Source organism: Devosia yakushimensis (assembly GCF_030159855.1).
Lineage (GTDB): Bacteria > Pseudomonadota > Alphaproteobacteria > Rhizobiales > Devosiaceae > Devosia > Devosia yakushimensis.
This window is the reverse complement of sequence record NZ_BSNG01000001.1, coordinates 57672-113557: the sequence shown is the minus strand read 5'-3', so window position 1 is coordinate 113557 and position 55886 is coordinate 57672. Positions and strand designations below refer to the sequence as shown.

Here is a 55886-nt window from a genome sequence, read left to right as displayed (position 1 = left end):
GATGACAAATCTCCACTGTTATGCGTCGGCCGCAGTCAGCGCGACGCGCCGTTGATCTCGTTCAGCATTGCTCGCCGGCTGAAGTCGGCCCCGATCTCGAAATGCTCTGCGAGCAGACGGTCCGCCTCCGGACCGTCGCGACGGACCAGCGCGTCAAGAATTCGGGCATGGTGATCGATGAGGTAGTCGCGGATGCCGGATACCGTCAGAATTCGCCGGCGCCGCACAACATGCAGGTCGACGATGAAGTTCGACAGGGCGCCATAAATCGTTGCCAGTGTCTTGGAGTGGCTGGCCGCCACGATTGCCGAATGGAACGCAAAGTCGGCCTTGGCCCCCTCCTCGGCGTCTTCGATCGTCTCGCGGATGCGACCGAGGGTCGCCGCCAGGCGATCGTAGTCGGTCTCGGTGGCGCGACGGCATGCCAATCGAATGGCATGATGCTCGATGGCAACCCGGGACTCCAGGATGTCATCCAACTGGTCCCCTTGCTGCGCTAGGACGAGCGAGAAGAAGTCGCCGAGCGCCGACACGTCCGGGGTGGTCACGAAGGTACCCACGCCATGCCGGATTTCGACTGCGCCAATCATCGAGAGTGCGCGCAGCGCTTCGCGCAGGACCGGGCGGCTCACGCCGAGCAGCGCCGACAGCTCGCGCTCCGCCACGAGCTTGTCACCAACCCTAATGCGGCCGGAGAGCAACTGCTGGCGGATGAAATCAAGGACCCGCGCATAGTCGCCCTGTGAGCCTGGTGCCTGCTCTGAAATCTCGGTGCTCATGGAGAAGCTCGATCAAGTGGTAATACCACCGATAGACCACTGGACCACAAAGGTCAATCCTCATGCACGATTCATCATTGCCTATCGATTAGGCGCAAACTCGGTGGTGAGTTGAGGCGCGTTGGCGCGCAAATCGCGTGACCCAAAGAATCTCTTGGGATGCAACATTCGTAATCGGTCAGGCCAATCCTATCCGACCTGAGGGGAAACGTAGCCTTGGTGGCAGCCGGCTTTTGCCGCAACACTGTGTCGCGCGCCATTCCGGTCGTTCACGCCGTTATGACGAACGCCCGAAAGCAGACCTTCGGTTTTGATCACCGCCGCGATCAAAAATGCGGTGGCGCGTTGCGCTCCATCATCAATTACTGTGACAGCCAATCGAGTTCTGCCAGGGCGTCGGCGATGGAACTGGCAAAGCACCGCTGCATAAGCAACTGGGTTTCCGTGCCTGATAGCACTTCGGGAAATGACAGGTAGAACTTGGTCCTGGCGTCGATGCCCTCCACCGGGCGCCAGGTCAGGTTTTCCGACGATTTGCAGATGATCGACGCCATGAGCGCATTGTTGAACGACAGCGCGTTCAGCACTTCGGTCATGCGGATGGAGAAATTGGCGAAGGGCGATTGCAGCGCGGTGCGGCAATTGAGCCGGTGCCGGCTGAAGAGGTCGCGGTAATACTGGTAATAAGGGTCCCGGCGCGAGGGCCAGATGACATCGTGGCCATTGATCTGGCCCAGCTCGATCCGCTCGTTTTTCGCCAGGGGGTGGCCGACGCGCAGGATGCAGACCTGCGGCACCTCGCATTGCAGCAGGTTGACGATATTGGTGTGCTGCAGGGGGCGGGTATGGAAGGCAAAGTCGACATGGCCTTCGGCCACCGCATTGGTCATTTCGTCGACCGGCTGGGAGGTGACCGAAAAACTGCCCGTTGGATGGTGGCGATGGACCTCCCCGATCAGCAAGGGCAGGATTTCGCTGACCAGCGACATGGTCGCCGAGATGCGGATCTGCGACAGCAGCTTGTCGGCGCGGGGCTTGAGATGCATCTCGATGCGGTCGATCAGCGCCAGCAGGTCGCGCGCATCATCGTGCAGGGCCTCGGCGCGCTGCGTGGGGAAGATGGCGCCGTTGCGGCGCACGAACAGCGCCACGCCCACGACCTTCTCGAAATTGCTGATCAGCTGGCTCACGGCCGGCTGGGACATATTGAGCTGGCGGGCGGCAGCCGAGATCGAGCCGGTCATGATGACCGCGGAAAAGGCCTCGATATATTTGAGGCGCCGTATATTGCGTGGGGGAGCCTGAGACATTGCCTGCTCCGCTTTGGTTGCACCGGGCGGGACAGGGACCTTGCTTTTGGCCTGACTGCCTCCGTCGCCCTGCCCGCCAGGAGTCATGACGCAGCAGCAGCGCTGCGCAGGAAACGCGGCATGGCAGACAGCAATTGGCGGGTATAGGGCTCTGCAGGCTCGGTCAAGACCTGTTCGGCATCTCCCGCTTCGACGATCGCGCCTGATTTCATGACGATAAGGCGGTCACACATCTGGCGCACCACGGCAAGATCGTGGCTGACAAAGACCAGGGTGAGGCCCAGGCTATCCTGCAATTCCTTCATCAGATTGAGGATTTCGGCCTGCACGGTCACATCAAGCGCCGAAGTCGGCTCGTCGCAAAAGATCAGTTCGGGCCGATAGGCAAGGGCGCGGGCAATGCCGATGCGCTGGCGTTCGCCGCCCGAAAAGGCATGCGGCATCTTGGCCGCGACGGCACGGGGCAGGCCCACAACCTCAAGCAGGTCCCCGGCCAATGCCTGGGCAGTCTCGCGCGGAACCAGGCCCGCCGCGACAACGCCATAGGTGATATTGGTGCCGGCATCCATGCGCGGATTGAGCGAGGAATAGGGATCCTGGAAGATGCATTGCAGCCGCCGCGACAATGTCCGGCGGTCGCCATGACCGATCGGCCGGCCATCCAGTTCGATGATGGCGCCCGGATCGGGATCGACCAGGCCCAGGATAACCCGGCCGATGGTGGACTTGCCCGAGCCGGATTCCCCCACGATACCGAAGGTCTCGCCGCGCCTGACCTCGAAGCTCACGCCATCGAGCGCCTTGAAATCGCCGGCCCGGCCCTTCTTGCCCTTGAAGGTCTTGGAGAGGTCGCGCACGGCAAGCACCGCCCCGCCCTGGTCCTGGGCGGCGATGCCTGAGCGTAGGTAATCGAGGCCGCGCTGGCGGCCGGGCGTTTCCGCGAAGGCGTCGAGTACGTCGAAGCGCGGGCGCTTTTCTTCGACGCTTGGAATGGCGGCCATCAATTCGCGGGTGTAGCGCTCGCTGGGGGCACCGATGATCTGCGCGGTGGGACCGTGCTCGACCAATTGCCCCCGCAGCAGCACATAGACCTCGTCGCACATCTGCGAAACGACGCCCATGTCATGGGTGATGAGGATGATCGCAATGTTTTCCTGGCTGGCGAGACGCTTCAGCGTGCCCAGCACCGCCTTCTGCACCGTCACGTCCAGGGCCGTTGTCGGCTCGTCGGCAATGATGAGATCGGGCTGGGCGGCAATGGCAATGGCAAAAACGATGCGCTGGCAGAGGCCGCCGGACAGCTGATGCGGATATTTGGAGAGCCGGTCTTCGGGGTGACTGACCTCGGCCCCGGTGAGCAGTTCGATGGCATAGTCGCGGGCCTGCTTGCCGCGCCTAGGGGTATGGGCCTCGATGGTCTCGATCAACTGCTCGCCGATGGACAGCACCGGGTTCAGCGCCGTCATGGGGTTCTGGTAGATATAGCCGATGCGCTTGCCGCGGATGGTGGCGAACTGGCGGGGCGAGAAGGCGGCAATATCTTGCCCTTCGAGCAGGATGCTGCCCTTGGTGATGCGGGCATTCTCGCCGAGCAGACCCAGGATTGCCTTGCCGATGGTGGATTTACCCGCGCCGCTCTGGCCGACAATGCCGACGATCTGACCGCGGTCCAGCGCCAGGGAAAAGTCCTTGATGGCTTCCAGCTCGCGCCCGTTGGCCAGCTCGTAGCCGATGGAGAGCGTATCGATATGCAGCAGCATCCGGCTCACCCCCTGACCTGGAGATAGGGATTGGCATGATCGCGCAGCCGGTCAGCGACGACATTGATGCAGAGCACCATCAGCACCAATACCAGACCAGGCACGACGCTGATCCACCAGCGGCCGGACAGCAGATAATCATTGCCATTGGAAATCAGCAGCCCCAGCGATGGCTCGGTGATCGGCACGCCTACACCGAGAAACGACAGCGTTGCCTCGGCGACAATGGCGCCGGAAATGGCCATGGGCATAAGCACCAGAACCGGCGAGATGGCATTGGGCAAAAGGAAATGGAACATGATGCGCAAATCGCCAATGCCGCCGATGCGGGCGGCGGCGATATAGTCCTTCTTCATCTCGGAAAGGCCCACGGCACGCACCATGCGCGCATTCTGCGCCCAGATGCCGATGGCGAGTGCCAGGATCACCTTGTCGACGCCCGAGCCGAAAACGGCGAGGAGCATCAAGGCGAGCAGGACGCCGGGAAAGCTGACGGTGAGGTCGACGGCCCGCATGATGATGGCATCGACCCAACCACCGCGCATGACCGCGAGCAGTCCCAGCACCACGCCGATGACGAGACCGATGCCAACCGCCAGGAGCGCTACGAGCAGTGAGGTGCGCATGCCATAGAGCACGGCCGAGAGAATATCGCGTCCCACCGCATCGGTGCCGAGCAGGCTCACCCTGCCATCCATCATCTCGCTCATGGGCGACAAGAGGCCGTTCATGATGTCGAGCTGGTTCTGATCGAACGGGTTTTGCGGCGCGATCAGCGGCGCAAAGAGGGCAGCGAGTGCGAAGATGACGATGCCGACAAGACCGGCAATGGCGGCCGGATAGTGCCGGAACGGCGCCAGCAGCGGATCGAGGCGGGACGGCTCGGCGGAGAGTTTGATGGCGCTCATGAATAGCGGATCCGCGGATCGAGAACGGCATAGATGATGTCGGCGATGAGATTGATGAGCACGAACATCAGCGTGATGAGGATCATATAGGCCACGACCACCGGACGGTCGGAGCGGTAGATGGAGTCGAGCAGCAATTTGCCGATGCCCGGCCAGGAGAACACCGTTTCGGTGACGGTGGAAAAGGCGATGAGCGTACCCAGTTCCAGCGCCGTGATGGTGACGATGGGAATGAGGATATTGCGCAGCAGATGCCGCCCGATAAGGCGGCGCGGCGCTATGCCCTTGGCCTGCGCGAACATCATATAGTCCTGATACATCACCTCCTGCGTGCCCGAGCGGGCCAGCCGGGTCTGCATGCAGATCAGCGCGACGGCCAGGTTCGCTGCCGGCAGTAGCATGTAGCGCAGGCCCTCGGCATTGAGCAGCGAGAGCTGGATGCCCAGCACCTCCGTGGTCGGGCCACGGCCGGTGGCCGGCAGCCAGCGCAGCCAGACTGCGAAGATCAGGATGAACAGCAGCGCCTGCCAGAAATTGGGAATGGAATAGCCGATCGTAGTGACCATGCTGATCAACCGGGTCAGCGGATTCTTGCGGTTGAGGCCGGAGAAAATGCCCATGGGAATGCCGAAGACCAGACCCAGCACCATGGCCAGGAACACCACTTCGAGCGTTGCCGGCAGTCGCTCGAAGATCAGGTCGAGCACCGGGCGGCCATAGACGAAGGACGTGCCGAAATCGCCCCGCAGGATATTGCCGAGAAAGGCCAGGTATTGGAGGGGCAATGGCCGGTCGAGACCATAGGCTGCGGCCAGCGCCGCCCGGTCGGCCTCGGTCGCGTCTTCCCCGGCCATGACCGCCACCGGATCGCTGATCACATACATGCCGACAAAGACCAGCAGCGACATGATGGCGAGCAGGATGGCGCTCTGACCCAATCGCCGCAAAACGAAATTTATCATTGCCTGGACAATCCGGCCGGGGCCTCGGTTGGAGCCATAGTCATAAAGCGAAAATCCGTGGCCTTTGCGGCCACGGACAGGTTCGGTGCCAACCCGCTCAGCGCGAATGGGCCATGGTGGCGACGGTGCGGCCTTCGGCGCCGCCCGATATCTCGATGCCGGCGCGATGCGCCCACAGCTCGTGATTGTAATAGAGCGGGATGCCCGGCAGGTCGGCAACGGACTGCGCCATGGCTTTGGCAATCAATTCCTCGGAGCGGGCAGGGTCCACTTCGACGGCCCAGGCCTGCATGGCGGCTTCGAAGTCCGGATTATCGTAGCTCGAAAAATTGGCCGCACCCAGACCCAGATCGTCATTGCGCTGGGCGAAAGCGCCCGAGATCAGCTGTGCCGCGCCCTGGGGATGCCCCCAGCCATACATGAAGACGCCCATCTGCCCTTCGGTGCGGCGGGTCTGGAACACCGACCAGGGCTCGGTGCGCAAGGTGACCTTGACGCCGAGGCGGGTCCAGTACTGGGTTATCGCCTGGGCCACCAATTGGCCGTTGGTGTAGCGGTCGGCAGGGACATTGAGCTCGATTTCGAAGCCATCGGCATAGCCCGCTTCGGCCAGCAGCGCCTTGGCCTGGTCAAGATCGGTAATCAGTTCGGGCATTTCCGGCGCGCCGGGCATATAGCTGGGGGCGAACTGGTTGGCGGGAGTGGCATTGCCGGCAAAGAGGCGCTCGGTGATCGCCTTGCGGTCGATGGCCATGGAGAGCGCCTGGCGCACGCGCACATCGGCGAGCGGCGCCGAACCGTCGGCGGCGGTGACGCCCGCAGCGCCCTCCGCATTGGTGTCGAGCACGAGGAAAATCGTCTGCAGGCCCGGCACGGTGCTATAGGCGAAATTGGGGTCTCGCTCGATGACCTGCAAGTCTTCGGCGCTGGGCCGCTCGATAATGTCGTAATCACCAGCCAGGAGCCCCGCGATACGGGCGCCGTTATTGGGCACGGAGCGGATTTCGACGCGGTCCCATTCCGGCTTTTCGCCCCAATAGTTTTCATTGCGCACCAGATTGGCGTCGCCGGTGGCCTGGAAGCTTTCGTAGATATAGGGGCCGGTGCCTATGGCGGCACTGCCCGCATCGAAATCGGCCTGGCTCGGATAAGACGCCGAGATGCCGCAATCGCCATCCTGATCGAAAGCAATGTCGCCCTCGATTCCGGCGGCTTCGGCCGAGAGAATCTTCAGGAATTTGAGCTTCTGGGTGATGATCGGATAAGGCGCGGTCGTCTCGAAACGAGCTTTGTGGTCATCCACTGCGACAACATTGGTCACCGGGCCCAGCGCCGAGGTCACCACATTGGCCTTGCCATCCACGCGATACATCATGCGGCACATGCTGTAGACGACGTCGCGGGCGGTGAAGGGGGCGCCATTGGAGAAGTTGACCCCGTCCCGCAGGTTGAAGACGATGGCCTTGTCGCTTTCCCAGGCCCAGTCCTTGGCCAGGAGCGGGGCATCGTCGAGCCCGACCAGCATTTCGAAGACATGCTCGCTGAGCGAACCGGTCTGGGTGTCGCTATAGGGATAGGGGTCGGCACTGACGGGCGCCGTGCCATAGGCCAGGCGCAGCGTTTCCGCATTGGCGGCGCCGGCCGCGAAAAGGCTGCAGGAGGCGAGTAGCAGCGCGGTTGCGATAGACTTACCCATTGGCGTTTTCCATTGTCATGTGTTCCCTGTCCCTGGTGTTGTGTCGGCTTTGCTGCCGTTCTTGAACGAACTGCCTGAATTCGGAGAGAATGTCGGAGCAGTCCTGCCTGACCGCATCGAAGCGGTCGTTTTTGAGGCGCGTTTCCTCGTCCATATAAAGATCGCGCCGCAATTCGATCTGGAGCAGATGCTGGTCGATTTCCGGCCAGCCATAGCGCAGAGTGATCTCCCCGCCCGCGAAACGCCGGTTGAGGCCCACTTGATAGCCCCGGGTTTCGAAGCATTCGACAAGCCGGACCGCAAGGTCCGGATCGCAGGATTCGCCATAACGTGTGCCGATATCAACCTCGGGGCGTTCGCCGCTGCCCTGGGCCGTCGTATCGAAACGCATCATCGAATGGCAGTCGAGCACGACCACGCTGCCATGCTTGCGGCGCGTGGTCTCGATCATGGTGGTCAGGGCCTGGTGATAGACCACATGGCAGGTCGCCAGCCGCCGCTTGGCCTCGGCATGGCTGAGCTTGCGGTCATAGAGGTCGATTTCCTTGGCCTTGGACCAGAACAGCGTGGTGCCATTGCGCAGCGCGGTGGGCTGCATGCGGCCATACCAGCGCTCGGGCGCCTCGAGCATGGTGCCGTCGATATCGTGCTGGTGGCGGTTGACGTCGATATAGGCGCGCGGAAAATTGGCGCGGATCGAACCGAGGCCGAGCGCGGCACCGCCGTCGAAAAGCTCATCGACATATTTGTCGGACGGATAGTCCACCACGTTAAAGGGCAGGCTCGCATCGTAGCCAAAGTCGTCCGGATATGTCGCGCCGCTATGGGGGAAGGACAACAGCAGCGGAACCTCGGAATCGGCATTCCAGTTCACCGTGATGTTGGGGTCGACGGGCGCGCCGTCCGCATCTGCCGCAAGATCCAATTGTCTACTCCGCTCGCCATCGCGATAGTGCTGCGATCGGACCGGACGCTAGCGCCTCCCTCGGGGCGGCAAAACCATATTGCAGGGGCCACTAAACCCATAAGGCTGCGTTATGGCCTGGCCGTCGCAGCAGCGGCTCCGGCCCATAATAAAACCCGATAGGGAGTTTCGCTTCGGCAATGGCGTGGATCGGTGGGGCGAACGGCACTAAAAGAGGGCGACAACAGGAACTTGGTCATGCCCTCCAGCCCGCTTATCGTCGTTTCCGTCGGCGCCGCCACCGATCCGCAGCCCTATGTCCGGGCCGTCGAACAGGCTGGTGGGCAGGCTGTGGTCATGGTGCCCAATGGCGGTGCCCAGCCCCTTCCGGCGCAGGCGGCGGGCATCATCTTCTGTGGTGGCGCGGCCGTGCACCCCTCACGCTTCGGCCAGGAGCTAGACCTCAATATCAGGAAAGCGGTCGACGAACCCCGCGACGCCATGGAATGGGCCCTGCTCGGCGAGAGCCTGGAGCGGCGCCTGCCCATCCTCGGCATCTGCCGCGGCTTTCAGATGATCAATGTCTATCTTGGGGGCACGCTGAGTCAAAACCTGGCGGCGCAGGGCTGGCAGGATAATCACCGGCCCGATGGTGCACGCGATCTGCTGGCGCATGGCGTGGTGGCCAAAGGAGGCCTTCTTGGCTCGGTCTATGGCGATGACCCATTTGAGGTCAATTCCATCCACCGCCAGGGGATCAGCATATTGGCGGCGCCGCTGACCCCCGTGGTTCATACCGCAGACGGCCTTGTCGAGGGCTTCGAATCCTCAGATCTGAATATCGTTGGCGTCCAGTGGCACCCGGAAGAGCTGATAACGGAGATACCCCACCAGAAGCTATTTTCTGCCCTGATCTGCGATATGTCTTGGCAGTGGGGAACCCCGTCCTAGTCGCCTGGGCCCTTCTCAATTCAAAAGGGAATACAAGAGCATGTTCGGGACTTCGCCCAAAGCCGACCTCCAGAATTAGTCGGACCGCTGGCGGGCAAGAGAGGTCAATGCCTTTCTCAGCCCGACAGCCTCTTATGATCGGCCGTGGCTAATCAGCCATGGATCCATCCTCTTCTTCGTCCAGCAACATAGCATTCGCCCCGGTTGCCGAGAGGCGTACTACATTGCCTTCGATATCGGCGACCAGCCCGCCCGGTATGAAGTGGCTGCTGACCGCGTGATCGCCGATGGTGTTGGGCTGGAGCTTGATCCTTTGGCCAACGACTTCGGCGACAACCCCGACTTTGACACCATCGGCGCCAACGACAGTCATTGCTTTTATGATCTTTGATAGGTCGCTCATCTTTACTCCTGTTGAGCTCGTGAATTGAATGTCTGACGGAGGGTGATCTGCGCCGGCCATGTCGATCGATGCCCAGCCACCCATGCCGGCTCTCCTGCCGGCTTAGCCAGCGATGAACGCCAGGAGGTCTGCGTTCAACACATCGGCATTCACCGTCAGCATGCCATGAGAGAAGCCGGGATAGGTCTTTAGCGTGCCGTTCGGCAAAAGCTTGACCGCCTTCAGGGCCGCGGCGGCGATTGGAACGACTTGATCATCTTCACCGTGCAGTACCAGCGTTGGCACGGTGATCGTCTTGAGGTCCTCGGTCTGGTCGGTTTCCGAAAAAGCCTTGATGCCGTCGTAATGCGCCTTGGCGCTCCCCATCATGCCTTGCCGCCACCAGTTCTGGATTACCCCTTCATGGACCGTAGCGCCCGCGCGGTTGAAGCCGTAGAACGGCCCCGAGGGAACGTCGCGAAAGAACTGCGCGCGGTTGCCGGCCAGCGCCGACCGGAAGCCATCTAAGACCCCCATCGGCGTGCCCTCGGGATTGTCGGCAGTCTTCAGCATGAGCGGCGGAATGGCGGCGACGAGGACGGCCTTGGCCACCCGGCCCGCAGGTTCGCCGTGCCGTGCCACATACCGTGCGACTTCACCGCCGCCAGTGGAATGGCCGATGTGAACTGCGTTCCGTAGATCCAGCGCCTCGGCGACGGCAAAGGCATCCGCCGCGTAGTGATCAATATCATGCCCCTCGGAAACCTGCTCCGAGCGTCCGTGACCGCGCCGGTCATGGGCGACGACGCGATAGCCCTTGGACAGGAAGAAAAGCATCTGCGCGTCCCAGTCGTCGGAGCTGAGCGGCCAGCCATGGTGGAAGACGATGGGCTGGGCGTCCTTGGGACCCCAATCCTTATAGAAGATCTGTACGCCGTCGTCCGTTGTAATGAAGCCCATGGCTGTTCTCCTTCAATCTGTGGTGTTTCCCCTGTGGTCTCGTGGCGACGAAAGCCACCACCAACACCGAGAAGTCGCGGCAACGGCTGGTGCTCGGTTAAAGTTGCTTCGGCGGGCGATCATTGCCAAGAATTGGGGGGCGGGAGCGTTATTGCAGTTCCCTCACATGATGCGGTAGTGGCCCCTCATGCCAAGCTGTGTCGCGGAATCAGGAACACGCAATGGATATCGAAGAGCTGCAGACATTTGTGGAAGTTGCAGATGCCGGGGGCATTACCCCCGCTGCACGCCGGCTGGGCGTGTCCAAATCTATCGTCAGCCGGCGGCTCGGGCGGCTCGAATCGGAACTGGGCGTCCAGCTTCTTGCGCGAACCACACGCGGTGCGGCCCTTACCGAGGCTGGGGTCGCTTTTCGCGACCATGCGGCCAAAATCGTCGCCGAGATCGAGATGGCCAGGCAAACCATTCTGCCCAATGGCGACCTGCGTGGTCGTCTGCGCATTGCCGTGCCGCTTTCCGTCGGACCTTCTCAGTTCGCGCCCATGCTCGCGGAAATGGCCAGACGCCATCCGCAATTGCACATTCACGCCGCCTATAGTGATCGCTTCGTCGATCTCATCGCGGAAGGTTTCGATTGTTCGATAAGGGTTGGCTATCTCCCCGATTCCAACCTGATGGTGCGGCGCGTCGGGCCGTTCTACGGCAAGCTTGTCGCCAGCCCCGACTATGTCAGGGCGCATGGTGCTCCCGACACGCCCGCAGAGTTGCTTTCTCATGAAGCACTTATGCAGGGAACCGAAGCCTGGCAGTTCACCTATGGCGACAAGATCCTGATGGTTCAGCCGCAGGGGCGGTTCAAGGCCGACAACGGCACGGCTCTTGTTCCTGCCGCTCTGGCGGGACTGGGCATTGCATGGCTTCCCGACTGTCTTGTTGACGAGCATCTGGCGTCCGGCGCGCTCGTTCATGTCATGACGCGCTATCCACCACCCGTGGCGGGCGTCTATGTCGTGCGTCCGCCGGGCCAGTACCCCGCACGCAAGGTCCAGGTCCTGACGGAACTGCTGATCGAGCATTTGGGAGAATTGCCCTAGGGCATGGTTCTCTGGCTATCCGCACGGTCTGGTACTGGCGCATTACGGCGGCCTCAATGCGCCTGAGCGTTCCACTTTCCGCGACACAGCTGTCCACACTGCGCGCCTAGCCGTGCCAAAGTCGGCTCGCTAGGTAGGTCCTTGCTGACGGCATACGTCCCAGCCAGTTGGAGGGGCGCAATGCGGGATCAGCGTCCGCAAGGCCTACGAGCTGATGAGAGGATGGCGCGTGAGTTGGAACCCGGCATTTGAACCTGGCTGTCCGGCAGATGTCGGGATCGACGCGATCGAAACACTCATCATTCCGCGTAGCCGAGACATTGGTGGCTTTGAAGTTCGGCGCGCACTGCCCGCTCCCAAGCGCCAGATGGTTGGCCCATTCATCTTCTTTGACCAGGCTGGTCCCGCCGAGCTGCTCACTGGCCAGGGCATCGACGTGCGGTCGCATCCCCATATCGGCCTGGGTACCGTCACCTATCTCTTCCGTGGCGACTTTCATCACCGCGACAGCACCGGTGCCGACCAGATCATCCGACCCGGCGAGTTGAACTGGATGGTTGCAGGGCGTGGCGTGTCCCATTCCGAACGAACCTCGGTGGCCGCCCGCAGCGGCCCGCACAGCCTTTTTGGAATACAGACCTGGGTCGCGCTCCCCGACCGCCATGAGGACATGGCGCCGCTATTTGAGCATCACGGCAAGGCGGCGCTGCCGACGATTGAGGACCAAGGCGTCTCTGTGCGGCTGATCCTTGGCAACGCCTATGGGAAAGTTTCTCCCGCCACCATGTTCTCCGAGATCTTCTACGCTGATGTGCAACTCGCCGCCGGAAGCCGACTGCCCATGCCGGATGAGCACGAGGATAGAGGTATCTATATCGTGGAAGGCTCGATCTCGGTCGCCGGCCAGGATTTCGAGGCGCCGCAAATGATGGTGTTCCGCGCCGGCGACAAGATCACCATTGCGGCTGGCGATCGAGGTGCACGGGTGATGATCCTGGGCGGCGCGACGCTCAGCGGCCCCCGCTACATCTGGTGGAACTTCGTCGCTTCTTCCCAGGAGCGCATCGAGCAAGCAAAGGCCGAATGGCGCGCCCAGAACTGGGGCCAAGGACGCTTCGATCTGCCGGTAAACGACCGGAATGAACATATCCCGCTTCCGGATTGACCAACGCCCCTAACGTGACACCGCGATCGAGGCAGCGACATCGCTCGCCTGGGGCCTGCTGAATGGAGAAAGCGAAATGAACAACCACTGGCCTCAACTCGACTATCTCGGCTGGCGCGAGACATGTTCGGCGCTGCATCTCTATTTGCAGATTGCCGGCAAATATCGGCTCGCCCATACGCCGTGGCTCAACCATTCCTGGCACGCGACCTTCTACGTCACCCCGATCGGGTTGGCATCCTCGCCAATTCCCGATGGCCCGGGAATCGAGATCCTGTTTGATTTCAAGAACCACATGGTCGTGGGAACGTGCGGCCATGGTCACAGCTCTTCATTTCCGCTAGAGGCATCTACCGTCGCCAAGTTCCACGAGAATTTCGTCCAGCTTGTAACCGAATTGGGCGGCACGCCGACCTTCAACGGCGAACCCAACGAAGTGCCTAACCCAGTGCCCTTCATCGCGGACCATCGTGAACGGCCCTATGATCGTGACGCTGTACAGCGCTTTCATCAGGCTCTGGTCGCCGTTGACAGAGTATTTGGGCGCTTCCGGACCTCCTTTCTTGGCAAGTCTAGTCCCGTACACCTGTTCTGGGGCAGCTTCGATCTGGCAGTCACCCGCTTTTCGGGGCGGCGTGCGCCACTCCATCCTGGCGGCGTCCCGGCTTTGCCGATCGAGGTGGCCCAAGAGGCTTACGACCGGGAGGTGGCCTCGGTCGGCTTCTGGCCAGGGGGCGGCGGCGTCGATTATCCGGCCTTTTACGCCTATGCCTACCCGGCTCCCGACGGCTTCAGAGCGGCATCGATACAGCCGGCATCAGCCTTTTGGCATGAAGCCCTATCGGAGTTCATTCTGCCCTATGAGGCGGTGCAGTCGGCTGCTAATCCCGACGAGGCCCTAATGGCGTTTCTGGCCTCAACCTATGACGCAGCTGCCGATCTGGGTCACTGGGACCGCGACTTGCTCGAATGGGGGCCGGGGCGGCCGCGCGCGGTGCGCGCCCACGACGCCGGACAGGTCTTGAGCGCTCCCATCGCGGTCGGCGAAACGGTCCAGAGGGAAGATGGCGCAACGAAAGGGCGCTACCGCCTGGTCATCGATGGTGCCGAAGCCGAGATGACCTATAGCCGCATCGGCCGTCGACAATTGATCATCGATCATACCTACGTCCCCGCAACCCTCCGTGGCCGCAAGGTTGGCGAACGATTGGTGCAGCGGGCCGTCGAAGACGCCCGGCGCGATGGCGTTGTCATTATCCCGCTCTGCCCGTTCGCCAAGGCACAGATCGAGCGCCACCCCGAATGGCAAGATGTGCTGCGCCGCCCTCCGGCCTGAGCCGTACTGCAAAACGGGTTGTGACCCCCTTCTCGGCATCGCGATGGCCAGGTTCAGCCGAACGCGACCTAGTTCTCCCCACCCTACCGACGCCAATTTCGAACGTGCCGGCACGCTTGGTCTGCCGCTGATGATCGCGATCATCGGTGGTACCTTCGAGCGTTTCCGTCCGCTCGTTGACCTTTATCGCGAGGCCGGAGCGCGCGCTGGCTATGATCCTGCAATTCTGCAGGTGGGTGTCCATGCGATGGGTTTCGTCGCGGACAGCGATGATGAAGCGCGCGATATCTTCTTCCCCGGCTGGGCGCAGATGATCGGAAAATATGCGAGTGAACGCGGTTGGTCGCAACCGGACCGCGCACAGTTCGACTACATGGCCGGTCCGGACGGCGCATTCCTGATTGGCAGTCCCGAGACCGTCGCTGCCAAGATGCAACACGCTAGCGAGGTGCTAGGCGGCGTGTCGCGTATCGCTTTTCAGATGACGTCCGCAGCGTTCGAAACAGCTGCGATGCTCCGCTCGATCGAACTTCTGGGTACCGAAGTCGCACCGGTCATGCGGGCGAATAACGCAAACGCATGAGCAGAGAGAAACTCGGCCCTGCCCCGAGGCGTTGGTCAACTGATCGAGCCCCTCCTCGGCCCTGCATTTGCTGGCGTCGTCGGGTTCTACAAGGCACATTGGCAGGCTTCTGCGAACACGATTGAACCAAAACCAGTGCGCAGAACCTATTGGGAATAGCGCCCGAAGACGTACCAACGTGGCTGGAGCGCCGCAGGCTCCTCTGGAAATCGTTCTGGCCTGCGAATGCCTACAGATAAGCGAGCTATACCCGATCGAAGTTGCTCGGCAATACGATCATATCCCGTATGGTGACGCTTCGTTTGCGGGTGAGCATGTAGACAACCGCGTCGGCGACTTCCTCGGGATCCATCAGGCTGCCGCTTTCCTTGGCCTTGCGCAGATTTTCTTCGGGCCAGTCGGCCAGCAGTGCCGACGCCACCGGGCCCGGTGACACCTGCGATACCCGCACGCCATGCGGGATCATCTGGCGGCGCATGCCCTGGACGAAGCTGGTGATCGCCCATTTCGAGCCAGAATAAACAGGCTCCCAATAGGTCGGAAAGTGACCGGCAATGGAGCAGGTGACGACGATATCGCCGGTCTTGCGTTCGATCATATGCGGAACCACCGCATGGACGTTCTTCATGACCGCGTTGACGTTGAGGTTCAGCATCTTGTCGATGGCCTCCGGCGTGGTCTCCGTCAGCTCGCCACCGATATAGGTCCCCGCATTGCAGTAGAGAATGTCGATATGGGGTACCTTCTCAAGAATTTCCGGGATCATTGCATTGCAGCTTCGAACATCAAGCAGATCGGTGATCTGCGCAATGGCCCGTCCGCCCACAAGATCAGCAAGTGCCGCCTCGTTCCGGTCTACCATGACGACCGTTGCTTCGCGCTCAAGCAGCGCCTTGGCGGTCGCCAGGCCTATTCCAGATGCCGCCCCGGTGATAACAGCGACCTTGCCTTGCAGCGACTCCGACATACTATTTCCTTGCTTCGAAATTGGTGTTCCGGGGCCCGGGAGCGCCGGTATTGGTGGCACGATCCAACCTTAGGTCAGTCGCGGCTCGGGCGCACCGTGGAAAATCTTGAGGCGGTCGGCATCCGGCGGATACCATCACCGGGCCTTTAGGTTGTTACTCGGCATCGGACATGTGTGCCAATGCGGCTATGCGCCGGCACGCCTAGCTGTCCAATAATGGTCGGATATGTTCTGAGCGTTCTGCAAGATATTGGCCGCGATTTCGGGATTTCCGCCCTCGAAGGTTTCCGGATCGGCTCCGCATAACAGCAGGAACAGCTTCTGGTGCACGATGGCGGCAAAATACTCGTATGCCGGAGGCTCTTCATTAAATTCGATTGATTGCAGCTCTTCGGCAGCCTGGTTCCTGGCCTCCTCAACAGCCTTGTAAACGGCAGCCAACATAGCCTTTTCAGCGCGTTTCAATATGTCGCCTGCTTGCCTTTCAGCAAGCGTGAGAACAGGGCAGCTCTGACTCATCGGATGCGCCTCCATAGTGAGTGATTTGATCAATTGACGCATATCTACACCATTTGAATGCGTCCCGTTCAGACTGACATAGCTGTGAAGATGGGGCCCACGCCTCCGAGCCGCGTGGCGGGGCGAGCCAGCTCAGCGCAACGCGCAGGTTGGGTAGAGCCGAAATCGGTCAGACAAGGCGCTTGCCGTCCTGGTCGATGATCACTTCGCCGTCTTCCTTGGTGAAGGGCCCGATATCGGGATTGGGCAGGATATCGAGCACCAGTTCGGAGGGACGGCAGAGGCGTACGCCCTTGGGCGTCACCACGAAGGGCCGGTTGAGCAGGATGGGATGGGCCTTAATGGCGTCGAGCAGGGCTTCGTCATCGAGGCCCGGATTGTCCAGACCCAATTCGGCAAAGGGCGTATCCTTCTGCCGCAGCGCCTGGCGCAAGGTGAGGCCGGCGGCCGCCACCAATTGCTCGATCGTTTCGCTGCTGGGCGGCGTCTCCAAATATAGGATCACCTCGGGCTCTTCCCCGCTCTGGCGGATCATGGCCAGCGTGTTGCGCGACGTGCCACAATCGGGATTGTGATAGATGGTGATGCTCATTTGATCTGTCCGGAAGGGTTGGGGAGAGCCCCGGCCGTTGCGCCGCGCAAGAGCCAGCTCATCAAAGCCAGGGCGATGAGGGCGCCGGCCAGCTGGGCAAGGATGAAGCCGGGCAGGTCGAGCGGGCGAATGCCGGAAAAGGTGTCGGTGAGCGACCGGGCAATGGCGACGGCCGGATTGGCAAAGGATGTCGAGGCGGTGAACCAATAGGCGGCCGTAATGTAAAGGCCAACCAGCCAGGGCACGGCCGAGCGCTCGAAACGCAGCCCGGCCAGGATCGTGGCGACGAGGCCAAAGGCGGCAACAGCTTCGGAAAACCATTGCCCGCCGCCCGTCCGCACCGTTTCGGACACCTGCAGCAGCGGCAGGCCGAACATGGCATGGGCCAGGAGCGTGCCGGCAATCCCGCCCAGCACCTGCACAAGCACGTAAAGTCCGGCTTCGCGCGCCGAAAGCGCCCCGCGCAGCGCAAAGACCAGCGAGACCGCCGGATTGAAATGCGCCCCCGAAACCGGCCCCAGAATGGTAATCAGCACGACAAGGATTGCTCCCGTCGGCACGGTATTGGCCAGGAGCGCCAGGGCCATGTCCGTGGTCAGCCTCTCGGCCATGATGCCCGAGCCGACAACAGCCGCGACCAAAAATCCCGTGCCCAGACCCTCGGCCACCAGACGCCGCGACAGATCCAGGCTCATGAAACCCCCTCCTCAGGTGCGCAGCAAGGGGTAAGTTCGGCGATCAGGGGGGCACAAAGGGCCGCATTACCGCCGCAGCAATCCTTGAGCAGAAACAGCGTCAGCTCCCGGAAACCGTCGAGATTGGCGCGATAGAGGATTGACCGGCTCTGCCGTTCACCGGTGATCAGGCCCGCCCGCGTCAGGATCGCCAGATGGGTCGACATCGTGTTCTGCGGCACATCCATCAGCCGGGCCAGCTCACCGGCCGCAACACCCTCGGGCTCCGTTCTCACCAGCAGGCGAAACGTGTCCAGGCGCGTGGGTTGGGCCAGGGCCGATAGCGCGGCAATAGCATCTGTTGATTCCATATATCCAGAATGACAGATATATTAAAGGCGTCAAGTCACTCGGCCGCGCAACAGGCCGCAGCGGCCTTGCTGGCGCCTTCGACCACGAAAGGATGCCCCTGGCAGCAATCGCGCATCAGGAATTCGACCAGTCCGGCCAGGCCGTCGAAATTCGCCGTATAGATAATGGAGCGGGCCTCGCGGCGCGAGGTGACCAGGCCCGCCCGTTCCAGATGGGAGAGGTGAAACGAGGCACCCGAGGATGAGGCACCCACCGCCTCGCCAACTGCCCCGGCCGGCAGGCCCTCCTGGCCGGCAATGACCAGGGTGCGAACCATCCTGAGCCGGGTTTCCTGCGACAGGGCGCCGAATGCATCGAGGGCTTGATGTTCGTCCATTTTCATTTCAATATCTCAATAATCATTGAAATTAGGATAGCCGATCATGACCGAACATGCCAGCCCGTTGGCCCCGGCCGACACGTCCCTGGGCCAGGTACTGACCATGCTGGCTGACCACGACGAGCGGCCGCTGGTCATCGATTATGCTGGCCGGCGCATCCGGCCCGGCTACCACGTCACCGAGGTCAAAGCGGGCTCTTTCGTTACGCTCGATTGAGGCGGCCAGCCCGATGCCTGGCAGGAAACCGTGCTCCAGGTGGAAGACCTTCCGGCCGGGCCCGAACAGACCTTCCTGACGGTGGGCAAGTTCCGCAGCATCCTGGCCCAGGTCGACCGCAAGGTTCGGCTGTCCGCCGATGCGAGGCTGACCTTTGAAGTGAGCCGGCCGGGCGAAGCCATGCAGGTCTTCGATGTTGCCGGCATTGCGGTGGACGGGGAAGCGACTGTGCTGAGCCTCGAACCCCGCCCCGCCATCTGCAAGCCGCGCCACCGGGCGGCGGCCGAAGCGGCGCGCCAGGCCTCCTGCTGCTCGCCAAAGACGTCAGGACAATGCTGCGCCTGAGGGCGATGGGTAAAACCAGGAAATCCCTTCCATGGCCGCAAGCCGCATTCCCGCCAGTGCCATCTGGGCGCTGGGCGTCACCCAGATCATCGGCTATGGCACGATCTATTATGCCTTCACCGTGCTTTCCCCTTCCATTGGCGCCAGTTTCGGCTGGTCGCCTGAATGGGTTTTCGGGGCCCTGACGCTGGCACTGCTGGCCGGCGGCCTGGTTTCCCCGCTCAGCGGCCATGCAGTGGACAAATGGGGCGCGGTACCCACCATGACTCTGGGCTCGCTGGCCGCCGGGCTATCGCAAATCCTCCTGGCCATGGCGCCGAACGGCTATCTGTTCGCGGCCGCCCTGGTCGTCATGGAAGCGACCTCGACGCTGGTGCTCTATGCCACGGCCTTTGCCGCCCTGGTCCAATTGGGTGGGCGCGGCGCGCAGCGCAGCATTACCCACCTGACCCTGATTGCCGGCTTTGCCTCCACCATTTTCTGGCCGCTCACCGCCACGCTCCTGAACTGGATGGATTGGCGCATGGTCTATCTGCTCTTCGCGGCGCTGAATATCGGCGTTTGCGCGCCCCTGCATTTCTGGCTGGGCAGGCTATCGCCCGCCCCGGACCTGGCCGAACCCGCTGGCGAAACCCCCGGCAATCCTTCCGCAGACGCCGCCGGCAGCCTCTCCCCCGATCGGCGCAATCTCGGCTTCGTGCTGATCCTGGTGGCCTTTGCTTTCCTGGGCCTGCTCATGTCGGCCATTACCCTCCAGATCCTGCCCTTGCTCACCGCGCTCAACCTGGGCAGCGGCATCGTGCTGATCACCAGCGTATTCGGTCCCGCCCAGGTGCTGTCGCGCCTCACCAACATGGTTTTTGGCAAGGAGTTTCCGGCGACCTCACTGGCCGTGGTTGCCGCCATCCTGCTGCCGGCCGGCACGGCGGTGCTGGCCCTGACGGCGCCCTCCGTCGCCGGCGGCGTCATCTTTGCCCTGCTGTTCGGCCTGGGCTCGGGCCTCACCAGCATCGTCTCGGGATCGCTGCCGCTGCAATTGTTCGGCCGGCAAGGATATGGCGCACGGCTCGGCTGGCTGTCATCCGCCCGCCAGGTCGCATCGGCCATCGCGCCCTTCGCCATGGCCGTGGCCATGGGACTGGCTGGCGTACCGCTCTCGCTCTGGGCCGTGGTGGCGTTGGGCGCGATTCCTGTTGCGCTCTTCGTCGCGGTCGCCGTCCTGGCGCGGCCTGCCTTCGCCAAGCACAATCTGAGAAGCGGAGCGCCGGTGCCGCGGTGACTGATGACCGGCATCCTGTTCGGGATGTCTACATATCTCGCTCGAGGGCCTGCAATTGCATGCGATACTGCGCGACCAGGCCCGGCGGCGCGTCCTTACCGTATTGGGTGAGAAAGTGCTCCAGCGCGTCGCGGTATTCCTGCTTGAAGCTCTCATTATTGGGGCTGACCGCAAGCTGGTTGGCCGCCCGATCGACTGGACCGCGCGCTTCGGCGACGATCACCCTTTTGCCGAACGGCGATTCATCGCGCATGATCGCCACATTCCGCTCGAAGCCGGGAATGTATTTGACCACGAAGCGCTCACCGATCGGTGGCAGATCGATCTGGTTGCGCACCGGATAGAGGCTGGCCGACATGGTGTCGAAGCCAATCTTGACGTCGAGGCCATCGGCCGTTTGCATCACCCCGTCAAAGGCCCAGATCGGCTGATCATTGAGCGTTGAATTGGTTTCCTCGGCATGGGTGACGACCGCACTGCCATAAGTGCCAAAGGCATTGAGGAAAATGGCATTGACCATCGACCCGGTGAATATATTGGCCATGCCCAGCACCATGCCCACCGCGCCCAGCGCGAACCATCCCGGATTGTTCCGCCATCGTGCGACCAGGCCCCCTATGGTTAGCCAGGCGAGAAGCAGCAGCCCCATCGACCAAAACGGATGCTGGCTGAGGAAGTAGAATATGGAGGAAATCGCGATCATTTTGACAGTGATAGAGTGAGGGAACGAAAACGGTCAATCGCGACCATCTGTGCACGGGCAGCGATAACCGGAGAAAGACAGTTGATGGCGAAAGCGTCGGACTCATCGCCCATGTCCAAATATTGCTGACAGCACACAAACCTGTCAGACTTGGTCAGGCAAAATCGAGCTCGATGGCATGCATCGTGTCCACAAATTGGAGGGCTGGTCCTCGCCGGTGATTGCGTCGGTGACGCATACCACTTTCGGAGGCGATGGCAGCATGCTGATGCAGCCGGACGGCTGCTGGGACTTCGTCATGATGAAGTCGGCCCGGGGCTCGCTGGTGCTGCGCACCGGCCTCACCACCAGCGCGGTTACCCATGCCTTCGCGGAAGGCGACGAAATCCTCTCGATCGCCTTCAAGCCCCATAGCTTCATGTCGCTGATGCCAGGCGAAAGCATGCGCGACGAGGGCGTGGTGCTGCCCAGTATCGGCCAGGACCGGTTCTGGCTGGGCACCGATGTCATGGAAATCCCCAGCCTCGACAATGTGGACCGGTTTGTCGGCAAGCTCCTGCGCAGCGGCATTGTCGAGGACAACAGGCTCGTTGGCTCGGTCGTATCGGGCCATCCGATGGCCATGTCGGAACGCACCATGCAGCGGCATTTCCTCAAGACCACCGGCCTTACCTACAAGGCCTTTACCCAGATCGAACGCGCCCAGAAGGCCATGTCTTTATTGCAGCAGGGACGTCCGGCCGCCGATGTCGCCTTTGCCCTGGGCTATGCCGACCAGCCCCACATGATCCGCTCGCTCAAGGCCATTATGGGCCAGACCCCGGGCGAAATCGCACAACGCTAAAACTGTCGGAAATCTTCAATCCCGCCATCCGCCCGCTGGCTAGAAAGGATGCACTTTCACCCCAGCGCGGAGACGGCAAAATGACTGACATCACCCCCTTCACCATCGCAATTCCGGAAGCCCGGCTGACCGACCTGCATCAGCGGTTGACCCAGACCATCCTCGCCAACGAGATCCCCGGCGCCGGCTGGAGCTATGGCCCCACCACCGGCTTCGTCGCCGGCATGGTCGACCGCCTGCTCAATGGCTACGACTGGCGCGCCCAGGAAGCCGCGATCAACCGGCACCCCCAATTCACCACGGAGATCGATGGCCAGACCATCCACTTCCTCCACATCAAGGCAGGCCAGCAGGCCGCCATGCCCCTGCTGCTGCTGCATGGCTGGCCGGGCTCCTTCGTCGAATTCCTCGACGCCATCGGCCCGCTCAGCGCCGCCGGCTACGACCTGGTCATTCCCTCGCTGCCCGGCTTCGGTTTCTCGGGCCCGACAAAGGAAGCCGGCTGGAACGACGGTCGCATTGCCAATGCGCTGCTCGAGCTGATGACGCGCCTGGGCTATGAGCGCTTCGGCGTCCAGGGCGGCGATGCCGGCGCGGTGATTGCTCCCGCTATCGCCCGGGCGGCACCCGATCGCGTCATCGGCGTCCATGTCAACGCCGCCACCATGGGTTTCATCCCCATGGGCCCGATCGAGCCCAGCGAGATCGCGACATTCAGCGACGCCGAAAAGACCCGGCTGCAACGCCTCCAGCAATTCATGGCCGAGCGCTTCGGCTTCAATGCCCTGCAATCCAGCCGGCCCCAGGCCCTGGCCTATGGCATCACCGATTCACCGGCGGGCCTCATTGCCTGGCTGGGCGACATGTTTGCCGGCTTCGGCGACAGCCCCGATGCGGTGGCCCGGGACAAGTTCCTGACCAATGTGCTGGTCTATTGGTTCACCGGCACCGCGGCCTCCTCCATCCGCCTCTATTACGAAAACGCCCATGACCCCGAGGCGTGGTCGCCCAAGCCCAATTCGGGCGTGCCCACCGGCGTCGCCGTCTTCGCCCGCGATGAAGTGGCCATCCGCCGCTTCGGTGAAGCCGGCAATACCATCACCCGCTGGACCGAACTCGATAGCGGCGGCCATTTCGCGGCCATGGAGGTTCCCCAGGTCTGGGCAGAAGAAGTTGCGGCCTTCTTCGCTGGTCTCCATTCATGAACTGCGCTCATAAGCCTTAGCGCGTTCTGCCGGATTATCGATCGGCTGGAAACGACTACATTGAGTACTGAAAGGGGTGGCCGGGCAACTGGCCGCCCCCAATCCGTCGATTGCCTGGACGAGATCAAGCGCCGGCGGACAGTCTCAAAGGACCAGCCATGACCGTTCCAGATAATTTCCAGCTCAATAATGGCGTACCCATGCCCACGATCGGGCTGGGCGTGTTCCAGACCCCGCCGGACGAAACCACGGCAGCCGTCGTGGAGGCCATTGCCCGCGGATATCGCCATATCGACACCGCTGCCGCCTATGGCAATGAGCGCGAGGTGGGCGAAGGCATCCGGCGCTCGGGCATTTCCCGCGACGAGATTTTCATCGAGACCAAGATCTGGATCAACGATTACGGGTTCGACGAAACGCTGCACGGCTTTGACAAGAGTGCACGCAAGCTGGGCGTCGAGCAGCTCGATCTGCTGATCCTGCATCAACCCTTTGCCTCGGCCTTCGAACGGACCATCGGCGCCTATCACGCGCTGGAAAAGCTGCTGGCCGACGGCAGCGTGCGCGCCATCGGCGTCAGCAACTTCATGCCGCACCATCTGAACCGCCTGTTGCCGGAGGTGAACACCGTCCCCGCCGTCAACCAGATCGAGGTGCATCCTTATTTCCAGCAAAGCGAATTGCAGCGCCTGCACGGCCAGCATGGCATCCTGACCCAGGCCTGGTCGCCGATCGGCGGCATCACCTTCTATCGCGGCAACAACAAGAGCACGCTGGAAGACCCCACCATTCTGGGCATTGCCGAGGCGCATGGCAAAACGGCGGCCCAGGTCATGTTGCGCTGGGGGCTGCAGAATGGCCGCTCGGTGATCCCCAAATCGGTGAAACCGGCCCGGATCGCGGAGAATTTCGAAGTCTTCGATTTCGAACTCACCACCGGGCAATTGGCCGCCATCGACGCATTGGAGACCGGCAGCCGCGGCGGCCCCGATCCCGATACCATCAGCCTTGAAAATTTCAGCCGTCCCATCCCTGAAGCTTGAGGAGCAACGACATGAAAAAACGACAACTTGGAACCAGCGGACTCGAAGTCTCGGCCATCGGCCTGGGCTGCATGGGCATCAGCCAATCCTATGGCAAGCCGCTGGAAACAGCGGAAGGCGTGAAACTGATCCGCGACGCCTTTGAGCGCGGCATCACCTTCTTCGATACCGCCGAGGTCTATGGCCCCTATAAGAATGAGGAAGTGGTCGGCGAGGCGCTGCAGCCGATCCGCGATCAGGTGGTCATTGCTACCAAATTCGGCTTCGATATTGCCGGCGGCGGCGCGCCGAGCAGCCGCCCGGAAATGATCCGCGCGGCGGTGGAAGGCTCACTGAAGCGCTTGCGCACCGACCATATCGACCTGCTCTACCAGCACCGCGTCGACCGCAATACGCCCATGGAAGACGTCGCGGGGACCGTCAAGGAGCTGATTGCCGAAGGCAAGGTCCGTCATTTCGGCATGTCCGAGGCCGGTGTCGCCAATATCCGCAAGGCCCATGCCGTGCTGCCGGTCACGGCGCTGCAAAGCGAATATTCGCTGATGTGGCGCGAGCCCGAGGAGCAGATCATTCCCGTGCTCAAGGAGCTCGGCATTGCCTTCGTGCCGTTCAGCCCGCTGGGCAAGGGTTTCCTCACCGGCACCATCGACAGCAATACCCAGTTCGAAAAGACCGACTTCCGCAACACCGTGCCGCGCTTCGACGCCGATAATCGCGCCGCCAACCAGGTTATGGCCGATACGGTCACCCGGCTGGCCTCGGAAAAGGGCGTGACACCGGCCCAGCTCGCCCTGGCCTGGGTTCTGGCACAGAGCCCCGTCTTTGTGCCAATTCCGGGAACCACGAAGCTGCACCGGCTGGCAGAGAATATTGGCGCGACCGAGGTGGAATTGACAGCAGCAGATCTGGCGGCAATCCAAGCGGCGACGGCTGGCATCACCATCCTGGGCGATCGCTATTCCGGGGCCAATCAGGCCCGCATCGATCGGTAACCCATGACCAGCCAAACAACACCCTATCGGGGATTCTGGTTGATTGCGCTGCTCAGCGTCCTGCTGGGCTTCGCGTCGATTTCCACCGACCTCTACCTGCCGGCCCTGCCCACCATGGGCGAAAGCCTTGGCGCCAGCCAAGGAACCCTGGAGCTGACCATCTCCGGCTACCTGCTTGGCTTCAGCTTCGGGCAGCTCGTCTGGGGACCGGTCAGCGACCGCTATGGCCGCAAGGGGCCGCTATTGGCCGGCATCGCCATTTTCATCATCGGCGCGGCAGGCTGCGCCCTGTCGACCGATGCCTGGCAGATGATCGGCTGGCGCGTCGTTCAGGCGGTCGGGGCCAGCGCCGCGGTCGTGCTGGGCCGGGCCATGGTGCGCGACCTGTTCGACCAGCGGGAAGCCGCCCGCACGCTCTCGACCCTCATGATGATCATGGGCATTGCGCCCATGATCGGACCGACCATCGGCGCCCAGATCCTGGCGGTTTCGTCTTGGCATTTCATCTTCTGGACGCTGGTGCTGATCGGCCTGCTGACGCTGGCCGGTGTCGGCCGCACGGCTGAATCCCTGCCCCTGGACCAGCGTGGCACCGGCGGCATTGGCCAGGCTTTCGCCAATTACGGCCAGCATTTCCGCAATTCCAGGCTCATGGCCTATGCCGGCACGCTGGGATGTTTTGCGGCGGGTGTATTCGCCTATGTGGCCGGCTCGTCCTTTGTTTTCATCGAGTTCTATTCGCTGTCCCCCAATATCTATGGGCTCGTCTTTGCCTCGGGCATTGTGGGCATCATGCTCGCCAATGCGGTCAATCGCCGGCTGGTCAATCGCTTCGGCAGCGAAAAACTGCTGCTGGCCGGTACATTTCTGGGCATGGGTGCCGGCGCGCTCTTGCTGGCCCAGGCCTGGACCGGCTGGGGCGGGCTGCCGGCCTTTGCCGGCGCCCTCTTCGTTTTCGTCACCATGAACGGCCTGATCGGCGCCAATGCCATCGCCGGCGGATTAGCCAGCGTCCGGCAAGGCGCCGGCTCAGCTGCCGCACTGCTGGGCTTTGCCCAATATGGCGGCGGCATGATCGGCTCGGCCCTGGTCGGAACCATGGCCAATGGCACGCCCATGCCCATGGCCGTGATCATCGCCGTCAGCACCTTGGCGGCAAGCTTCTGCTCGATGATCCTGCTGCGCGACAGCGCCGGCCAGCGCGACGCCATCGCCACGGCAGAATCGGGCTAAGGCCTAGCCGGCCAGATGCGGCGGAACCAGCGCTTCGACGCGATCACGCCGGGTGATGAGCGTCCAGACTTCCTCGGCAAGATCATCGGGATCGACCACCGGGAAGCTGGGGTCGAGCTTGGCGCCGCCCGAGGTGAGGGCACGCATCCCGGCGGAGCGGTCGATCATGGCCCCGATATTGAGCGTGCCGGCGAAGACGCCCTTGTCCTTGACCTCGTCATGCAGGCCGAAAATGTAATTGCGCGCCGCTGCCATCATTGGACCAACCCCGCTCAAGCCGGCCATCGGCACGACTGCCGACATGCCCCCGACAATGACGATGGCGCCATCGCCACGGGCAATCATGCCGGGCAGCAGCGCATGGCTCAGCTCGATGGGCGCAAAGGCGAAAAGATCGGCTAGCGGCTTGAGCGCCGCCGCATCCAGCTTCTGCGCCGGAATGAAGCCGACAGTGCTGGAGACCGGCGCAAAGACCGCAACATCGATCGGGCCGAGCCGATTTTCGATGGAGCGGACCAGCGGTCCGATAGCACCGTGATCGTTGAGGTCGGTGGGGAAAGCGGCCGCCTCGATGCCCGCCTTGGCAAGTTCGGCCACCCGTTCATCAAGGGTGGCGGCATTGCGGGCCACCAACGCGACCCTATATCCTTCGTGGCCGAAACGGGCGGCAAGTGAAGCTCCCAGCCCGGTGCCGGCGCCGAAGATCGCAATGGTTTTCTTGTCAGTCATGATCTGCTCCAAAGAGGCGGTATGATTTGCTGACTAGATATGTTTTGCTGACCACCGCGCCGCAAGAACGCATAAATTTAGGACCTGGTCACATGCCTCTGCCTACCCCGCCCGATCAGCCGGGCACCAATGCGGATTGCCGGAGGATCAGCCAGATGCTCGGCCATATGGGCGACAAATGGACGATCATGACGATCACCATGCTGGTCGATCAGCGACGGCGCTTCAACGAATTGCGCCGCCTGATCGGCGGCATCTCCCAGCAAATGCTGACCCGGACGCTCCGCGCCCTGGAAGCCGACGGCATTGTCAGCCGGACGGTGCATCCAACGGTGCCACCACAGGTGGAATATGGCCTGACCCCGCTGGGCCAATCGCTGGCAATCCCCCTGCTGGGTCTCACCGCCTGGGTTCTCGACAATATGCAGACGATCGAACAGCAGCGCGCGGCCTATCAGGACAAGACCCTGGCGCTGCAGGATTAGCTGCGCGAACGGCCGCTTCCTATTTCTGCGGGATGTCCTTGGGATCTTGCTGCGGCTCGGCGGCGAAAGCCAGACCCACTTCGTGTTCGCTGCGCCAGACGATACGGCATTGCTCGATCTGGTGCTGCTCGGGGATAAGGATATAGGCCGAATCCGGCAGCGTGCCGGTTGCCGCAATGGCCAGCTTCGCACCTGCCACCGAAATGTCCCTGATGACCCCGGCCTCCCGGGCGACCCCGTTCTCATGCACGAGGACCGTTTCCATGGCCGCGTTGCGCCTTGGCACTTTGCGGCGCTCGATCTTGGGTTTGGGTGTCATGAGCATCTGCCCCGGTAGGTGCTCTGTTCTACCGGCTCGAGGTCACCACGACGTTAGAGAACTCGCATCACTTTTAACTATTGCTGGCTCGAAATGCTTCGCCAACGCATGCACAACCCCTGCCCTATCAACACTTTTGCAAGCAGATCGAGTGCAGTCTTGGTATAGAACGGCGCTATATTCGATAAAATCGGCATCCATCAGGATAAAAATTGTATAGACCCAGGGTCTCCGTAGTTATTCCGGCCTATAACGCGGAATCCACGCTGCAGGACACTCTTGCCTCGGTGCGCGGGCAGACATTGTCCAATATCGAAATTATCGTGGTTGATGACGGCTCGCGCGACGGCACCCATGCCGTGGCGCAGCGCCTGGCCGCGGGCGACCACCGTATCCGGGTCATTTCCACCCCTAATGGCGGCGTGGCAGCAGCCCGCAATGTCGGAATCCAGGCCGCCGAAGCGCTCTATATCGCCCCTCTCGACGCCGACGATCTCTGGCATCCCGAAAAGCTGGACCGGCAATTGGCGGTGCTGGAGGCGCGGCCGGAGGTTTCCCTGGTCTATTGCAGCCGGCGCAATATCGACGAGGCTGGCTTCGTCATCAAGACCATAGCCCAGGCCACTTTGGCCGGCCGGGTCTGCCATCGCCTCACCGCCTTCAACGCCGTGGGCAATGGCAGTGCCATCATGTTCCGCCGCGCCGATGCCCTGCGGGCGGGCGGCTACGATCCCCGGCTCAAGGCGGCCGGCGCACAGGGCTGCGAGGACTTCCTGTTCCAGATCCGGCTGGCGACCATGGGCGAGGTCGCGGTGGATGGCGATTATCTGATGGGCTATCGCAAACGGGCCGATGCCATGTCCAATGACGACCGGACCATGTTGCGCTCCCGGCTGCTTGCCCTCGATATCGTGGCCCGGGAACTGCCCGAACTGGCGCGCACGGCGCGGGAGACCTACAAGAAACATCAATTCGTGCTGGGGCTCAAAACCCTGGCTACGGGCAAAATAGACGACGCGGCAACCTTGCTGGGCGATTGGGCAAAAGGCGCCAATCCGGGGTCGTTGCGAGATGGCCTGGGCTATCTCTTGCACCGCCGCGCCAGCCGTGACCCGGGCGTTACAAGCGGCCCCGGTCGCAGGCAATTCACCGAGTATCAGCCCGGCGAGGCCGCCGTGCTGGGCCTCGGCCCGCATCTGCGCCGCATATTGGCCGCGCTCGAACCGCGCGACAGGGCCTTCAGCTACGAGCGGAAGGCCCTTCAGGACACAACGGGATAACCGGCAAAACCCAGCCAACCCAAGGTGCGGCGCTGGGCCTCGGCAAAATCGACTATCGGGGCATAGCCCAATTCGCTGGCGGCCTTGTCATGGGGCAATTTCCAGGCACAGCGATGCAACAGGCTGCGTTCGAGGCTGGCAACGGGACGTCGCGGCCCGGACCCCGCTTGAGCTGGCCCCGCCATCAACTCGCGATATCCCGCCCGCAATGCCGCCTTGAGAGGCCGCGGCAGGCTCCTCACGACCCGCCGCAATGGGCGAACGCCCTGCAGGCGCGACACCAGGCCATGCCGCCGTTCCATGCCGGGCTCGGGCAGATCATCCAGCGACCGGCCCAGCGCCCCTGCCACCGGAGCCAGCAAGTCGGCCCAGCTATAGGTCTCCGCATCCCCCAGCAGATAGGCTTCCCCATCAGCGGCATCGGATTTGAGCGCCAATGTGATGGCGTGGACGAGATTGTCGACATAGATGCCGTTGCATATCCCCCTCCCCCCATCGACCAGATAGGCCTCGCCAGCCAGCAATTCATCGGCAAAGCCGCCAATCCAGGAGGAGCGCGGGCCATGGACAATGCCCGGGCGCAGAATGGCCACCTCCACCTTGCCCTCTTGCCGCAACTCGAGCAGCCGCCGTTCGGCCCGCACCTTGGCGTTGTTATAGGCGATGTTCTGGCGGTCGGAGAGCACGCTCAGCTCATCCGTACCCGCCGCCGGCGATTGCCCATGCACCGATGCGGAGCTGAGATAGACCAGGCGCTTTACCCCTGCCGCCTCGGCCGCCCGGTAGGCCGGCTCGATAGCCCCGATAATGGTGGCAGGGTCGCCGGCCATGGCATGGATCACGCCGCTGCATCCGGTAAAGGCAGCTTCGAGCGCGATCTGGTCGCAGCCATCGGCGACGCGGCCATCGAGAGCAAACCGGCTGGCCAAGGCCAGAGACTGCGCCTTGCGCACCACAGGCCTAACGTCATATTGCCCGCCAAGCGCCAGCATTTCCACGGCACGATTGCCGATAAACCCGCCCGCACCCAGAATGGCGATACGCCCCATCATGACGCAGTCCCTGCCAGCGTCCGGGCGCGGGCAGCTTCGTCCGGCGCGAGCCACGGCAGATGCATGGGCGTGCGCGCAGCATAGCAGGCGTCGATCATCGCAATGACCGGCAGCACCGCGCTGGCGCTGACCGCATTCGCACCGCCATCGAGCGCCGCTTCGATTTGCCGGGCAAAAGCGAGATGAAATTCATCGCCCGCGGGCGCCTCGGTCCGCACATGGGCAATGCCGCTGCCCGACAGGTAGAGGGTGAAATTCACCGGATCGTTGACCGGCCATTCGAGCCACCCCTTGGCCCCGGCAATGCGGTAGACATTGGGCTGGGCCCAGTCGCGGCTGAGACGGATACGGGCCTCGAAGCCGGGATAGTCCAGCCTCACGAGACAATTCGCCTCGACCCCGCCCAAGGCATCGTCTTCGTAGCTGAGACCGGCCGGCTGCCCCAACCACCAGGTCAGCAGATCCAGGCAATGCGTACCGATATCCTGCAACACGCCCCCACCCGAGGCGGCCTTGGTAAAATATCCCGGACCGGACACCGGCCAGGCAAAGGGACCGCCCTCAAAACAGCTGACCGCTGAGATGTCGCCCAATAGGCCCGACTGGATAATATCGGCAATGGCATTGGTCGCCGGAAACTGGCGGCGGATATGACCGGCCAATAGCCGCCGGTTGCTGCGCGCGGCTGCATCGATCATCTGTTGCGCCTGAGCACTGCCAACGGCGAGCGGCTTTTCGCAGAGCACATGCCTGCCCGCATTCAGGGCTGCGATAGCCTGATCGGCATGGACCATGGGCGGAGACGCCACGATCATCAGGTCGGCGGGCGCAGCCAGCAGATCGGCAAAGCTGGGCGATATTCTTGCCTCTTGCAGCAGGCCGGCAAAGGCGCGGGCTCGGTCCATATCCGGGTCAAAAGCCCTAACACCGCCAATCCGCCCCTGCTGCTGCAGCAATGCCAGCGCTGGCGCATAATAGAGCGTGCTGACCGCGCCACATCCGGCAATGGCGATATTGGCTGCATTCGCGGTCATGACCGGGCCCCTCCGGCAAGGCTGGCCAGCATGGTCCTTGTGGCCGCTCGAATTATGCCCGGCGAGGCCTCGAGGCGCAGGGCCTGCCAGAGCTGGGCGCGAGCAGCCTGCCTGTCACCCCGCCCCAGCATGCGCTGCGCCATTTCCAGCGCGGCACGGGCATAAGCATGTCTGGCGGCGGGCACCACGTCCCGCCCCATTGCCGGAGGCAGGTAACCGGCAAAGATGTCGATCGCCTTGCGGGTATAGGCCATGTCGTCGCCCGAGCGGATATGCCGCCCGGTATTGGAGTGGAGATGCATGCGATATTTCGCCAGCGGCCGGGGCTCGTACCAGACCCGGTAGCGCGCCGCGATCCGCACCCACATTTCCCAATCCTCACTGCAGACCAGGCGCCGGTCGAACCCGCCAAGCGCGACATAGGCAGAGCGGCGCACGGCAATGGACGGGGTCATGATGCGCTGCTCGCCAGCCAGAAGCGCGAGATGATCGGGCAAAGGGCCGGCGCGCTCCTCCAGCGCTTCGGTCGATCCGATATCGCTGCCATTCTCATCGACGAAACCCGACCGGCAAAAGGCCGCGCCAATATCGGGCGCCGCGCGAAAGCCATGCTCCAGTGCCTCGTAAAAGCCCGGCTCGACCAGATCGTCGCCATGCAGCAAATGCACCACCTCGCCACGAGCCCGCTGCAGGCAGATATGGAAATTGCCGATATGGCCAAGGTTGCGCGGCTGGCGGGTAAACTGCACCCGCCCCCTGCCAAGCTCGGCAACGATAACAGCCGGATCGTCCTTGTCCGAAGCATCATCGACAACTTCGATCTGCATCCTCTCCGGCCCCTGATCCTGCGCCAACACGGCGGCCAGCGTTTCACGCAGATAGGGGCCACAATTGAAGGTGGGGATCATCACCGACCAGAACGGCGCGACGGCCCCGGGAGGCAGGGGAGCCACCGCATCGCGGTGTCGCATATCGAGCAGCGCGGACTGGGTCATGGCGACACTCCCGCCCCGGCCAGCCGCAGCCCAAGCCGGCCAAGCTGGCCCCAGCGCACCGAATGTCCCACGCCACCGCCACGCAAGGCATAGGCAAAAGCCTGCCGCGCCAATCGCTTCTGCCCCTTATTGGCATAGTCTTCGGCCCAGTCGAAAAAGAGCCGCGAACAGCCGGCCCGGGCCAGGTCGTGATAGCGGCCATCGAGGCACCGATCCATCAGCGTCAGAAAGGCAAACGTACTGTCGAGCTTGGCTGTTTCCGACTGGGGGCTGAACATGCCGCCCACATGCAGCCGGTAAAGCGCGACCGGCTCGGGATCGAAGGCCAGAGCCCCCGAAATGGCGCAGAGGATGTAAAGCGGCCAATCGGTGCGCGGAAAGAAATCATGGTACCAGGCGGGGACATCGCCAAGAGCGGCCAGACGCATCATGCCACCGGCGGTCGCATAGGGATTGCCGTGCCAGATTTCGGCGAGATCGACGCGGCGTGCCTGCGTTTCCGGCGTCCAGAGCGTGTCCGTCAGCGCGGCGCCCCGGGCAATCCGCGCATTGAAGAAATGCGCCGCACAATCGGGATTGGCCAACAGGAAATCGGCCTGTCGCTGCAGCTTGTCCGGGGCCGTCCAGCAATCGTCGCCATCGAGCAGCGCAACGAACTGCCCCTTTGCGGCCCGCAGACCCCGCGCCACCGTTTCATTGCTGCGCAAATTGGTTTCCGACAGCAGCAATCGGATACGATCGGGGAAGCGCCGGGCATAGTCCTCGACAATGTCGCGGGTACCATCGGTCGAGGCATCCTCGCTGATCACGATCTCGACGTCAAAATCCGTTCGCTGCGCCAAGGCGCTGTCGATGGCCGCAGCGATGAAACCAGCGTGATTATAGGTGACGATAAGAGCGGTCACGAGCGTCATCCGCGCCACCGCCGGATCGTGCGCTCAAGCCGGTGCGCGACACGTTTGCTGCGCAGATAGACCAGATCGGCACTGCGCTGCAGGCTCGGCGCGGCATAGGGCGCCCGGGCCAGCCGCAGCGCATGCTGAAGAGCCGGCTCGGCGCGCAGATATCGCGCCATCCAATCCAGAAACGCCACCCGAGCGCCGTGTTCGCCATTCTGCTGATATTGGCCCGACCGCGTCGCCGCCGCCGAAACGGAATGCTCGTGCTGACGGTAGCGTGCAAGGCACTGGCCATGGATGAAGACGGGGTAGCGCAGGAACAGCTTGGTCCACAGCGTCTGGTCTTCATAAAGGCTGAACTGCTCCTCGAACCCGCCGACTTCGGCTATGGCCGAGCGGCGGATCAGCACCGCGCAGGTGCAGGGCACATGCCAGTCGAGCGACAGGATGACCTTCGATACCAGAACCGGCGGCGCATAAAGACGGTTGGCCTGCCGCTGCATCGGCTCGACCCAGCGCCAGGGCCGGGCGCCGTCGCGCCACCATAGCGTGGGGCCAAACACCATGGCCGCCTCGGGATGGGCCTCGAGCAAAGCCAGCTCGGTTTCGAGCTTTTGCGGCTCATAAAGATCGTCGGCATCGAGAAAGGCGACGAATTCGCCCTTTGCCAATGCCAGGCCGGCATTGCGCGCAGCGGCGGCGCCGTGTCTCGCATTGGCGGGCATGGAAACGGCGCGGATACGTCTGTCACCGCTGGCCGCCGCAGCCGCGATATCGGGACTGGCATCGGCCGAGCCATCATCGATCAGGATAAGCTCCCAGTCGGCATAGGTCTGGGCAAGTACGCTGGCCAGCGTTTCCTGCAGAAACCGTTCCGCATTGAGAACCGGCGTGATGATGGAAACCCGGGGCATCTAGCGGGTCCTCAACCATGCGGGACGCCGGGGCCTGGCAATAGCCCAGCATTCCCGCGCCACAAGACGCGCCGTCTGCATCAGAACGCCCAATTGCCAGGGCGCGCGGCGCACAACATAGCCCGCCAGCCACATTAGGAACGCAAGGCGCGCCCTGCCATCGCCGCCTCTGCCCGCCGATTTGGCCGAAAAGCTCTCCTTGTGCTGGCGATACTGCGCCCAATTGCGCGAGGACACATAGGCCGGCGCCTCCAGCAAGGCCTTGGCAAAGAAGACCTGATCTTCGAACATGCCGCGAAACCGGTTCTCGAACCCACCCAATTCGCGGAGAAAAGCGCTGCGCATCAAGGCATTGCACGTGGTCGGCGTCTGGCTCTTGTTCTCGAGCAGCAGGGTCAGCAGCTGCGGCGCGGCGATGAGCCGATCCGGGGTCGTGCCCAGATCGTAGAAGAAGTCATCGCCGACATTCCCGGTTTGCCAGGAATGCCAGATCAGGGTGCGCCCATAGATCATCTGGGCATCGGGATGGCGGTCGAGCAAGTCGACCTGTTCGGCCAGCTTGCCCGACAGCCAGATATCGTCGCAATCGAGAAACCCGATCAGGGGCGCGCGGGCCTCCGCTATGCCAAGATTGCGCGTGGCGCTCATGCCATGATTGCCCCCGTCGGGATGAGCGATGGCCCTGATATGTTCGGGATGGCGGGCGGCATAGTCGCGCGCGATCTCCCTGCTCCGATCGACCGAGCCGTCATCGGCGATAATCAGCTCCCAATCGGGGAAAGTCTGCGACAGCACGCTGTCGATCGCCTCGCCCAGATAGCGATCCCCGTTATAGACGATGATGATGGCGCTGACCCGGGGCGGGCGTGACATATCAGCCATAGCCGGCAACCAACTGTTCGAAGCGGGTGGCATCCAGATTGCCGATGGCGAGGCGCGGCAGTGCAAGGAGATCGGCACGGCGCCTTATGGCATCGGGCACGGTCGTACAGGCAAAACCAACGCCGCCTGTCCGGGCCGCCGCCAGGGTGTGCCGATCGTAATCGCCGAAGGGAAAGGCAAGCCCCTTGGGCTCGATGCCCAGCACGTCCACGATCCAGCGGCGGCTGCGACCGATCTCGTCGGCCTGTTCGGCTGCCGGCAGCAGCGGCAAGGAGGGGTGGCTCATGGTATGTGCGCCCAGATCGACAAAACCCGGCTGCGCAAAGCTGCGCAACTGCGCTTCGTTCATGCAGCGATCGCCTTCCGGCGCATCGGCGGCAACGCCTGCCCAAGCCACCAGCTGGGCAAGCTGCCCGGCGCGCTCTTTGGTTCCCAGCCGCTTGAGCAGGGCCCAGACCTCATCATGCACGGCACGACGATTGTCGCTCCGCACCTCCCATTCGCCAGACCCGAGCGCCAGCCGACCCGGCAGGTCCGGTGTGGCCAGAAATATGCGGGTCAGCGTGTCCCACCAGAAGCCACCGGCGGCCCCCACAAAGCCAGGCGGCAGGAAAACCGTGGCCGGGCAGGTGTGACGCTCCAGCAGGGGCCGGGCATTGCTCAGGAGATCGACATAGCCGTCATCAAAACTAATGGCGACGGCATGCGGAGCGGGCTTCCCCTGCTCTATGCGCCCGGCCAGCCAGGCGAGCGGCACGACATCGCGCCGGGTGCGCAGCACATCGAGATGGCCGGCAAAACGCGATGGCGATACCGCCAATTCCCAGGGGTCGTGCTGGAGATCGGCAATGCGATGATACATCAGGATCAGCGGCCGCTCGGTGCCCAGCATGCGCCGGGCCATCCGCGCCACGGCCCCCAATGTCCGCCGCGCCCTCACAGCGCCTTCCGCGCGCTGGCAGCGACAATCACCGGGCAGAGCGGATCATCGACATCGAGGTCCTGCGGGCGCACTTCGTGCTCGGCCAGACCATAGAGAAAGGCCGAGGCGGCAAGCGCATTGCCATAGGCATCGATAGCGATGTCGCCGGTCTCAAACCGCGTTTCGAGCAGCTTGCGCAGCCCAGCCGGCGATATCGCCCAATACCAGGTCTCGCCCCACTCGCCTTTGTCGATGGGACTAATCCAAGGCACGGTGATCAATACCGAACCCCCAGGTTTCAGCGCCTTCCAGATCGTCGCAATGGCGGCGGGCATGTCGAAAATCAGGTGCAGGGTCTGGGTGAGCACCATGCAGTCAAACGTGTCGTCGGGCAGGTTGTGCACCCCGGACATATCCCCGACATAAGTCACCCCCGGCTGGCCGGCATAGCGATGAAAGGCCTCCGCCGAAACCACCTGCTCGCCACCAAATTGCTGCGTATAGGCCGTATCCCCGATTTCGAGGACATGGCCGCGGATCAGCCCGGCATGGCGGGCCAGGAAGTCCTCGACATAGCGCCGGTCGAGCGGCTTGCCCCGGTCATAACCGAATTCGGTGCTGATCCGCTCTGGGCCATTTCCCAACGCCGAACGCACCCCCCAAAAGCGGCGGCCAGCACCCGCGCCGCGTCCGAACCGGCGCTTGGCGAGTCGCCCGAAATCGCCCCCGATAAGACGGCCAGCAGCGCCGGGATGGGGCAGCATGAAGGATGCTGTCTGCGACAGCGACTGGCCGATCTGCCGGCGCGACCTTATGGCGGCCTTGAGACGCCCCAACTGGGCACCACCATAATACTCGAACCAGCAGCGCAACCCGCGCTGGCGGGCCGCCTTCCAGAGCGGATTAGTGCTCGCTCGGGCTTTCTGCTTGTCCAGAACCAGGCGGACCGCATTGTTCATGCGGGCAAGATCGGACGACATGTTGCTGCCATGCTGGCGATACTCAGCCAGCACTTCGGGTCCACAGCTGACGCCATGGTCCTGCGCGAGGCGCAGATAGACATCATAATCTTCGCAAGCCGGCAGCGTCGTATCGAACCCGCCAATGGCAATGAGCCTGTCGCGCCGGTAGAGCACTGTGCCATGCATGCCGATGCAGTTCTGCGTCAAAAGCGTCAGATAAGGGTCCCGGCCGATCGGCCGCAAAGCGCAATCCTTGCGCCAATCGGGTTCAGTGCCGAAAAGCCGGTAGGCGCCATAAACAAAACCGCAATCGGGATTAGCCTTCATGCGCCGGACCAGAGTCTCGAGCGCGACATCGGTAAGGCGGTCATCGGCATCGAGAAACAGCACATACTCGCCCCGCGCCGCCTTGAGCCCGGTATTGCGCGCGGCAGAGAGCCCCTGATTGTGCTGCTGAATGATCTCGACACCGGCATACCTGGCAGTAACGCTTTCGGGGTGATCGCTGGAGCCGTCGTCGACGACGATAATCTCGTCGGCAGGCACGATTTGCCCAGCAATACTGGCCAGCGCCTCACCCAGGTAATGGGCGTGATTATAGGTGGTCACGACCACCGAAACCGTCCCGCCACCCAGTCTGTCCATCCCGTCCCTCACGCGCAGAACGCCCTTCACCAATTCTTCCGGCTCTTCTTTTTGCGCAAAATTCCGGATGAGTATTCATATTATTTAGTCTGCTTCGATCTCATAAATACTTCAATTCAAAGAACCGATATAAGTAAATTTCCAAGATCGGCATGACGCGCTCAATCAAGCGCCTCGCTGGTCCAGTCGAGGCGTGGCCGCACGGCCCCCTCCCACTTGCCGTACCAGCCGAACCGTCCCTCGGGATTGTCGAGAATGTCGAAGGTGAGCAGATCGGGTATGGACAACAGCACCTCGCCCCGGTCCCGCAATTCCAGGGTAACCCGATAGGTGCCGTCATTCATGAGATCGCCCGGCACCACGCAGCGCTCGCGCCGCCGGCCCGCCGCCGCCGGCTTTGCTTCCTCGATGGGACCGGCATTGAACACCACGACACCCTCTTCATTGGTGACCAGCAGGCTGGCATTGAGGTATGCGCCCTCGCGCCGATTGTCGTAGTCAAAGCTCAGCGCAAAACTCTGCCGCACATCGATGGGCGCACCGGGCTCGGCGCCGACGGCCTCGACACGCGCGCTGCGCAGCCGGATGGCGTCATTGCCGGGCGCTTCGGCCGCGTCGGGCCAGTCTCGGGCAATCCCGCCACTGGCATGGTCCGTCCCGGCATAGCGCGCAATGACGCCCGCAGTCGGCCCATCAGCGGCGATCATGCCGCGGTCCAGCCACAAGGCACGCCGGCAAATGGCCTGGATGGCAATCAGACTATGGCTGATGAAGATCACTGTGCGTCCGTCATGGGCGATCGCATCCATGCGGGTGAGGCATTTCTGCTGAAACTTGTAGTCCCCGACGGCAAGCACCTCATCGACGAGCAGGATATCGGTATCGAGATGGGCGGCCACCGCGAAAGCCAACCGCATATACATGCCGCTCGAATAGCGTTTGACCGGCGTGTCGATAAAGGCTTCGACGCCCGAGAAATCGACGATCTCGTCAAAGCGCCGCCGTACATCGGCTCGCGCCATGCCCAATATGGCGCCGCTGAGATAGACATTATCGCGCCCGCTAAGCTCGGGATGAAAGCCGGTGCCAACCTCCAGCAAGGAGCCAACCCGGCCCCGATAGGCCACCGAACCACGCGTCGGTGGGGTTATACGGGACAAGATCTTGAGCAGCGTGCTCTTGCCCGCCCCGTTCTCCCCGACAAGGCCAACGACTTCCCCCGGCGCAATCTCGAAGGAAACACCCTTGAGCGCCCAGAATTCCGGCGCGGCACTACTCTCGTCCTTGCGGCGGCCCGGCAATATCCTGGACGCACTGGCGCCGATCAGCTCCGCCATGGTCGAGGCACCGGCATTCTGACCCAGTCGATAGCGCTTGGCGATGTCTTTGGCCTGGATTGCCGGCAGCATGGCGCTTTCCCTAGATCAGATCGGCAAAGCCGCGTTCGAGCCGCATGAAAACCACTACGCCGCAGGCCAGCAGCACCAGCGCGGTCACCGCCGACACCCCGACGAGCGGCCAGGGGTCGGTGGCTGACCCCAGCAGCGCCCAGCGAAAGCCTTCGACCACCCCGGCCATCGGATTGAGCCCCAATAGCGGCCGCAAGCCTTCGGGCACCAGGCTCGCCGGATAGACGACAGGCGTGGCGAAAAGCCCGAGCTGTAGCAGCAGCGGAACCAGATGCCGCACATCGCGGTAGCGCACATTGAGCGCCGCCAGGATTGCCCCCAGGCCAAGGGCCGTCGCGAGCGCAATGGCGATGAGCGGCACCAAAAGCGGCAGCCGCACACTAGGCATGATGCCGGCAATGGCCAAAACCGGCACGAGGAATGCAAGCGCAATGGTCAGGTCGAGCAGCGGCGAGACGATGGCCGAGAGCGGCAGGGAAAGGCGCGGAAAATAGACCTTCTCGATCAGCGAAGAATTGTTGATGGCGCTGTTTGCCGCATTGGTGAGCGCCTGGGAGAAATAGTTCCACGCCGTCAGCGCGCAGATGCTGAAGGCCCAATAGGGCTGGCCATCGGAAGCCACCTTGACCAGCGTACCGAAAATCAGGGTGAAGACCACCATGGTAAAAAATGGCGGCACCAAAGCCCAGGCCGCGCCGAAAAACGTCTGCCGGTAACGCACCTTGATATCGCGCCACACCAAAAAGGCCACGAGATCGCGATTGGCCCAGACTTCGTCGAGATAGGCTGAGATCGAGCCCTGATCGGGTGAGATCACCCTTACCGGCCGGTCGGGCTGCTCTGACATCAAGGCTCCAATCCCTGTTGGCCGTGGCCACCCCGCAGCAATCAAGCCGGGATCAACATTTCCTTGCGGAACCATTCCACGCTCAGCATCACACCTTCCTCATAGGGAATGGCGCATTGCCAGCCGGGCAATATCTGGTTGCACAAGGTCAGGTCGGGACGCCGGTTGGTCGGGTCCTGCACCACCGGCGGCAGGAAGGTGATCGGAGATTTGGGGAAATGGCTCTGGATGAACTCGGCCACTTCCAGCACCGAAATTTCCCGGTCATTGCCGATATTGACCGGACCGGGATACTCGGTGCCCTCCAGCCAAAAATACCGCTCTAGCGCCGCCACGATATCGTCGATATGGCCCCAGCTGCGGGTCTGGGCGCCATCGCCGAAAATGGTGATCGGCTTGCCCTGCAGCGCCTGGGTGATGAAATTGGAAACGGCCCGGCCGTCATCGGGCCGGGTGCGCGGCCCATAGACATTGAACAGGCGCACCACCTTGACCCGCGTGCCACGTACGCGATGCGCCTCGAACAGCATGGCCTCGACGCATCTCTTGCTCTCGTCATAGGACGAGCGGGGCCCGGTGCAATCCACCGAACCGCGATAGGTTTCCGGCTGCGGGGTGATCACCGGATCGCCATAGACCTCGGAAGTCGACGTATAGCCGATTACCCCACCTGGCTTGAGCAGGCCGAGCAGATTGAGCGCGCCGACGACATTGGCCGAAATGGTTCGCAGGGGTTGGGCCATATACCATGGCGGGGATGCCGGCGAAGCCAGGTGGTAGATCTCGTCGAACTTGGTCTCCGACGAAAAAGTCTCCACATCGGACTGCACGAATTCTACGCGCGGATCGGCAACAGCGGCCAGATTCTCGATCCGGCCGGTCCACAGATTATCGACGACGACCAGACGGGTGACATCGGGGCGACGACATATTCTATCTGCCAGATGAGAACCGATAAAACCGCAGCCACCAGCAAGCAGTACTTGCGTCATGTTGCATCCCCCAACCAAACTGCGCCGGCCGCCCGCAGTCCATCTTTAGTTTTATCCGATCAATAACTTGCCCGCAACTTACCTTCCTGTGTTTACCTTAATTGCCGGGGGCAGTACTGCTCCACCCCCGACAACAATATTTGATCAGCCGGGTAATCGACGCAGCGCAATTAGATAGTCCACGCGATGGAACGGATCGGGACCTGACCGGAGCCTGGTGCGGACTGTCCCGCTGATCGGTGCATAATGGTCGAACACGCATTCCATGGCGCCAGCCCCGCCAGTAAGCCCCGGCAATTGCTGCTGCATGCCATGCACCATGGCCGCCGCGATCGTGCCTTCCAGCCGCGCCATGCTCTCGTCGATGGCCGTATCCGTCACCACCGCCCCGGCCTGGGCCAGCGCGGTCACCATGGCACCCACCATGGACGCGGGCAGATCGAGATAAAACCGGCTGACCGGCTCGCAGACCACGGTCTTTGCTTCCGCCAAAGCGGCCGCCAGCACCAGCGGCGTCAATTGCCGGAAGTCGGCCGCGGTGGTCATCGGAGCCTTCTGGCCCGCCTTGGTCACGGTCACATGGCAATCGATGACCTGCCAGCCGGAGACCCCCTGCCTGAGCACCTCATGCACCGTTTCCTCGATGGCGCGATAAAACCCAGTCGGCATCAGGCCCAGGCTGACATCAAGGACAAAACTATTGCCCGTTCCCGCCGGTCGCGGCTCGACGCGCAGGCCGACCGTGGCGACGAAAGGATTGCCGCCCCTGAACACTTCATCGAGCCCTTCGCCCATGCCCAGGACCCGTTCGACGCAGATCACCGTGCTTTCGAGGAACACCACCTCGAGCCCGAAATCCAGCGCCAGCGTGGATTGGATAACTTCCTTCTGCACCTCGCCATAGAGCGAAACGAAGATCTCGCCGGCCTCCTCGTCATGCCGCAGGTTGATCAGCGGATCCTGCTCGGCCAATTGGCTGAGCGCTGTCCAGAGCGCGGCATTGTCCGCCTTGTGGCACGGCAATACCCGGGCCTCCAGCGTCGGTGGCGCGAAATGCACCCGCTCGTCATGCCCGGCCCCCGCCCCGACCAGATCGCCGATAACGGCATCGCCCAGCCCGCTGATCCGTCCGATCTGGCCGGCCTTGAGCGTGGTTGCCGGCATGAGCTTGCCGGCCTCGAAGACTTTTATGCCGGTAATCCGGGCTTCTCCCTGGGGCAGGTCGAGCATGTGACGCAGCGCGATCGTGCCCGAGGTCAGCGCCAGATAGGCCTGTTTCTCGCCGCCCCAGCCGCGTTCGATCTTGAAGATGCGGCCAGCAACGGGACCGTCGGGATCGGCCTCCTGCGCCGGCAGCAGGGTCTCGATGGCCTCCATGAGGGTGGAGAGACCCACCCCGGTGGCGGCCGAGCCGGCAAAGGCGGGATGCAGTAATCCCCGCCCGACCTGCCCGGCCAGCGCCTGGTGCATCCGCTGGACAGTCAGCCGCTCGGGCGCCAGGAGATAGTCTTCGAGCAGCGCTTCGTCATTCTCGGCCAGGGCCTCGCGCAGGAGAGCGCGGAACGGGTCATCCGCCGGATCGAGCGCGGCGACCATTGCCGACTTGCTGCCGGCCTCGGTGACGCTGGACATGGCCAGCGGACGGACCGGCAATTGCTCGCGCAAGGCTTTGATCGTATTGGCATAATTCGCGCCAAGGCGGTCGACCTTGTTGAGGAAAAAGACGAAGGGTACGCCCAGCCTTTGCAGGGCTCGCACCAGCACGCGCGTTTGCGCCTGCACGCCTTCGACGGCCGAAACCACGACCACCGCGGCATCGAGCACACCCAGCGTCCGCTCGACTTCGGCGATGAAATCGGGGTGGCCGGGGGTATCGATGAGATTGACGTTTGCGCCGCCAATGGCAAAGGACACCACGGCGGACCGGATGGTTATCCCCCGCTGCCGCTCGAGCTCAAGCGTGTCGGTTTGGGTATTGCCGGCATCGACGCTGCCGAGTTTGGGAATGACGCCAGCGGCAAAAAGCAGCCGTTCAGTCAGGCTGGTCTTGCCAGCATCCACATGGGCCAGAATGCCCAGATTCAAAGTGCGCATGAACCTTCAACTTCTCAGAATTCCACATTTGGTTTCGGTGAGAAGTGACTCGGGGCATGGGTTCCTCTATGCGCAATGAGGGAAGAAATGTGCACAGACTGTTAGCATCGGCGTGCCCAACAAGGCTACAGCAAGCCCCATTTGGTCGCAAGGATGCAGACTGGCGAATTCAGGCCGGCATGACCCAGACGCTATTGGTGCGCGGATTGCGCGTCAGCGTTGCTTCGACCCGGAAGACGCGGGCGAGGTTGTCGGTGGTCAATACCTCTTCGGGCGTGCCCAGCGCTTCCATCTCGCCGTGATGGAGCAGGCAGAGCCGGTCGCAGAACATGGCGGCGAGGTTGAGATCGTGCAAAGCGGCGATCACGGTGATGCCCAGGCTCTGCACGAAGCGCAGCAATTGCAGCTGGTGATGGATATCGAGATGGTTGGTGGGTTCGTCCAGCACCAGGACGGCGGGTTGCTGCACCAGTGCCCGGGCGACCAGGACCCGCTGGCGCTCGCCGCCCGAAAGGGTGCGGAACAGCCGCCCGTGCAAGGGCACCAATTGCAGCAATTCGAGCGCCGCCTCGATCAGCGCCCGATCATGCGCGCTATCGCCTTCGAGCAGTTTTTTGTGGGCCGAACGGCCCATGGCGACGACGTCGCGCACGGTGAGGGGGAAATCGGCCGGCATGTCCTGCAGCACCGCGCCGACATGACGGGCGGCCCAGCTTGCCGATTGCTGCCAGACATTCCTGCCATTGACCAGCACCGTGCCCGAACTGGGCCGATTGGTGCGGTAGATGGTGCGCAGCAGGGAGGATTTGCCGGCGCCATTGGGACCGAGCAGGCCGATCATCTCGCCCGGCGCGACATCCAGCGAGATATCGCGCACAAGGAGGCGCTCTCCCACGGCGAAACTGACATTGCTCAGGTGCAGGCTGCCGGGCTCGATGCTCATGCCGGGCGCTCCCCGGTTTTGGCATCGCGGCGCAACAGCCAGATGAAGAAGGGACCGCCGACCAGGGCGGTGACGATGCCGACCGGCAATTCGAGCGGCGAGATCAGCGTGCGGGCGACGAGATCGGCGCCGACGGTAAAGCTGGCACCGACCAGCGCCACGGCTGGCAAGGCCCGGCGATGGTCGGCCCCGACCAGGAACCGCACGATATGAGGCACGATCAGCCCGACAAAGCCGATGACGCCCGAGACCGCCACCATGACCCCGGTCAGCGCCGCGGTGAGCACGAACATGACCTGGCGGAAGCGGTTGATATTGAGCCCCAAAGCCGCCGCGCTTTCATCGCCCGCCATCAACAGATTGAGCCGCCGCGCCTGGACCAGCATCAGCCCCAGGCCGATGACCAGTGCCGCAATGGGCAGGGGCAAGAGCTTCCACTGCGCCGACCCGAACCCACCCAGCGTCCAGAACAGCACCCGCGCCGCCAATTGCGGATCGGGCGAGGTGAGGACCAAAAGACTGGTGAGCGCACTCAAGACCGAACTCATGGCGATGCCGGCCAGCACCAGCCGCGTCGGGGTCATCTGCCCACCGCTGCGCGCCACCCAGAAGACGATGATGAGCGTCGCCAGCGCCCCGGCAAAGGCCGAAAAATAAAGGGTGAAGGCGCCAAGGCTGATGAGGCCCCAGCGCATGACGATCACCGCCCCGGTGGCCGCGCCCGAGGACACGCCCAGAATGCTGGGACCGGCCAGGGGATTGCGGACAATGGCCTGGATGGTCATGCCGGTTGCCGCCAGGGTCGCCCCCACCACGGCGGCGAGGATCACGCGCGGCACCCGTGTTTCGATGATGATGGTTTCATAGACGCCGCGCCAGGTGGCGGGAACAATCTCGGTGCCCGCCACGGCATTGACGATGACGCCGAGCGCGGTCTGAGCCGGCACCTGGACCGAACCAAGCATCAAGCCGGCCAGCATAAGCACGAGCAACAGACATGCCAGCAGCACCATGGCAAGGCCATAGGACAGCAGCGAGCGCCGCTCCTCCGGGACAGAGGGAGCGGGCACGACCGCGCCCTCATGCTCGGCCCGGGTGGAGCGCAGCACGCCCAGCAACCTGCTCTGGTTTGGGCTTGCGACCATGTCTGAGCGGTGGTGCATCATGGTTCGCCTATTGGCCAAAGGCTTCCGGGTGGAAGGCCCGGGCCATGCTTTCGACGGCATCCACCGTGCTGGGACCGGGCTGGCCCTGCACCGAATTGACCAGGATAAAGCGGTCATTGAGCACAGCCGGCACATTGGCAATGGCGGGCGTGGCCTTGAGAATATCGATGCGGGCCTGCCCCAGTTCCTTGTCGGGATCGGCGACCGCCTGGCCCCCGGCCGTACCGGAATAGAAGACCACGATATATTCGGGCTCGCGCTCGGCCACCTGTTCCCAGCTCACCGCGCCATAGCGATTGGCCACATCGGCAAAGATATTCTCGCCACCCGCCGCGGCCACGGCCTGTGACAGCAGCGTATTGCCCAGCACGGCATTGGGCGCGCTGTCTCCGCCATTATAGATAAAGACCGGAATGGACGGGGCATCGCCCAAGGCGATCCGGACCGCATCGAGACGGACAGAGAGAGCGTCGATCAGCACCTCGCCCCGGTCAGCCACGCCGAAAATGCCGGCCACGGAGCGGATTTCGTCAAACAGCTGCGGGAAGCCGAAGGCGCCCAGATTGCAGCCCTCCACATTGAGCCGCGTCTTCATGCCCAGATCGTGCAATTGGTCGCGGGTATGGCGGGATTCGCTGAAGCCATCGGGATAGCCGGCATAGACGAAATCGGCCTCGGCATCGATCAGCTGCTCGGTGGTGGCGACCAGCGGGGAGAGGATCGGAATACCAGCATAGGCCTGGGCATAGGCGGGACTGATGGTGAGATTGGCCATGTAGGACGTGCCGGCCATCTGCTCTTCGAGGCCAAGGGCCAGCATCAATTCGGTGGCATTGTTGGAAAGCGTCACCGCGCGCTGCGGCGCCGCGTCATAGACCGTAGAGACCCCGCAATTGTCATCGGTCAGCGGATAGAGCCCATCCTGGGCCAGGACAGGCATTGCCAGCGCCAGCGCGGCGACACCGGACAAAAAGATGGAGCGGGAAAAACCATGCAGAGTCATGAAACGGCCTCGGGTTGGAATGAAATCTCGGGAAGGGCTTGCAGCGCGGGCAGAACCTCGCGGCCGAACAGGCTCGCCATGGCCTCGGCCTCGTCGTCGGCAATCTCGCCATTGCAATTGAAGATCAGCCTGATGCTGTCGATGCCGGTGGCCTGCCGCAGGGCGGTGAGTTGCTCGAAGCAATCCTGGGGACTGCCTGAGATCATCTGCTGGTTGAGAAAGGCGTCGCGATCAATGGGCCTGATGGTCTCGAGCGGCCGGTTCTGCGCCTTGGCATAGCGAAGGCGGCGGTCATAGAGCCGGGGCAGCAGGCCATCGACGGCCTCCAGCGCAGCGGCTCTATCCGCCGCAATGGTGACATAGCGCGAAATCGAGAAATCGGCGGGATAGCGGCCGGAAACATTGCCCGTGAGGGCATCATAAACGCCCAATTGCCGGACTTCGGAGGGCTCAAGGCTCAAGAGCAAGGGCAGGCCATGGGTGACGCAGAGCGCCATGGTTTCCGGCGTCGAGCCCGCCACATAGACCGGTATCCGCTCGCCCGGCGCCAGCAGCGGTCCCACCGCATGATCCGAGGCGGGCCAGATGCCATCGGCCGGCGCCAGCGTGGCGCCATGCCAGGCTGCCTGCATCAGCGCGAAGGATTGCTCGAACAATGCGCGCGAATGCGCCGGCTCAATGCCCAGTGCCTGCAAGGTGGTGGGAAACGTGCCCCGCCCGATGCCGAAATCGAACCGGCCGCCGCTCTGGAAATGGAGCTGCGCCACCTGCTCGGCGAGCAGGAAGGGATGATAGAGCGGCAGGACCACGATGGAGGTGCCGACCCGCAGGCGTTCGGTGCGCGCAAAAATGCTCGCGGCCAGCAGGAGCGTCGAGGGATAGGGATCGGGCGGCTGCTGGAAGTGGAACTCGTTGAACCAGATACCATCATAGCCCAATCGGTCCATGCGCGCGCAAAAGCCCAGCACGGCCTGATGATCAAGCGCCTTGGCGCCGCGGGTGAACCCGGCAATATCCACTCTCATGGTTGGGTGGAGGCCGGTGTGGCCAAAGCGTTTGCTCTGGGGGTGTTTAGATGCGCGGTGTCATCCCGGCGAAGGCCGGGATCCATGCTGCGGACCATCCACCTGCCCCGGTGGTCGGGGATAGATGCGGACATGGATTCCGGCCTTCGCCGGGATGACACCGTGGGTGATGTCAGGTCCAGCACCCCTAGCGGCGCAAAATATTGAGTAAAATCAGGATGCATCGAGCCTTTGATCCTCATGCGAGGATGCAAAGACCTGTACTCCCGCCCGGTATTGTGGCGTGTTCATTCCCTGCCCCCTGCCGGGACACCTCGCCCAGCTTCATGGTCTTGCGCTTGGGCAGGTCTCCTGGCTCGCGGCTCGGATGTCTTTCGCTGCCTTCCCGGATCGGTTCGATCCAGTGGCGTGTCTGCGAAAGGCTTGCCGCTTACAGTTGCGAGGGCAGCCACGGTATTGGCCCCTGATGGGTAATCCGCACCGTGTTCCCTTTTAATCCGCGCATCATTGGCGGAACCAAAGCTGTCCTCTCAATGGCACGGCGACGAGGCGAGGGCAAGGGCGCCAAGGGGCCGGGCGGCGCAAGAGGCTTCAGTTTCCCCGATAGTCCTCGTCGGCGACCTGTTCCAGCCATTCCACCACCTTGCCATCGAGCGCTTCCTGGATGGCGATATGGCTCATGCCGGTTGTGGCGCGGGCGCCATGCCAGTGCTTTTCGCCGGGCTCGAACCAGACGACATCGCCCGGCGTAATGTCCTCGACCGGTCCGCCCTCGCGCTGCACCCAGCCCGCGCCGGCGGTGACGATCAGCGTCTGCCCGAGCGGATGGGTATGCCATGCCGTTCGCGCGCCGGGCTCGAAGGTGACCGAGGCGCCCTGGGTGCGGCCTGGCTCGGTTTGGAAGAGCGGATCGATGCGCACGGCTCCGGTAAACCAATCGGCCGGTCCTTTATTGGATGGCGTCGCGCCCGCGCGGGTAATCTTCATGACCAGGCTCCTTGGCGGCTCTCCGCCGCTGACAAAGACCTGTTATAGCGCCCGCCCGGCCCGGAGATTAGCCGCCATTTTTCGCATGCGCTTATGGACCAGGCGCATCAATCAAAGTGCCTTGGCCGGATATTCGAGCTGCATGGCCACCACATTGGCCGTGGGCCCGCCATAGCGGCCGGCGATTTCGGCCAATGTCGCATCGAGCGCTGCGGCGGGTTTGGTGAGGCCCGGTGGGGCGATGGCGGCGCCCGCCGCCCCGATGCGGTCGGGCAGGATGCGGATGCCGTCGCGGTCGGCGATTGGCTCGGCATCCGGGGCACTGGTCAGGGCGCGGGAGCGATAGGTGCGCGACCAGGCATCGGCGACCAGCGCCAGCGACACGGCATCGAAATCGGGCGTCAGCGCCAGATCGATCTCCTCGCGCTGCCAGAAGGCCAGCACATTGCCCATGACGGCGGTAACGAAGGGCCGGGTGAGGCGGAAAGCGCTGCTGTCATGGCTGGCGTCCCATTGGCCCACCCCGATTTCATCCGCCACTTGCTCAGCCCTGGCGCGGCCGGCGATCGCCTCGATCAGGGTGAGCGCCATGGGGATGGAAGCGCTGATGCCGGTGGTGCTGGCAATGCGGCCATCGACCACAAAGCGCCGGTCGGCGACGTAATGGATGCCCGGATGCTCGCCCAGCAGCTCCTTGAGGTAGAACCAGTGCGTCGTGCCGCGCCGGCCCTCGAGTAGTCCGGCAGCGGCGGCCACCTTGGCGCCGGCACAGACGCTGATGATCGTACTGCCCTTATCCGCCTGCTCGCGCAGCCAGGCCATGACGGCCGGATCATCATCCCGGCTCATGGCCGGCACGATGACATAATCGGCCCCCTGCGGATGGGCGGCGTCGAAAGCGGCAATGGTGGCGTCGGGCAGGACGCTGAGCGCCGGATAAAGGCTGACCGGCCCCTCCTCGGTGGCCAGGAGCTGCACATCGGCAATATCGGCGCGGCGCAATATGCCGGCAGGCATCAGGTAATCGGTGGTCTCGGTCGCGTCGTTGAGGCCGATAATGGCGATGACCGGCCGCTCGTTGCGGGGCGCCAGGGCCTGGAGTGTCGCGGCGGTTTCGGTAGCGGGCACCGGCATGGGAGCGGCCGTCGAGCCGGGCGGCAGATTGCCCACCCAGATGCCGAACCCGCCAAGCCCCAGGGCCAGCGCGATTATGACGACGGTGATGACAACGCGTTTCATGCTCCATCCTCCCGATGCGATGGCCGTTGACGCAACAATAATCCTGCGCGATCCTGTCTGAAATGACATAAATCGAGCAAATACTGCCATGCGCCGCCGGATCGGTATCGTCATTCATCCCGGTTTCCAGCTTCTCGATGCCACCGGCCCCATCGCCGCCTTCGAGATGGCATCGCGGTTTTCGCCCCACGGCTACGATGTCGACCTGCTGGCCGCCACACCCGGCCCGGTCGTCAGCTCGTCCGGCCTGACGCTCAGCGCCACGGCGCTGGCGGAGAAGGGCCTCGACACCATCATCGTGTCCGGTGGCGAGTTGATCCGGGACATGGAGGCATTCCGCGCCATCATTGCCTGGCTGGGTGGGATCCGGCCGCGGCGGCTGGCCAGTGTCTGCTCCGGCGCTTTTCTCCTGGCCGAAGCGGGGCGCCTGGATGGCCGCCTCGCCACCACCCACTGGGACAGCACCGAACGCTTCCGCCGCCTCTATCCCCGGGTCGAGCTCGAGCCCGACCGCATCTTCACCCGCCATGACGATATCTGGACCTCGGCCGGCATCACGGCGGGCATCGACCTCACTTTGGCGCTGATCGAAGACGATTTGGGGCCGGCAATCGCCCAGCGGGCAGCCCAGCAATTGGTGGTCCACAAGCGCCGGACCGGCGGCCAGTCGCAATTTTCGGCCCTGCTCGAAATGGGCGGCCATTCCGGGCGCTTTGAAAAGCTCATCGCCTGGATCAAGGCCAATCCGGCCGAGCCGCTCAGCGTCGAACAACTGGCCGGTCACATGGCCATGAGCCCGCGCAATTTCGCCCGCGCCTTTCAGAGGGATGTGGGCACCACCCCCGCCAGGGCGGTGGAAAAACTGCGCGTGGGGCTGGCGCAGGAAGCGGTGGAAAACGGCTTTGGCAGTTTCGAGCAGATTGCGCGGCAATCGGGCTTTCACGACGCCGGGCAGATGCGGCGCGCCTTCCTGCGCGCCCTTGGCCGGCCGCCCCAGGCCCTGCGGCGCGCGCCGTAGGGGCGTTTTGCGGGGGGCGTTATGTGGGTGATGGCGTATCCGTGGTCATCACACCTCTCCCATCCACCGCGCCGCCCTCGGGCCTGACCCGAGGGCCTTTCTCAACTCGGCACAAGTGGCGAGTGACCCTCGGGTCAAGCCCGAGGGAGGCGCGGTGGGGTGGAGGGATGGTGCGAAATGGGTAGAGGCCAGAATGACGCCGCGGGCGATACGAGCCCCAATCTGCCGCCCACACAGCCGCCAAATCGGGTTTTGCGACAACACGTTGACATTTTGTCACGTCAATGACAGCCTTTGTCTTGAGTGAGCCGCGCCGCAAACGATCGGCGCTCCGCACTGTCTAGCGTCGTGTCTGTTCCTGCATTGAGGTCACCGGAGGGGGTGATGCACGGAGCGTGGCCATGCGAATGACCAGAGTGCAAAATCATGGCCGTCCGGGTCCGCTTGTGCATGGCGGGACGAGGCTGGCTGCCGCGCTCCGAACGCCCCTCACAGATGGGGGTGAGAGGTCGTGATCGTTGCCGTCATAATGGTCGTCATTGTCGTCGCGTCGATCCTGTTCCATTTTTTCAGCCCCTGGTGGTTTTCCCCGCTGGCCTCGAACTGGGGCTATATCGACTCGACCCTGGTGCTGACCTTCGCGATTACCGGCGTGGTCTTTGCCGCCGTGGTGCTGTTCGTCGCCTATTGCCTCTACCGTTTCCGCCACCAGGAAGGCCGCAAGGCCAGCTATGAGCCGGAAAACAAGCGGCTCGAAGGCTGGCTCACCGCCATCACCGCCGGCGGCGTCATCGCCATGCTGACCCCGGGCCTGTTCGTCTGGGCGCAATATGTCGAAGTGCCCGAAACGGCCACCGATATCGAAGTGGTCGGCCAGCAATGGCTGTGGAATTTCCGCCTGCCCGGCGCCGATGGCAAACTCGGCAGCGCCGATAACCGCCTGATCAGCGCCGACAATACGCTGGGCATCAATAACCAGGACCCCTTGGGGCAGGACGACCTGGTGGTTGAGGGGGGCGAACTCTACATCCCCGTGGACAAGCCGGTCCGCTTCCTGCTGCGCTCGATCGATGTGCTGCACGATTTCTACGTGCCCGAATTCCGCGCCAAGATGGACATGATCCCCGGCTCGGTCACCTATTTCTGGGTCACCCCGACCCAGACCGGAACCTATGAAATTCTCTGCGCCGAACTGTGCGGCGTGGGACATTCCTATATGCGCGGCACGGTCAATGTCGTGACCGACGAGGAATACCAGGAATGGCTGGCGTCGCAGGCGACGTTTGCCAGCCTCGCCTCCTGAACCGAGGAGAGAGCATTGCCCAAGGCCGCACCAAGACGGCCGGTTTGACTAAAGAGGAGACTTGAGGAGGAGCGTATGGCCGACATCCCCCATGAAGCGAGCGCCACGGTACCGCCCGCCGAAATCGAGGATATGGAACTCTACCACCCGCATAGCTGGTGGACGAAATATGTCTTCTCGCAGGATGCCAAAGTTATCGCCGTGCAATATTCGGCGACCGCTCTGGTCATCGGCTTTGTGGCGCTGGTGCTGTCCTGGCTGATCCGCCTGCAGCTGGGTTTCCCGGGCCTGGTCGAATTCATCGACGCCGACCGCTATTACCAGATCATCACCATGCACGGCATGATCATGGTGGTGTATCTGCTGACCGCCTTGTTCCTGGGGGGCTTCGGCAATTACCTCATTCCGCTGATGGTGGGCGCCCGGGACATGGTGTTCCCCTATGCCAATATGCTCAGCTTCTGGCTCTATTTCGTCGCCGTCATGCTGCTGGTGATCAGCTTTTTCGTGCCGGGCGGACCGACCGGCGCCGGCTGGACGCTCTATCCGCCCCAAGCCATCCTCTCCAATACGCCGGGCCAGCAATGGGGCATCATGCTCATGCTGGTGTCGCTGATCATCTTCATCATCGGCTTCACCATGGGCGGGCTCAACTATACCGTGACCGTGCTGCAGGCGCGGGCCCGCGGCATGACGCTGATGCGCCTGCCCCTCACCATCTGGGGCATTTTCGTCGCCACCGTCATGGCACTGCTGGCCTTTCCGGCCTTGTTCGTCGCCGCGGTGATGATGCTGTTCGACAAATATCTGGGCACCAGCTTCTTCATGCCCACCCTGGTCGAAATGGGCGAACAGCTCAGCTATGGCGGGGGCAGCCCGATCCTCTTCCAGCACCTGTTCTGGTTCTTCGGGCACCCTGAAGTCTATATCGTCGCCCTGCCCGCCTTCGGCATCGTCTCCGACCTCATCAGCACCCATGCCCGCCGCAACATCTTCGGCTACCGCATGATGGTGTGGGCCATTGTCGGCATTGGCGTATTGAGCTTCGTGGTCTGGGCGCACCACATGTATGTGAGCGGCATGAACCCCTATTTCGGGTTCTTCTTTGCCACCACCACCCTGATCATCGCCGTGCCCACGGCCATCAAGGTCTACAACTGGGTGCTGACGCTATGGCGCGGCGATATCCATTTCAATCCGCCCATGCTGTTCGCGCTGGGCTTCATCGTCACCTTCGTCAATGGGGGCCTATCGGGCCTGTTCCTGGGCAATGTGGTGGTCGATGTACCCCTGTCGGATACCATGTTCGTGGTCGCGCACTTCCACATGGTCATGGGGGTGGCGCCGATCCTGGTCATTTTCGGAGCCATCTATCACTGGTATCCCAAGGTCACCGGGCGAATGCTTGGCGACGGCATGGCCAAGTTCCATTTCTGGGTCACCTTCCTGGGTGCCTATCTCATCTTCTTCCCCATGCATTATCTAGGCCTGATGGGGCTGCCCCGGCGCTATTTCGACACGGCCGATATCATGATCATGTCGGACTCGGCGCATCAGCTGAACGCCTTCATCTCGATCATGGCCTTCATTGTCGGCTTCGCCCAGATCGTCTTCGTCTTCAATCTCATCTGGAGCCTGCGCCACGGCAAGCCCTCGGGCCCCAACCCCTGGCGCGCCACGACATTGGAATGGCAGACCCCCACCACCCCGCCGCCGCATGGCAATTGGGGCGATCACCTGCCCAATGTCTATCGCTGGGCCTATGACTACAGCGTGCCCGGCGCCAAGGAGGATTTCATTCCCCAGAACGAGCCCGGGCCGGTGACCAAGGGAGATCCCGGATGAGCGCCATTCTGGGTTTCATCGCGATTCTCACCCTGATCGTGGGCTGGTTCCTGTCGCGCCATGGGCTGGCGACCAAGCCCTGGCTCGAAGTCGATTCCGCCGGTGGCCTGGCTGCCCCCAATCCCAGCCCCTATGCCCCGGCGCAAGTGGGACTGGGCGTGTTCCTGGCCGTGGTGGGATCGCTTTTTGCGCTGCTGATCACTGGCTATCTGCTGCGTTCGGAGGGGCTGGACTGGCGGACCATGCCCCTGCCCTGGATCGTCTGGCCCAATACGCTGACCCTGCTCGGCACCGGCATTGCACTCGAATGGGCGCTCTGGGCCGCCAGACGCGGCGACACCGCCCTGGTGCGCGCTGGCGTGCTCATCGCCAGCTTCTGCGCCCTGCTATTCCTGGTCGGGCAATTCGCCGCCTGGCGCATGCTGGCGGCGTCAGGCAATTTCGTCAATTCCGGCCCCGCCGACAGCTTTTTCTACCTGATGACGGCGGCCCATGGCCTGCACGTGATCGGCGGCATGTTCGCCCTGGCCGGCACGTTCGAGCGGATCAGGCGGCGCGACCGTGCCGACCGCATCCGGCTCAGCGTCGAGCTTTCCGCCACCTATTGGCTGTTCATGCTGCTGATCTGGGCGCTGCTGCTGGCGGTGCTGTCCGGCTCGGCCGGTGAATTCCTGGCCCTGTGCGGCCAGATCCTGTCGCAAGGAGGTCTGCCATGAGCGATCCTGCCGTAACGCCCTCGCACGAGACTTCGGCGCGGGTTCCCGGCCTGCGCGGCATCGTCGCCGACTGGTCCTCCGACCAGCGCTCGTTCAAGACCGCCTCCTGGGGCAAGGTGATGATGTGGGTGTTCCTGCTCAGCGACACCTTCATCTTCGGCTGTTTCCTGCTCTCCTACATGACGGCGCGCATGTCAACGACCGTGACCTGGCCCAATGCCAGCGAAGTGTTTTCGCTGGAGATTGCCGGCCACCACATGCCGCTCCTGCTCATCGCCATCATGACCTTCGTCTTGATCACCTCGAGCGGCACCATGGCCATGGCGGTCAATTACGGCTATCGCCGCGACCGCAGGAAAACCGCGATTCTCATGCTGCTGACCGCCCTCTTCGGCGCCATGTTCGTGGGCATGCAGGCCTTTGAATGGAGCAAGCTGATTTCCGAGGGCGTCCGCCCCTGGGAAAATCCCTTCGGCGCCCAGCAATTCGGCGCCATCTTCTTCATGATCACCGGCTTTCACGGCACCCACGTCACCATCGGGGTGATCTTCCTTTTGATCGTGGCCCGAAAAGTCTGGCGCGGGGATTTCGATACCGGCCGACCCGGCTTCTTCACCGCCCGCAAGGGACGCTATGAGATCGTCGAAATCATGGGCCTCTACTGGCACTTCGTCGATCTGGTCTGGGTCTTCATTTTCGCCTTCTTCTACCTGTGGTGAAACGAGATGAGTCATTCAGCGACAGCCGCCGCAACGCCCACCGCCAGCCATGACGAGAACCAGCAGCATCCCATCCGGCTCTATCTCACCGTATGGGTCTGGCTCTTCATCCTCAGCGTCGGCTCCTACATGGTCGATATCCTGCAATTCCAGGGCCTCTTGCGCTGGGGATTGATCGTCGTGCTGATGCTGCTCAAGGCCGGGCTCATCGTCTCGATCTTCATGCATATGCGCTGGGAACGGCTGGCGCTGAGCTACGCCATCCTGGTGCCGCCGGTCCTGATCCTGGTCTTCGTGGCGCTGATGGCGCTGGAATCCCACCACACCCTGCTGACCCGGGTGCTGTTCCTCAACGGGGGGACGTGAGGGCTCTTCTAGGTTCGTTCCGCAGCCCGTACACAACCACAGCGTCATTCCCGCGAAGGCGGGAATCCACTCTTTCTGGAAGCATCCCGACAAGCAGAATGGATTCCCGCCTTCGCGGGAATGACGCCGTGAGTGTTGACCTCCTTGCGGCCGTACGGCGGTCTCACCCCCGCAGCAGCGGCAACAAGTGCTGGCCCTGCCGTTTGATTTCGTTGAGATAGGGCGTGTCGGACAAGACGAAATGGGTAATGCCCAGCGCCTCATATTTGCGCAGCGCATTGGCGACATCAGCAGCTGAACCGACCAGCCAGGTCGTTCCCGCTCCGCCACCGCCATGGCGGCCCGGCGCGGTGTAAAGATTGTCGTCGAGCACATCGCCCTGGGCCTGCAGATCGAGCAGGCGCTGCTGCCCCACCGCGACGGCCCGCTTGTGATCGCTCCATCTCCCGCTTTGTCCCTCGGCCATGGCCGCGACCTTCGCCTCGGCATCGGCCCAGGCCTCCGCCGTCGTGTCGCGCACCAGCGTCGTGATCCGCAGCCCGAATTCCAGCGCCGGCAGGTCGCGGTCCACGGCCTTGCTCAGGGCCTTGAGCCGCTCGATCCGCTCGGCAATGCCGGCCAGCGGTTCGCCCCAGAAGAGCTGCACATCGGCCTCGCTGGCCGCCACGCGCTCGGCCGCATCCGAAGCGCCACCGAAATAGAGTTTGGGATGGAGCCGCTCGCCCCGTGCTTCGATTCGGGGCACCACGGTCGAACCCGCCACCTGGAAGTGCTCGCCCGCCGCGGTCACATTCTCCTCGGTCCAGAGCCGGCGCACCAGGGCCATGAATTCCCTGGTGCGGGCATAGCGATGGGCCTGATCGCCTTCGCTGTCGCCATAGGCGGCCAGATTGTCCTGGCCCGAAACGATATTGATCCGTACTCGTCCGCCGGTCAGCTGAT

At 63.0% G+C, this 55886-nt stretch carries 56 protein-coding genes, 2 pseudogenes and 1 riboswitch (1 of these 59 only partly in view); of the genes and pseudogenes, 21 read left to right on the top strand and 37 right to left on the bottom strand.

What is annotated here, in order from left to right; all coding sequences use genetic code 11:
- Positions 1 to 35: 35 nt before the first annotated feature.
- From QQL79_RS00530 to QQL79_RS00500, 7 genes are all read right to left on the bottom strand, one after another.
- Positions 36 to 779 (bottom strand): FadR/GntR family transcriptional regulator, encoded by a 744-nt coding sequence (locus QQL79_RS00530; RefSeq protein WP_284386898.1) that lies wholly within the window; start codon positions 777 to 779, stop codon positions 36 to 38.
- A gap of 362 nt (positions 780 to 1141) precedes the next feature.
- Complete coding sequence (locus QQL79_RS00525; protein WP_284386896.1) at positions 1142 to 2089, bottom strand: LysR family transcriptional regulator; 948 nt, start codon at positions 2087 to 2089, stop codon at positions 1142 to 1144.
- A gap of 83 nt (positions 2090 to 2172) precedes the next feature.
- Positions 2173 to 3849, bottom strand: a complete 1677-nt coding sequence (locus tag QQL79_RS00520) for a dipeptide ABC transporter ATP-binding protein (RefSeq protein ID WP_284386894.1) — start codon at positions 3847 to 3849, stop codon at positions 2173 to 2175.
- A gap of 5 nt (positions 3850 to 3854) precedes the next feature.
- Complete coding sequence (locus tag QQL79_RS00515; protein WP_284386892.1) at positions 3855 to 4757, bottom strand: ABC transporter permease; 903 nt, start codon at positions 4755 to 4757, stop codon at positions 3855 to 3857.
- On the bottom strand, positions 4754 to 5719 hold the full coding sequence (locus QQL79_RS00510; protein WP_284386890.1) for an ABC transporter permease: 966 nt from the start codon (positions 5717 to 5719) through the stop codon (positions 4754 to 4756). Before QQL79_RS00510 ends, QQL79_RS00515 begins: the two co-directional genes overlap by 4 nt.
- Before the next feature lie 97 nt (positions 5720 to 5816).
- Complete coding sequence (locus QQL79_RS00505; RefSeq protein ID WP_284386888.1) at positions 5817 to 7415, bottom strand: ABC transporter substrate-binding protein; 1599 nt, start codon at positions 7413 to 7415, stop codon at positions 5817 to 5819.
- Entirely contained in the window at positions 7408 to 8340 is a 933-nt protein-coding gene (locus QQL79_RS00500; protein ID WP_284386886.1) for an N-formylglutamate amidohydrolase, read from the bottom strand. The genes QQL79_RS00505 and QQL79_RS00500 overlap by 8 nt, the downstream gene beginning before the upstream one ends.
- Before the next feature lie 237 nt (positions 8341 to 8577).
- Here QQL79_RS00500 and QQL79_RS00495 point away from each other — a divergent pair, with 237 nt between their 5' ends.
- Positions 8578 to 9270 carry a gamma-glutamyl-gamma-aminobutyrate hydrolase family protein gene (locus QQL79_RS00495; protein WP_284386884.1) on the top strand — a complete coding sequence of 231 codons (693 nt, stop codon included), beginning with the start codon at positions 8578 to 8580 and terminating at the stop codon, positions 9268 to 9270.
- A 148-nt stretch (positions 9271 to 9418) separates the two neighbouring features.
- Here the strand turns inward: QQL79_RS00495 and QQL79_RS00490 are convergent, their stop codons facing one another.
- Both QQL79_RS00490 and QQL79_RS00485 read right to left on the bottom strand, forming a co-directional pair.
- Positions 9419 to 9757 (bottom strand): DUF2171 domain-containing protein, encoded by a 339-nt coding sequence (locus QQL79_RS00490; protein ID WP_348523164.1) that lies wholly within the window; start codon positions 9755 to 9757, stop codon positions 9419 to 9421.
- Positions 9758 to 9775: 18 nt separating this feature from the next.
- Positions 9776 to 10612 (bottom strand): alpha/beta fold hydrolase, encoded by an 837-nt coding sequence (locus QQL79_RS00485; RefSeq protein ID WP_284386882.1) that lies wholly within the window; start codon positions 10610 to 10612, stop codon positions 9776 to 9778.
- 221 nt (positions 10613 to 10833) lie between these two features.
- Between QQL79_RS00485 and QQL79_RS00480 the strand changes: the two genes are divergently transcribed.
- The 4 genes and pseudogenes from QQL79_RS00480 to QQL79_RS00465 all read left to right on the top strand — a co-directional run.
- Complete coding sequence (locus QQL79_RS00480) at positions 10834 to 11706, top strand: LysR family transcriptional regulator (RefSeq protein ID WP_284386880.1); 873 nt, start codon at positions 10834 to 10836, stop codon at positions 11704 to 11706.
- 229 nt (positions 11707 to 11935) lie between these two features.
- Entirely contained in the window at positions 11936 to 12871 is a 936-nt protein-coding gene (locus QQL79_RS00475; protein ID WP_284386878.1) for a pirin family protein, read from the top strand.
- A 76-nt stretch (positions 12872 to 12947) separates the two neighbouring features.
- Positions 12948 to 14207 carry a DUF5996 family protein gene (locus QQL79_RS00470; RefSeq protein ID WP_284386876.1) on the top strand — a complete coding sequence of 420 codons (1260 nt, stop codon included), beginning with the start codon at positions 12948 to 12950 and terminating at the stop codon, positions 14205 to 14207.
- Between the two features lie 85 nt (positions 14208 to 14292).
- Positions 14293 to 14790, top strand: a pseudogene (locus tag QQL79_RS00465) (LLM class flavin-dependent oxidoreductase); the annotation flags it as partial.
- Positions 14791 to 15034: 244 nt separating this feature from the next.
- Here QQL79_RS00465 and QQL79_RS00460 read toward each other — a convergent pair.
- The 6 genes from QQL79_RS00460 to QQL79_RS00435 all read right to left on the bottom strand — a co-directional run bounded on the left by QQL79_RS00460 (position 15035) and on the right by QQL79_RS00435 (position 18290).
- Positions 15035 to 15757, bottom strand: a complete 723-nt coding sequence (locus QQL79_RS00460) for an SDR family oxidoreductase (protein WP_284386874.1) — start codon at positions 15755 to 15757, stop codon at positions 15035 to 15037.
- A 186-nt stretch (positions 15758 to 15943) separates the two neighbouring features.
- On the bottom strand, positions 15944 to 16276 hold the full coding sequence (locus QQL79_RS00455) for a hypothetical protein (protein ID WP_284392775.1): 333 nt from the start codon (positions 16274 to 16276) through the stop codon (positions 15944 to 15946).
- 169 nt (positions 16277 to 16445) lie between these two features.
- Entirely contained in the window at positions 16446 to 16868 is a 423-nt protein-coding gene (gene arsC, locus QQL79_RS00450) for an arsenate reductase (glutaredoxin) (RefSeq protein WP_284386871.1), read from the bottom strand.
- The gene (locus tag QQL79_RS00445) at positions 16865 to 17563 is read right to left on the bottom strand and encodes an aquaporin (RefSeq protein WP_284386870.1); all 699 of its coding nucleotides are present in this window, start codon (positions 17561 to 17563) and stop codon (positions 16865 to 16867) included. Before QQL79_RS00445 ends, arsC begins: the two co-directional genes overlap by 4 nt.
- Positions 17560 to 17913, bottom strand: coding sequence for an ArsR/SmtB family transcription factor (locus QQL79_RS00440; protein ID WP_284386868.1), 354 nt, complete (start codon positions 17911 to 17913; stop codon positions 17560 to 17562). Before QQL79_RS00440 ends, QQL79_RS00445 begins: the two co-directional genes overlap by 4 nt.
- 35 nt (positions 17914 to 17948) lie before the next feature.
- Positions 17949 to 18290 carry an ArsR/SmtB family transcription factor gene (locus tag QQL79_RS00435; protein ID WP_284386866.1) on the bottom strand — a complete coding sequence of 114 codons (342 nt, stop codon included), beginning with the start codon at positions 18288 to 18290 and terminating at the stop codon, positions 17949 to 17951.
- Between the two features lie 46 nt (positions 18291 to 18336).
- Here QQL79_RS00435 and QQL79_RS00430 point away from each other — a divergent pair, with 46 nt between their 5' ends.
- The 3 genes and pseudogenes from QQL79_RS00430 to arsK all read left to right on the top strand — a co-directional run bounded on the left by QQL79_RS00430 (position 18337) and on the right by arsK (position 20134).
- Entirely contained in the window at positions 18337 to 18510 is a 174-nt protein-coding gene (locus QQL79_RS00430) for a hypothetical protein (RefSeq protein WP_284386864.1), read from the top strand.
- 12 nt (positions 18511 to 18522) lie between these two features.
- Positions 18523 to 18855: pseudogene (locus QQL79_RS00425) on the top strand (DUF6428 family protein); the annotation flags it as partial.
- Positions 18856 to 18886: 31 nt separating this feature from the next.
- Positions 18887 to 20134: an arsenite efflux MFS transporter ArsK gene (arsK, locus tag QQL79_RS00420; RefSeq protein ID WP_284386862.1), complete on the top strand. Its 1248-nt coding sequence runs from the start codon at positions 18887 to 18889 to the stop codon at positions 20132 to 20134.
- Between the two features lie 28 nt (positions 20135 to 20162).
- On the opposite strand, the gene QQL79_RS00415 is transcribed toward arsK, so the two are convergent.
- Positions 20163 to 20837 (bottom strand): hypothetical protein, encoded by a 675-nt coding sequence (locus QQL79_RS00415; RefSeq protein WP_284386860.1) that lies wholly within the window; start codon positions 20835 to 20837, stop codon positions 20163 to 20165.
- A 178-nt stretch (positions 20838 to 21015) separates the two neighbouring features.
- On the opposite strand from QQL79_RS00415, the gene QQL79_RS00410 reads away from it, so the two are divergent.
- The 5 genes from QQL79_RS00410 (at position 21016) to QQL79_RS00390 (ending at position 26154) form a co-directional block, all read left to right on the top strand.
- Positions 21016 to 21681 carry a helix-turn-helix domain-containing protein gene (locus QQL79_RS00410; RefSeq protein WP_284386858.1) on the top strand — a complete coding sequence of 222 codons (666 nt, stop codon included), beginning with the start codon at positions 21016 to 21018 and terminating at the stop codon, positions 21679 to 21681.
- Between the two features lie 80 nt (positions 21682 to 21761).
- Positions 21762 to 22886: an epoxide hydrolase family protein gene (locus QQL79_RS00405; protein ID WP_284386856.1), complete on the top strand. Its 1125-nt coding sequence runs from the start codon at positions 21762 to 21764 to the stop codon at positions 22884 to 22886.
- Positions 22887 to 23044: 158 nt separating this feature from the next.
- A complete protein-coding gene (locus QQL79_RS00400; RefSeq protein WP_284386854.1) occupies positions 23045 to 23929 on the top strand; it encodes an aldo/keto reductase in 885 nt (294 codons plus the stop codon).
- Between the two features lie 11 nt (positions 23930 to 23940).
- On the top strand, positions 23941 to 24921 hold the full coding sequence (locus QQL79_RS00395; RefSeq protein ID WP_284386851.1) for an aldo/keto reductase: 981 nt from the start codon (positions 23941 to 23943) through the stop codon (positions 24919 to 24921).
- 3 nt (positions 24922 to 24924) lie between these two features.
- The gene (locus QQL79_RS00390; protein ID WP_284386849.1) at positions 24925 to 26154 is read left to right on the top strand and encodes a multidrug effflux MFS transporter; all 1230 of its coding nucleotides are present in this window, start codon (positions 24925 to 24927) and stop codon (positions 26152 to 26154) included.
- 3 nt (positions 26155 to 26157) lie between these two features.
- On the opposite strand, the gene QQL79_RS00385 is transcribed toward QQL79_RS00390, so the two are convergent.
- A complete protein-coding gene (locus QQL79_RS00385; RefSeq protein ID WP_284386847.1) occupies positions 26158 to 26883 on the bottom strand; it encodes an SDR family NAD(P)-dependent oxidoreductase in 726 nt (241 codons plus the stop codon).
- A gap of 92 nt (positions 26884 to 26975) precedes the next feature.
- Here QQL79_RS00385 and QQL79_RS00380 point away from each other — a divergent pair, with 92 nt between their 5' ends.
- Positions 26976 to 27368 carry a winged helix-turn-helix transcriptional regulator gene (locus QQL79_RS00380; RefSeq protein WP_284386845.1) on the top strand — a complete coding sequence of 131 codons (393 nt, stop codon included), beginning with the start codon at positions 26976 to 26978 and terminating at the stop codon, positions 27366 to 27368.
- A 19-nt stretch (positions 27369 to 27387) separates the two neighbouring features.
- Here the strand turns inward: QQL79_RS00380 and QQL79_RS00375 are convergent, their stop codons facing one another.
- Entirely contained in the window at positions 27388 to 27687 is a 300-nt protein-coding gene (locus QQL79_RS00375; RefSeq protein WP_284386843.1) for a PilZ domain-containing protein, read from the bottom strand.
- 212 nt (positions 27688 to 27899) lie between these two features.
- Here QQL79_RS00375 and QQL79_RS00370 point away from each other — a divergent pair, with 212 nt between their 5' ends.
- Positions 27900 to 28967 (top strand): glycosyltransferase family 2 protein, encoded by a 1068-nt coding sequence (locus QQL79_RS00370; protein ID WP_284386841.1) that lies wholly within the window; start codon positions 27900 to 27902, stop codon positions 28965 to 28967.
- Here the strand turns inward: QQL79_RS00370 and QQL79_RS00365 are convergent.
- From QQL79_RS00365 to QQL79_RS00280, 18 genes are all read right to left on the bottom strand, one after another.
- Positions 28949 to 30019, bottom strand: coding sequence for an NAD-dependent epimerase/dehydratase family protein (locus tag QQL79_RS00365; protein ID WP_284386839.1), 1071 nt, complete (start codon positions 30017 to 30019; stop codon positions 28949 to 28951). The genes QQL79_RS00370 and QQL79_RS00365 overlap by 19 nt on opposite strands.
- Entirely contained in the window at positions 30016 to 31053 is a 1038-nt protein-coding gene (locus QQL79_RS00360) for a Gfo/Idh/MocA family protein (RefSeq protein WP_284386837.1), read from the bottom strand. The genes QQL79_RS00365 and QQL79_RS00360 overlap by 4 nt, the downstream gene beginning before the upstream one ends.
- Complete coding sequence (locus QQL79_RS00355) at positions 31050 to 32048, bottom strand: glycosyltransferase family 2 protein (protein WP_284386835.1); 999 nt, start codon at positions 32046 to 32048, stop codon at positions 31050 to 31052. Before QQL79_RS00355 ends, QQL79_RS00360 begins: the two co-directional genes overlap by 4 nt.
- Entirely contained in the window at positions 32045 to 32953 is a 909-nt protein-coding gene (locus QQL79_RS00350; RefSeq protein ID WP_284386833.1) for a glycosyltransferase, read from the bottom strand. Before QQL79_RS00350 ends, QQL79_RS00355 begins: the two co-directional genes overlap by 4 nt.
- A gap of 5 nt (positions 32954 to 32958) precedes the next feature.
- Entirely contained in the window at positions 32959 to 33861 is a 903-nt protein-coding gene (locus QQL79_RS00345; protein WP_284386831.1) for a glycosyltransferase, read from the bottom strand.
- On the bottom strand, positions 33862 to 34743 hold the full coding sequence (locus QQL79_RS00340) for a glycosyltransferase family 2 protein (RefSeq protein ID WP_284386829.1): 882 nt from the start codon (positions 34741 to 34743) through the stop codon (positions 33862 to 33864).
- Positions 34736 to 35647 (bottom strand): polysaccharide deacetylase family protein, encoded by a 912-nt coding sequence (locus QQL79_RS00335; RefSeq protein ID WP_284392774.1) that lies wholly within the window; start codon positions 35645 to 35647, stop codon positions 34736 to 34738. Before QQL79_RS00335 ends, QQL79_RS00340 begins: the two co-directional genes overlap by 8 nt.
- A 32-nt stretch (positions 35648 to 35679) precedes the next feature.
- A complete protein-coding gene (locus QQL79_RS00330) occupies positions 35680 to 37272 on the bottom strand; it encodes a glycosyltransferase (protein ID WP_284386827.1) in 1593 nt (530 codons plus the stop codon).
- A 161-nt stretch (positions 37273 to 37433) separates the two neighbouring features.
- Entirely contained in the window at positions 37434 to 38681 is a 1248-nt protein-coding gene (locus QQL79_RS00325) for an ABC transporter ATP-binding protein (protein WP_284386825.1), read from the bottom strand.
- Between the two features lie 10 nt (positions 38682 to 38691).
- Entirely contained in the window at positions 38692 to 39528 is an 837-nt protein-coding gene (locus QQL79_RS00320) for an ABC transporter permease (protein ID WP_284386823.1), read from the bottom strand.
- A gap of 41 nt (positions 39529 to 39569) precedes the next feature.
- Positions 39570 to 40520, bottom strand: coding sequence for an NAD-dependent epimerase/dehydratase family protein (locus QQL79_RS00315; RefSeq protein ID WP_284386822.1), 951 nt, complete (start codon positions 40518 to 40520; stop codon positions 39570 to 39572).
- A gap of 144 nt (positions 40521 to 40664) precedes the next feature.
- Positions 40665 to 42614, bottom strand: coding sequence for an elongation factor G (locus QQL79_RS00310; RefSeq protein ID WP_284386820.1), 1950 nt, complete (start codon positions 42612 to 42614; stop codon positions 40665 to 40667).
- A gap of 169 nt (positions 42615 to 42783) precedes the next feature.
- Positions 42784 to 43557 carry an ABC transporter ATP-binding protein gene (locus QQL79_RS00305; protein WP_284386818.1) on the bottom strand — a complete coding sequence of 258 codons (774 nt, stop codon included), beginning with the start codon at positions 43555 to 43557 and terminating at the stop codon, positions 42784 to 42786.
- Positions 43554 to 44666 carry a FecCD family ABC transporter permease gene (locus tag QQL79_RS00300; protein ID WP_284386816.1) on the bottom strand — a complete coding sequence of 371 codons (1113 nt, stop codon included), beginning with the start codon at positions 44664 to 44666 and terminating at the stop codon, positions 43554 to 43556. Before QQL79_RS00300 ends, QQL79_RS00305 begins: the two co-directional genes overlap by 4 nt.
- A 64-nt stretch (positions 44667 to 44730) precedes the next feature.
- Entirely contained in the window at positions 44731 to 45726 is a 996-nt protein-coding gene (locus QQL79_RS00295) for an ABC transporter substrate-binding protein (RefSeq protein WP_284386814.1), read from the bottom strand.
- Positions 45723 to 46751 (bottom strand): LLM class flavin-dependent oxidoreductase, encoded by a 1029-nt coding sequence (locus QQL79_RS00290; RefSeq protein WP_284386812.1) that lies wholly within the window; start codon positions 46749 to 46751, stop codon positions 45723 to 45725. The genes QQL79_RS00295 and QQL79_RS00290 overlap by 4 nt, the downstream gene beginning before the upstream one ends.
- Positions 46752 to 47075: 324 nt before the next feature.
- A riboswitch (cobalamin riboswitch) is annotated at positions 47076 to 47287 on the bottom strand.
- 55 nt (positions 47288 to 47342) lie between these two features.
- Positions 47343 to 47738 carry a (R)-mandelonitrile lyase gene (locus QQL79_RS00285; protein ID WP_284386810.1) on the bottom strand — a complete coding sequence of 132 codons (396 nt, stop codon included), beginning with the start codon at positions 47736 to 47738 and terminating at the stop codon, positions 47343 to 47345.
- 111 nt (positions 47739 to 47849) lie between these two features.
- Positions 47850 to 48977: a DJ-1/PfpI family protein gene (locus QQL79_RS00280; RefSeq protein ID WP_284386809.1), complete on the bottom strand. Its 1128-nt coding sequence runs from the start codon at positions 48975 to 48977 to the stop codon at positions 47850 to 47852.
- Positions 48978 to 49065: 88 nt separating this feature from the next.
- Between QQL79_RS00280 and QQL79_RS00275 the strand changes: the two genes are divergently transcribed.
- From QQL79_RS00275 to QQL79_RS00250, 6 genes are all read left to right on the top strand, one after another.
- Positions 49066 to 49995, top strand: coding sequence for a GlxA family transcriptional regulator (locus QQL79_RS00275; protein WP_284386806.1), 930 nt, complete (start codon positions 49066 to 49068; stop codon positions 49993 to 49995).
- Between the two features lie 511 nt (positions 49996 to 50506).
- Entirely contained in the window at positions 50507 to 51298 is a 792-nt protein-coding gene (gene coxB / locus QQL79_RS00270) for a cytochrome c oxidase subunit II (protein WP_284386805.1), read from the top strand.
- A gap of 75 nt (positions 51299 to 51373) precedes the next feature.
- The gene (locus tag QQL79_RS00265) at positions 51374 to 53143 is read left to right on the top strand and encodes a cytochrome c oxidase subunit I (RefSeq protein ID WP_284386804.1); all 1770 of its coding nucleotides are present in this window, start codon (positions 51374 to 51376) and stop codon (positions 53141 to 53143) included.
- Positions 53140 to 53859 (top strand): cytochrome c oxidase subunit 3, encoded by a 720-nt coding sequence (locus QQL79_RS00260; RefSeq protein WP_284386803.1) that lies wholly within the window; start codon positions 53140 to 53142, stop codon positions 53857 to 53859. Before QQL79_RS00265 ends, QQL79_RS00260 begins: the two co-directional genes overlap by 4 nt.
- Entirely contained in the window at positions 53856 to 54578 is a 723-nt protein-coding gene (locus QQL79_RS00255) for a heme-copper oxidase subunit III family protein (RefSeq protein WP_284386801.1), read from the top strand. Before QQL79_RS00260 ends, QQL79_RS00255 begins: the two co-directional genes overlap by 4 nt.
- Before the next feature lie 6 nt (positions 54579 to 54584).
- On the top strand, positions 54585 to 54944 hold the full coding sequence (locus QQL79_RS00250) for a cytochrome C oxidase subunit IV family protein (RefSeq protein WP_284386799.1): 360 nt from the start codon (positions 54585 to 54587) through the stop codon (positions 54942 to 54944).
- Between the two features lie 163 nt (positions 54945 to 55107).
- On the opposite strand, the gene QQL79_RS00245 is transcribed toward QQL79_RS00250, so the two are convergent.
- A protein-coding gene (locus tag QQL79_RS00245; protein ID WP_284386797.1) for an LLM class flavin-dependent oxidoreductase crosses the window boundary here: on the bottom strand, positions 55108 to 55886 show its 3' portion. The gene runs 292 nt beyond the window's last position; only the last 779 of its 1071 coding nucleotides appear in the window; the start codon falls outside the window, past its right edge; it ends in the stop codon at positions 55108 to 55110.

Coding starts and splice junctions, on each gene's coding strand:
- QQL79_RS00510 (WP_284386890.1), bottom strand. CDS start 5,719: ATGATAAATTTCGTTTTGCGGCGATTGGGTCAGAGCGCCATCCTGCTC.
- QQL79_RS00480 (WP_284386880.1), top strand. CDS start 10,834: ATGGATATCGAAGAGCTGCAGACATTTGTGGAAGTTGCAGATGCCGGG.
- QQL79_RS00295 (WP_284386814.1), bottom strand. CDS start 45,726: ATGACTCTGCATGGTTTTTCCCGCTCCATCTTTTTGTCCGGTGTCGCC.
- QQL79_RS00250 (WP_284386799.1), top strand. CDS start 54,585: ATGAGTCATTCAGCGACAGCCGCCGCAACGCCCACCGCCAGCCATGAC.
- QQL79_RS00490 (WP_348523164.1), bottom strand. CDS start 9,757: ATGGGTGGCTGGGCATCGATCGACATGGCCGGCGCAGATCACCCTCCG.
- QQL79_RS00505 (WP_284386888.1), bottom strand. CDS start 7,415: ATGGGTAAGTCTATCGCAACCGCGCTGCTACTCGCCTCCTGCAGCCTT.
- QQL79_RS00335 (WP_284392774.1), bottom strand. CDS start 35,647: ATGGCCCGGCGCATGCTGGGCACCGAGCGGCCGCTGATCCTGATGTAT.
- QQL79_RS00325 (WP_284386825.1), bottom strand. CDS start 38,681: ATGCTGCCGGCAATCCAGGCCAAAGACATCGCCAAGCGCTATCGACTG.
- QQL79_RS00445 (WP_284386870.1), bottom strand. CDS start 17,563: ATGAGCCTGGATCTGTCGCGGCGTCTGGTGGCCGAGGGTCTGGGCACG.
- QQL79_RS00495 (WP_284386884.1), top strand. CDS start 8,578: ATGCCCTCCAGCCCGCTTATCGTCGTTTCCGTCGGCGCCGCCACCGAT.
- QQL79_RS00440 (WP_284386868.1), bottom strand. CDS start 17,913: ATGGAATCAACAGATGCTATTGCCGCGCTATCGGCCCTGGCCCAACCC.
- QQL79_RS00430 (WP_284386864.1), top strand. CDS start 18,337: ATGACCGAACATGCCAGCCCGTTGGCCCCGGCCGACACGTCCCTGGGC.
- QQL79_RS00520 (WP_284386894.1), bottom strand. CDS start 3,849: ATGCTGCTGCATATCGATACGCTCTCCATCGGCTACGAGCTGGCCAAC.
- QQL79_RS00285 (WP_284386810.1), bottom strand. CDS start 47,738: ATGAAGATTACCCGCGCGGGCGCGACGCCATCCAATAAAGGACCGGCC.
- QQL79_RS00265 (WP_284386804.1), top strand. CDS start 51,374: ATGGCCGACATCCCCCATGAAGCGAGCGCCACGGTACCGCCCGCCGAA.
- arsC (WP_284386871.1), bottom strand. CDS start 16,868: ATGAGCATCACCATCTATCACAATCCCGATTGTGGCACGTCGCGCAAC.
- QQL79_RS00255 (WP_284386801.1), top strand. CDS start 53,856: ATGAGCGATCCTGCCGTAACGCCCTCGCACGAGACTTCGGCGCGGGTT.
- QQL79_RS00515 (WP_284386892.1), bottom strand. CDS start 4,757: ATGAGCGCCATCAAACTCTCCGCCGAGCCGTCCCGCCTCGATCCGCTG.
- arsK (WP_284386862.1), top strand. CDS start 18,887: ATGGCCGCAAGCCGCATTCCCGCCAGTGCCATCTGGGCGCTGGGCGTC.
- QQL79_RS00455 (WP_284392775.1), bottom strand. CDS start 16,276: ATGAGTCAGAGCTGCCCTGTTCTCACGCTTGCTGAAAGGCAAGCAGGC.
- QQL79_RS00280 (WP_284386809.1), bottom strand. CDS start 48,977: ATGAAACGCGTTGTCATCACCGTCGTCATAATCGCGCTGGCCCTGGGG.
- QQL79_RS00260 (WP_284386803.1), top strand. CDS start 53,140: ATGAGCGCCATTCTGGGTTTCATCGCGATTCTCACCCTGATCGTGGGC.
- QQL79_RS00375 (WP_284386843.1), bottom strand. CDS start 27,687: ATGACACCCAAACCCAAGATCGAGCGCCGCAAAGTGCCAAGGCGCAAC.
- QQL79_RS00415 (WP_284386860.1), bottom strand. CDS start 20,837: ATGATCGCGATTTCCTCCATATTCTACTTCCTCAGCCAGCATCCGTTT.
- QQL79_RS00435 (WP_284386866.1), bottom strand. CDS start 18,290: ATGGACGAACATCAAGCCCTCGATGCATTCGGCGCCCTGTCGCAGGAA.
- QQL79_RS00345 (WP_284386831.1), bottom strand. CDS start 33,861: ATGCCCCGGGTTTCCATCATCACGCCGGTTCTCAATGCGGAACGGTTT.
- QQL79_RS00330 (WP_284386827.1), bottom strand. CDS start 37,272: ATGGACAGACTGGGTGGCGGGACGGTTTCGGTGGTCGTGACCACCTAT.
- QQL79_RS00405 (WP_284386856.1), top strand. CDS start 21,762: ATGACTGACATCACCCCCTTCACCATCGCAATTCCGGAAGCCCGGCTG.
- QQL79_RS00400 (WP_284386854.1), top strand. CDS start 23,045: ATGACCGTTCCAGATAATTTCCAGCTCAATAATGGCGTACCCATGCCC.
- QQL79_RS00470 (WP_284386876.1), top strand. CDS start 12,948: ATGAACAACCACTGGCCTCAACTCGACTATCTCGGCTGGCGCGAGACA.
- QQL79_RS00315 (WP_284386822.1), bottom strand. CDS start 40,520: ATGACGCAAGTACTGCTTGCTGGTGGCTGCGGTTTTATCGGTTCTCAT.
- QQL79_RS00365 (WP_284386839.1), bottom strand. CDS start 30,019: ATGATGGGGCGTATCGCCATTCTGGGTGCGGGCGGGTTTATCGGCAAT.
- QQL79_RS00460 (WP_284386874.1), bottom strand. CDS start 15,757: ATGTCGGAGTCGCTGCAAGGCAAGGTCGCTGTTATCACCGGGGCGGCA.
- QQL79_RS00275 (WP_284386806.1), top strand. CDS start 49,066: ATGCGCCGCCGGATCGGTATCGTCATTCATCCCGGTTTCCAGCTTCTC.
- QQL79_RS00305 (WP_284386818.1), bottom strand. CDS start 43,557: ATGAGCATCGAGCCCGGCAGCCTGCACCTGAGCAATGTCAGTTTCGCC.
- QQL79_RS00360 (WP_284386837.1), bottom strand. CDS start 31,053: ATGACCGCGAATGCAGCCAATATCGCCATTGCCGGATGTGGCGCGGTC.
- QQL79_RS00380 (WP_284386845.1), top strand. CDS start 26,976: ATGCCTCTGCCTACCCCGCCCGATCAGCCGGGCACCAATGCGGATTGC.
- QQL79_RS00410 (WP_284386858.1), top strand. CDS start 21,016: ATGCATCGTGTCCACAAATTGGAGGGCTGGTCCTCGCCGGTGATTGCG.
- QQL79_RS00320 (WP_284386823.1), bottom strand. CDS start 39,528: ATGTCAGAGCAGCCCGACCGGCCGGTAAGGGTGATCTCACCCGATCAG.
- QQL79_RS00355 (WP_284386835.1), bottom strand. CDS start 32,048: ATGACCCAGTCCGCGCTGCTCGATATGCGACACCGCGATGCGGTGGCT.
- QQL79_RS00525 (WP_284386896.1), bottom strand. CDS start 2,089: ATGTCTCAGGCTCCCCCACGCAATATACGGCGCCTCAAATATATCGAG.
- QQL79_RS00485 (WP_284386882.1), bottom strand. CDS start 10,612: ATGGGCTTCATTACAACGGACGACGGCGTACAGATCTTCTATAAGGAT.
- QQL79_RS00390 (WP_284386849.1), top strand. CDS start 24,925: ATGACCAGCCAAACAACACCCTATCGGGGATTCTGGTTGATTGCGCTG.
- QQL79_RS00530 (WP_284386898.1), bottom strand. CDS start 779: ATGAGCACCGAGATTTCAGAGCAGGCACCAGGCTCACAGGGCGACTAT.
- QQL79_RS00395 (WP_284386851.1), top strand. CDS start 23,941: ATGAAAAAACGACAACTTGGAACCAGCGGACTCGAAGTCTCGGCCATC.
- QQL79_RS00385 (WP_284386847.1), bottom strand. CDS start 26,883: ATGACTGACAAGAAAACCATTGCGATCTTCGGCGCCGGCACCGGGCTG.
- QQL79_RS00310 (WP_284386820.1), bottom strand. CDS start 42,614: ATGCGCACTTTGAATCTGGGCATTCTGGCCCATGTGGATGCTGGCAAG.
- QQL79_RS00340 (WP_284386829.1), bottom strand. CDS start 34,743: ATGGCTGATATGTCACGCCCGCCCCGGGTCAGCGCCATCATCATCGTC.
- QQL79_RS00290 (WP_284386812.1), bottom strand. CDS start 46,751: ATGAGAGTGGATATTGCCGGGTTCACCCGCGGCGCCAAGGCGCTTGAT.